This window comes from Enterococcus sp. B2E4, assembly GCF_030499455.1.
Classification (GTDB): Bacteria; Bacillota; Bacilli; order Lactobacillales; family Enterococcaceae; genus Enterococcus_D; species Enterococcus_D casseliflavus.
On sequence record NZ_JAUKPK010000003.1, the window covers coordinates 1 to 57,671 of the forward strand.

At 44.0% G+C, this 57,671-nt stretch carries 51 protein-coding genes; 9 read left to right on the forward strand and 42 right to left on the reverse strand.

Features of this window, described 5'->3' with window-relative positions; translation table 11 throughout:
- Positions 1-106: 106 nt before the first annotated feature.
- The 11 genes from Q1X33_RS03720 to Q1X33_RS03770 all read right to left on the reverse strand — a co-directional run bounded on the left by Q1X33_RS03720 (position 107) and on the right by Q1X33_RS03770 (position 11,662).
- Positions 107-721 (reverse strand): hypothetical protein, encoded by a 615-nt coding sequence (locus Q1X33_RS03720; protein ID WP_005225192.1) that lies wholly within the window; start codon positions 719-721, stop codon positions 107-109.
- 232 nt (positions 722-953) lie between these two features.
- Entirely contained in the window at positions 954-2,219 is a 1,266-nt protein-coding gene (locus tag Q1X33_RS03725) for a CapA family protein (protein WP_005225191.1), read from the reverse strand.
- A gap of 434 nt (positions 2,220-2,653) precedes the next feature.
- Positions 2,654-4,756 (reverse strand): BglG family transcription antiterminator, encoded by a 2,103-nt coding sequence (locus Q1X33_RS03730; protein ID WP_034868275.1) that lies wholly within the window; start codon positions 4,754-4,756, stop codon positions 2,654-2,656.
- A 23-nt stretch (positions 4,757-4,779) separates the two neighbouring features.
- Positions 4,780-5,685, reverse strand: a complete 906-nt coding sequence (gene dapA / locus Q1X33_RS03735; protein ID WP_005225189.1) for a 4-hydroxy-tetrahydrodipicolinate synthase — start codon at positions 5,683-5,685, stop codon at positions 4,780-4,782.
- The gene (locus Q1X33_RS03740) at positions 5,682-6,347 is read right to left on the reverse strand and encodes an SIS domain-containing protein (protein ID WP_016610458.1); all 666 of its coding nucleotides are present in this window, start codon (positions 6,345-6,347) and stop codon (positions 5,682-5,684) included. The genes dapA and Q1X33_RS03740 overlap by 4 nt, the downstream gene beginning before the upstream one ends.
- A gap of 24 nt (positions 6,348-6,371) precedes the next feature.
- On the reverse strand, positions 6,372-7,658 hold the full coding sequence (locus Q1X33_RS03745) for a PTS ascorbate transporter subunit IIC (RefSeq protein WP_016610457.1): 1,287 nt from the start codon (positions 7,656-7,658) through the stop codon (positions 6,372-6,374).
- A gap of 25 nt (positions 7,659-7,683) precedes the next feature.
- Positions 7,684-8,049, reverse strand: a complete 366-nt coding sequence (locus tag Q1X33_RS03750; RefSeq protein WP_016610456.1) for a PTS sugar transporter subunit IIB — start codon at positions 8,047-8,049, stop codon at positions 7,684-7,686.
- Between the two features lies 1 nt (position 8,050).
- Positions 8,051-8,497 carry a PTS sugar transporter subunit IIA gene (locus Q1X33_RS03755; RefSeq protein ID WP_005225185.1) on the reverse strand — a complete coding sequence of 149 codons (447 nt, stop codon included), beginning with the start codon at positions 8,495-8,497 and terminating at the stop codon, positions 8,051-8,053.
- Positions 8,498-8,928: 431 nt separating this feature from the next.
- On the reverse strand, positions 8,929-9,060 hold the full coding sequence (locus tag Q1X33_RS03760; RefSeq protein WP_010747544.1) for a hypothetical protein: 132 nt from the start codon (positions 9,058-9,060) through the stop codon (positions 8,929-8,931).
- Positions 9,057-11,195, reverse strand: a complete 2,139-nt coding sequence (feoB, locus tag Q1X33_RS03765) for a ferrous iron transport protein B (RefSeq protein ID WP_005225184.1) — start codon at positions 11,193-11,195, stop codon at positions 9,057-9,059. Before feoB ends, Q1X33_RS03760 begins: the two co-directional genes overlap by 4 nt.
- Positions 11,195-11,662, reverse strand: a complete 468-nt coding sequence (locus Q1X33_RS03770; protein ID WP_005225183.1) for a ferrous iron transport protein A — start codon at positions 11,660-11,662, stop codon at positions 11,195-11,197. The genes feoB and Q1X33_RS03770 overlap by 1 nt, the downstream gene beginning before the upstream one ends.
- A gap of 357 nt (positions 11,663-12,019) precedes the next feature.
- Between Q1X33_RS03770 and nrdH the strand changes: the two genes are divergently transcribed.
- The 3 genes from nrdH (at position 12,020) to nrdF (ending at position 15,564) form a co-directional block, all read left to right on the forward strand.
- Positions 12,020-12,244: a glutaredoxin-like protein NrdH gene (nrdH, locus tag Q1X33_RS03775; protein WP_005225182.1), complete on the forward strand. Its 225-nt coding sequence runs from the start codon at positions 12,020-12,022 to the stop codon at positions 12,242-12,244.
- A 97-nt stretch (positions 12,245-12,341) separates the two neighbouring features.
- Positions 12,342-14,501 (forward strand): class 1b ribonucleoside-diphosphate reductase subunit alpha, encoded by a 2,160-nt coding sequence (nrdE, locus tag Q1X33_RS03780; RefSeq protein ID WP_005225181.1) that lies wholly within the window; start codon positions 12,342-12,344, stop codon positions 14,499-14,501.
- Positions 14,502-14,598: 97 nt separating this feature from the next.
- On the forward strand, positions 14,599-15,564 hold the full coding sequence (nrdF, locus tag Q1X33_RS03785; RefSeq protein ID WP_005225180.1) for a class 1b ribonucleoside-diphosphate reductase subunit beta: 966 nt from the start codon (positions 14,599-14,601) through the stop codon (positions 15,562-15,564).
- 59 nt (positions 15,565-15,623) lie between these two features.
- On the opposite strand, the gene Q1X33_RS03790 is transcribed toward nrdF, so the two are convergent.
- The 6 genes from Q1X33_RS03790 to Q1X33_RS03815 all read right to left on the reverse strand — a co-directional run bounded on the left by Q1X33_RS03790 (position 15,624) and on the right by Q1X33_RS03815 (position 23,706).
- Entirely contained in the window at positions 15,624-16,682 is a 1,059-nt protein-coding gene (locus tag Q1X33_RS03790) for an alpha/beta hydrolase (protein ID WP_050759597.1), read from the reverse strand.
- Positions 16,683-16,772: 90 nt separating this feature from the next.
- Positions 16,773-17,489, reverse strand: coding sequence for an MIP/aquaporin family protein (locus tag Q1X33_RS03795; protein ID WP_005225178.1), 717 nt, complete (start codon positions 17,487-17,489; stop codon positions 16,773-16,775).
- Entirely contained in the window at positions 17,482-19,311 is a 1,830-nt protein-coding gene (gene glpO, locus Q1X33_RS03800; protein ID WP_005225177.1) for a type 1 glycerol-3-phosphate oxidase, read from the reverse strand. Before glpO ends, Q1X33_RS03795 begins: the two co-directional genes overlap by 8 nt.
- 3 nt (positions 19,312-19,314) lie before the next feature.
- Entirely contained in the window at positions 19,315-20,835 is a 1,521-nt protein-coding gene (gene glpK, locus Q1X33_RS03805) for a glycerol kinase GlpK (protein WP_005225176.1), read from the reverse strand.
- A 131-nt stretch (positions 20,836-20,966) separates the two neighbouring features.
- Positions 20,967-22,409 (reverse strand): helix-turn-helix domain-containing protein, encoded by a 1,443-nt coding sequence (locus tag Q1X33_RS03810; protein WP_015509062.1) that lies wholly within the window; start codon positions 22,407-22,409, stop codon positions 20,967-20,969.
- Positions 22,399-23,706, reverse strand: coding sequence for an FAD/NAD(P)-binding oxidoreductase (locus Q1X33_RS03815; RefSeq protein ID WP_034868270.1), 1,308 nt, complete (start codon positions 23,704-23,706; stop codon positions 22,399-22,401). The genes Q1X33_RS03810 and Q1X33_RS03815 overlap by 11 nt, the downstream gene beginning before the upstream one ends.
- A gap of 136 nt (positions 23,707-23,842) precedes the next feature.
- Between Q1X33_RS03815 and Q1X33_RS03820 the strand changes: the two genes are divergently transcribed.
- Positions 23,843-24,667 carry a DUF92 domain-containing protein gene (locus tag Q1X33_RS03820; RefSeq protein ID WP_034868267.1) on the forward strand — a complete coding sequence of 275 codons (825 nt, stop codon included), beginning with the start codon at positions 23,843-23,845 and terminating at the stop codon, positions 24,665-24,667.
- 61 nt (positions 24,668-24,728) lie between these two features.
- Here the strand turns inward: Q1X33_RS03820 and Q1X33_RS03825 are convergent, their stop codons facing one another.
- The 3 genes from Q1X33_RS03825 to Q1X33_RS03835 form a co-directional block, all read right to left on the reverse strand.
- Complete coding sequence (locus Q1X33_RS03825; protein WP_034858162.1) at positions 24,729-25,439, reverse strand: MgtC/SapB family protein; 711 nt, start codon at positions 25,437-25,439, stop codon at positions 24,729-24,731.
- 232 nt (positions 25,440-25,671) lie between these two features.
- A complete protein-coding gene (gene nagB / locus Q1X33_RS03830; protein WP_005225171.1) occupies positions 25,672-26,373 on the reverse strand; it encodes a glucosamine-6-phosphate deaminase in 702 nt (233 codons plus the stop codon).
- Positions 26,374-26,526: 153 nt separating this feature from the next.
- Positions 26,527-27,129 carry a LysM domain-containing protein gene (locus Q1X33_RS03835; RefSeq protein WP_005225170.1) on the reverse strand — a complete coding sequence of 201 codons (603 nt, stop codon included), beginning with the start codon at positions 27,127-27,129 and terminating at the stop codon, positions 26,527-26,529.
- 234 nt (positions 27,130-27,363) lie between these two features.
- Here Q1X33_RS03835 and Q1X33_RS03840 point away from each other — a divergent pair, with 234 nt between their 5' ends.
- Positions 27,364-27,753 (forward strand): YxeA family protein, encoded by a 390-nt coding sequence (locus tag Q1X33_RS03840; RefSeq protein WP_005225168.1) that lies wholly within the window; start codon positions 27,364-27,366, stop codon positions 27,751-27,753.
- A gap of 317 nt (positions 27,754-28,070) precedes the next feature.
- Here Q1X33_RS03840 and glnA read toward each other — a convergent pair whose 3' ends face one another.
- The 6 genes from glnA to Q1X33_RS03870 all read right to left on the reverse strand — a co-directional run bounded on the left by glnA (position 28,071) and on the right by Q1X33_RS03870 (position 33,788).
- A complete protein-coding gene (gene glnA / locus Q1X33_RS03845) occupies positions 28,071-29,411 on the reverse strand; it encodes a type I glutamate--ammonia ligase (protein WP_005225167.1) in 1,341 nt (446 codons plus the stop codon).
- Positions 29,412-29,470: 59 nt separating this feature from the next.
- Entirely contained in the window at positions 29,471-29,851 is a 381-nt protein-coding gene (locus tag Q1X33_RS03850) for a MerR family transcriptional regulator (RefSeq protein WP_005225166.1), read from the reverse strand.
- A 290-nt stretch (positions 29,852-30,141) separates the two neighbouring features.
- The gene (gene hflX / locus Q1X33_RS03855) at positions 30,142-31,386 is read right to left on the reverse strand and encodes a GTPase HflX (protein ID WP_005225165.1); all 1,245 of its coding nucleotides are present in this window, start codon (positions 31,384-31,386) and stop codon (positions 30,142-30,144) included.
- Positions 31,383-32,300 carry a tRNA (adenosine(37)-N6)-dimethylallyltransferase MiaA gene (gene miaA, locus Q1X33_RS03860; protein WP_005225164.1) on the reverse strand — a complete coding sequence of 306 codons (918 nt, stop codon included), beginning with the start codon at positions 32,298-32,300 and terminating at the stop codon, positions 31,383-31,385. The genes hflX and miaA overlap by 4 nt, the downstream gene beginning before the upstream one ends.
- Positions 32,297-33,046 (reverse strand): glycerophosphodiester phosphodiesterase, encoded by a 750-nt coding sequence (locus Q1X33_RS03865; protein WP_005225163.1) that lies wholly within the window; start codon positions 33,044-33,046, stop codon positions 32,297-32,299. Before Q1X33_RS03865 ends, miaA begins: the two co-directional genes overlap by 4 nt.
- A 223-nt stretch (positions 33,047-33,269) precedes the next feature.
- A complete protein-coding gene (locus Q1X33_RS03870) occupies positions 33,270-33,788 on the reverse strand; it encodes a hypothetical protein (protein ID WP_005231097.1) in 519 nt (172 codons plus the stop codon).
- Between the two features lie 175 nt (positions 33,789-33,963).
- Here Q1X33_RS03870 and clpP point away from each other — a divergent pair, with 175 nt between their 5' ends.
- On the forward strand, positions 33,964-34,554 hold the full coding sequence (gene clpP / locus Q1X33_RS03875; RefSeq protein ID WP_005225161.1) for an ATP-dependent Clp endopeptidase proteolytic subunit ClpP: 591 nt from the start codon (positions 33,964-33,966) through the stop codon (positions 34,552-34,554).
- Positions 34,555-34,616: 62 nt separating this feature from the next.
- Here clpP and Q1X33_RS03880 read toward each other — a convergent pair whose 3' ends face one another.
- The 3 genes from Q1X33_RS03880 to Q1X33_RS03890 form a co-directional block, all read right to left on the reverse strand.
- Entirely contained in the window at positions 34,617-35,210 is a 594-nt protein-coding gene (locus Q1X33_RS03880; protein WP_005231095.1) for a gamma carbonic anhydrase family protein, read from the reverse strand.
- A gap of 62 nt (positions 35,211-35,272) precedes the next feature.
- Positions 35,273-37,030 carry an ABC transporter ATP-binding protein gene (locus tag Q1X33_RS03885; RefSeq protein WP_005225159.1) on the reverse strand — a complete coding sequence of 586 codons (1,758 nt, stop codon included), beginning with the start codon at positions 37,028-37,030 and terminating at the stop codon, positions 35,273-35,275.
- Entirely contained in the window at positions 37,027-38,760 is a 1,734-nt protein-coding gene (locus tag Q1X33_RS03890; protein WP_301969726.1) for an ABC transporter ATP-binding protein, read from the reverse strand. Before Q1X33_RS03890 ends, Q1X33_RS03885 begins: the two co-directional genes overlap by 4 nt.
- Before the next feature lie 401 nt (positions 38,761-39,161).
- Here Q1X33_RS03890 and Q1X33_RS03895 point away from each other — a divergent pair, with 401 nt between their 5' ends.
- On the forward strand, positions 39,162-39,374 hold the full coding sequence (locus Q1X33_RS03895) for a DNA-directed RNA polymerase subunit epsilon (protein ID WP_005225157.1): 213 nt from the start codon (positions 39,162-39,164) through the stop codon (positions 39,372-39,374).
- Between the two features lies 1 nt (position 39,375).
- The gene (locus Q1X33_RS03900; protein WP_005225156.1) at positions 39,376-41,055 is read left to right on the forward strand and encodes a ribonuclease J; all 1,680 of its coding nucleotides are present in this window, start codon (positions 39,376-39,378) and stop codon (positions 41,053-41,055) included.
- A gap of 144 nt (positions 41,056-41,199) precedes the next feature.
- Here Q1X33_RS03900 and Q1X33_RS03905 read toward each other — a convergent pair whose 3' ends face one another.
- The 10 genes from Q1X33_RS03905 to ezrA all read right to left on the reverse strand — a co-directional run bounded on the left by Q1X33_RS03905 (position 41,200) and on the right by ezrA (position 53,549).
- Entirely contained in the window at positions 41,200-41,400 is a 201-nt protein-coding gene (locus tag Q1X33_RS03905) for a cold-shock protein (protein WP_005225155.1), read from the reverse strand.
- Between the two features lie 199 nt (positions 41,401-41,599).
- Positions 41,600-42,292 carry a DNA repair protein RadC gene (radC, locus tag Q1X33_RS03910; RefSeq protein ID WP_005225154.1) on the reverse strand — a complete coding sequence of 231 codons (693 nt, stop codon included), beginning with the start codon at positions 42,290-42,292 and terminating at the stop codon, positions 41,600-41,602.
- An 82-nt stretch (positions 42,293-42,374) separates the two neighbouring features.
- Positions 42,375-43,049, reverse strand: coding sequence for an HAD family phosphatase (locus Q1X33_RS03915; RefSeq protein ID WP_005225153.1), 675 nt, complete (start codon positions 43,047-43,049; stop codon positions 42,375-42,377).
- The gene (locus Q1X33_RS03920) at positions 43,042-44,355 is read right to left on the reverse strand and encodes a folylpolyglutamate synthase/dihydrofolate synthase family protein (RefSeq protein WP_034868261.1); all 1,314 of its coding nucleotides are present in this window, start codon (positions 44,353-44,355) and stop codon (positions 43,042-43,044) included. The genes Q1X33_RS03915 and Q1X33_RS03920 overlap by 8 nt, the downstream gene beginning before the upstream one ends.
- A gap of 147 nt (positions 44,356-44,502) precedes the next feature.
- Positions 44,503-47,148: a valine--tRNA ligase gene (locus Q1X33_RS03925; protein ID WP_005225151.1), complete on the reverse strand. Its 2,646-nt coding sequence runs from the start codon at positions 47,146-47,148 to the stop codon at positions 44,503-44,505.
- Between the two features lie 729 nt (positions 47,149-47,877).
- Entirely contained in the window at positions 47,878-48,369 is a 492-nt protein-coding gene (gene tpx, locus Q1X33_RS03930) for a thiol peroxidase (RefSeq protein WP_301969727.1), read from the reverse strand.
- Between the two features lie 65 nt (positions 48,370-48,434).
- The gene (locus Q1X33_RS03935; protein ID WP_005225148.1) at positions 48,435-49,088 is read right to left on the reverse strand and encodes a redox-sensing transcriptional repressor Rex; all 654 of its coding nucleotides are present in this window, start codon (positions 49,086-49,088) and stop codon (positions 48,435-48,437) included.
- Positions 49,089-49,242: 154 nt separating this feature from the next.
- Positions 49,243-50,451 (reverse strand): tRNA uracil 4-sulfurtransferase ThiI, encoded by a 1,209-nt coding sequence (gene thiI / locus Q1X33_RS03940; RefSeq protein WP_301969728.1) that lies wholly within the window; start codon positions 50,449-50,451, stop codon positions 49,243-49,245.
- A 47-nt stretch (positions 50,452-50,498) separates the two neighbouring features.
- Entirely contained in the window at positions 50,499-51,641 is a 1,143-nt protein-coding gene (locus Q1X33_RS03945; RefSeq protein ID WP_005225146.1) for a cysteine desulfurase family protein, read from the reverse strand.
- Positions 51,642-51,827: 186 nt separating this feature from the next.
- Positions 51,828-53,549, reverse strand: coding sequence for a septation ring formation regulator EzrA (gene ezrA, locus Q1X33_RS03950; protein WP_005225145.1), 1,722 nt, complete (start codon positions 53,547-53,549; stop codon positions 51,828-51,830).
- A 358-nt stretch (positions 53,550-53,907) separates the two neighbouring features.
- On the opposite strand from ezrA, the gene Q1X33_RS03955 reads away from it, so the two are divergent.
- Positions 53,908-55,257, forward strand: coding sequence for an aspartate kinase (locus Q1X33_RS03955; protein ID WP_005225144.1), 1,350 nt, complete (start codon positions 53,908-53,910; stop codon positions 55,255-55,257).
- Between the two features lie 71 nt (positions 55,258-55,328).
- Here the strand turns inward: Q1X33_RS03955 and Q1X33_RS03960 are convergent, their stop codons facing one another.
- The 3 genes from Q1X33_RS03960 to Q1X33_RS03970 form a co-directional block, all read right to left on the reverse strand.
- Positions 55,329-55,853, reverse strand: coding sequence for a haloacid dehalogenase (locus tag Q1X33_RS03960; protein ID WP_034695349.1), 525 nt, complete (start codon positions 55,851-55,853; stop codon positions 55,329-55,331).
- 96 nt (positions 55,854-55,949) lie between these two features.
- On the reverse strand, positions 55,950-56,810 hold the full coding sequence (locus Q1X33_RS03965) for a Cof-type HAD-IIB family hydrolase (RefSeq protein WP_005225142.1): 861 nt from the start codon (positions 56,808-56,810) through the stop codon (positions 55,950-55,952).
- A gap of 8 nt (positions 56,811-56,818) precedes the next feature.
- A complete protein-coding gene (locus Q1X33_RS03970) occupies positions 56,819-57,649 on the reverse strand; it encodes a DUF72 domain-containing protein (RefSeq protein WP_005225141.1) in 831 nt (276 codons plus the stop codon).
- Positions 57,650-57,671: the final 22 nt, after the last annotated feature.

The window sequence follows — 57,671 nt, forward strand, 5'->3', positions numbered from 1 at the left end:
AAAAAACACGACTCGCTTTGAAAACAGAGTCGTTTCTACAAGATAGGCAAATTTACCTGAAGGCCTATTTGTCAGACATATAAAGTTAAACCCATTTTTAGCTTTTTTATTGCAAGATATATCCTTTGCCCCAAGCGGTACGGACGCGTTTTTCAGTATAGTCGTATTCATCTAATTTCTCATTGATTCGTTTCGCCAAAATCGATAGCTGCGATTTTCGGGAATTCGTGCCGCCGTTGCCCCAAATTTTCCAGCAAAGGTCCTCTCGGTTGATAAATTGCTCTTCTGCTAGATTATTGAAAAAGATCTGTTCTTGCAGACTAAGAAATTTAGGGAACGATTCCTTCGTTACTGATGCCTTTTCTAACTTGCGAGTATTTGGTGGCAAAGCCGCCAAAAATTCTCTCAACTCGACAAATGACCGATTAAGATAGGTCGCATTTTCCGCTTTTTCCAGTATCATTTCTTGTTCGTCATTCCCTGGCAAGATTCGAACGATCCGCTGTTGATAATAAGGAGCCAATGTCTGATTGAGCAATAAAAATTCTGGATCAGCAATTGTTTCACTGACAAATAAACAGTCAAATAACTTGGCACTTTCTATCAACCATTCCTCCTCTTCGGTACTTCTGCCCACGAACACTTCATGGCTCAAAATCTGCAACTCCCGCTGCAAATCAATCTCATATGATATATTTTTCGTCAATATGATAATTCTCATGACACACCCTACTTTCCTTTCTTATTTATTCAGAAATGAGTTGGAAATGATTTCTGAATACTTTATGTTGACATTATTACTTATTTTTATCAGCTTGAGGTGTCATTTTTTGTTCATAAATGGTGATCTGGTGTCATGTTTTAAAAAATAGATTGACTTTCATTTCATGGTTCATACTCTTCGATAGCCAATAAAAAAGCAACCTGTTAGCCAGATTGCTTTCTTGTCCTCACTACTCCCACTTCAAATCCAACAGCTCCAGCATTTCATGGTAGGCGGTTTCGATCCGCTGGCGCTTTTCTTCAGGGACATTTTTGGCATATTGCCCATCTGGCAGATAATCTGCGGCAAGGTAAACTTGAAAATCAAAGGCCTGCAAGACGCCGTATTCTGGATCATAATAGGTACGATCAGGGATCGGTTCTTTAGAGACCCAAGTCGGATGCAAGGCAATCTTGCTTAAATAGGTCCGCTGCCCTTCTTTGGAGATTTCAACTTCTGGGATGACGCCTCGTTCGGTCCAATAGTTGCTATTGACGGTTTCATAACGTTGATTCGACAATAAGTTTCCCATTGAATAAATGATAAATTTCTTTTCACCGTCCTTTTCGACGATTTCGGTTGGTTCTGCTACATGCGGATGGCCGCCGAAGATAATATCAGCACCAAAATCGATCATCTTCCGATAAACAGTTTGTTGTTCTTCCGTTGGTTCTAAAGAATACTCGACACCAGACTGAGGCATCACGATGGTGATATCCGCCAAACTTTCCGCTTCTTTGATCTCTGCTTCCACTTTATCTAACGACAAGTCTTTCAAATAGGTGTCATACTCTGCTTGAGTTAAGCTTTCTTCAAGGCCATTGAAGCCATAGGCATAGGCCAAGAGAGCAACTTTAATCCCGTTGACTTCTTTGACCAAGATTCCGCTATTGTCGACCGTGACACCAATCGTTGCCAAGCCTTGGTCGTGAAAAGCAGCCGCCGTTGTTTTGATTCCTTCGATCCCTGTATCTAAAATATGGTTATGGGCAAGATCGATCACATCAAAGCCCGCGTCTTTGATACTGGCAACAGCATCGATAGGGGCGTTGAATAAGGGAAAACCGCCAAGCGGTTTATTAGGATTGATGGTTCCTTCAAAATCACCTAAAGCAAGGTCCGCCGATGCAATCAGCGGTTTGACTTGCTCAAAATCATTGTCAAAATCATAACGCTTCCCATCGTAAGCGCTTAAATAAACAGGTGTATGATAAAGCATATCGCCACTAGCTGTCACTGTGATGGTTTTTACTGCTGGCTTTGTTTCGGTAGAACTACTCGTTTCTTGCATTGGCTTTGTTGCCTTTGTCGTTTCTGCTGTATGACGCTGTTCGGGGATGCTTGTCACTTGAATCACTAGATAAATCACTCCAAGTATGATTGCCAGCAACGCTGTACTTAACCCCACAATGATCCACTGGCGTTTCTGACGCTCCCGTCTTCGTTGTTGTCTCATGCCCTCACCCTTTCACTCTGCTTTATCAAAAATCTATCTTCGTTTACGTTCTAACGAGGTTCCCTGCTCCCTTTCCTGCGACCCCCACTAAATAATATCTTTTTATTAAATAATTATACTGCATTTGAGATTCCTTTAATAGGTCGTTTTGTAAAGAATAAAAAAACAGCCGATCGTGATCGAACTGTTTCTCCACTTCTATGGTAGCTGATTTCCGAGTGCATCTTTCTTGTAGAACTGGACTAACCTCAAACGGCATAAATAGTATCATTAGTTAATTCTTCCGCTGTTAACAGTCCTGAGTAACATCGCTTGCGTTCGGATGAACAGCAGCAAATGATGAAGGCAAATGACTCCACTTCGCACGCTTCTCTCAATAAAGACCAAAGAGTATCTGTTTTATCCTACAAGACTTACAGTTTTTTTGAAAAAATTTATACAACAGCAGTACGTAAAATCTCTGCAAACCATTGATAAACTGTTTCCGGACATTCATGTTTTTCTAATTCTCGAAAAAAATCTTTGGATTCAATAAGGGTAATAAACTGAGTCATCGCATTTAGATGCTGCTTGCTGTCTAATGCAGAAAGGGTAAAGATATACTTTACAGGAATCGTTCCCAAGACATATACTTCAGATTCTAACGTTGTCAATCCCATGCCAAGTTTTTTTGCACCTGCTTCAGGAACCGTATGCGGTAAGGCAACTTGATCGAATATCACCATATAAGCGCCTTCTGATCTGGTTTGTTGAATGATCGAATCGATGTAATTTCTAGTGATGATCTTTCTTTCAATCAATGGATTGGCTGCGAGATAAAAAGCCTCTTCCCATGTTCTGGCTTTTTTGTTTAATTGTATCAATTCTGGACGCATCATATCCAACAGCATTGCAGGTTCTTTTGACTTTTTCTCTTTTTGAGACATGATAGATGCCGTTGGCGAGCAGGTCTCTTGTACAAATTTCTCTAAATGATGCCGCAGAGCTGACTCACTAGTAACTGTTGAATATTGTTGAATAACCTGCATCAAGCCGTCGATCGTCACAGTATTAGGCTTGATGCTTGTACTGGTTTCGAATTTGACATCTAAAAACAACTGGGTTCGTTCCTCGTAAGACATGATCGGGTTTACTACAAAAATCGGCTTTTTTAACGGATAAAGTTGAAAGTTGGGTTTTGTCGTAAAAATGATATCGTATGACTGATCAAATGAATGCAGTTCGCTTGTTTCAATCGGTCCCAATAAGATAAACGAGGGAAAGATTTCCTTTAATTCATTGTAAATGATTGCTGAGCTTCCAATACCATTTGGGCAGACAACGACCCCCACTTTTTGTTGCACCATATATTCTTCAGAATTTCTGATCAAAAGCGCAAAGTGCATGGTTAAAAAGGCTACTTCTTCATCTGGAAGCTTTGAATCAAAGCTATCACTGATTGGTCTCAAGGTTTCTTTTACGATCTGATAAAGGTCATTATATTTTTCAAAAATTTTCTCCTGCATAGGGTTGATGATCGGTAATCGAAACAGCATTCGGAAATAAGTCGGTCGAAAATGGCTATATAATTGCTTGATGACAGAGTGTTTATCCTTGAAACGAATACCTGAAAGCAATTCAAATCGCTCGACAATTCTTTCTACCAAGTCAATGATGACCAAATTTCCTTGAAGCCATTCCTTTTCATTCCCTAATGCCATTCCCAGTACCCACCCACAGAGATAGTTCTTTTCTATACTATTCATCACCCCTGCGTTTTCTAAAACTTCTTCAGCAAAGCGGTACTCCTTCATTTTTACTAACTCATGATCATTAGAAAAGGGCTTTAGATCAAATTCATTCAAGCCCATTCTTGGGTATAAAAAAATAAGGATATAGTTCAATTCAATCAACCTATTTTCAACTAACTCTATCGCATGTTTTTCTAAAAGAAGAGAAAGATAGGTATCCTGCTCATCCGCCAACTGTATTCGTTCGTTATGAATAAAGTAACGGTAAATAAAATCATCGTCCTTGCTAGTCACATCTTCCAAAATCATTCGAAATAAAGCGTAACGAATCATCAGTTCATCACCTGCTAAGTGATACCCCTCTTTTCTCGAGTAACTGATTGAAATATCGTACCCCTGCAATTCCGCTTGTAATTTGCGCAGATCACTCATAAAGGTTGTTTTGCCGATTTTTAACGCATCTAAAAAATGGTTGACCGACAGATAGTCTTTCTCGTAGTAAAAGAGCGTCAAAAAGATATATTTTCCTCGTTCTTTTGAACTCATCTCATAATACTTAAACATACGCTCACGTAAAAATGACTCCAACAAATATTCCTTGCTTTTTTCAGGCAGTCGGATCACACTTTCCTTATTCACCCTAAGTGGTAGTTTTTGGGCAGATAGAAACTGGTTGATTTTATCAATGGTATACTCTATTTGAGTGCGGTTCATAGAATAATTCCGCTGAAGATAATCGTAACTGATGGTCGGTTTTTCAATCAGAGCCATCATCATCTTTCTCGTCCTATAGTCAATTCTCACCATCAATGTTCCCCCATTTCTGCAGCCTACTGTTCTACTTTCAATGTAAATCCTTCCGCTTGTACATATTTTTGAAGCACTTGATCCACCTGCTGCTTTTCTTCTTTCGTAAGATCTAGAACAGGCAGTTTCGGTAACCCAACATCCTGTCCGATTGCCCGCAAACAGTATTTCAGCCCAGACGGAATCGTTGAGCATTTGCAGGCTTCTCTAAAATCATCAATACTTGCTTGTGCTTGCCGCGCTTGTTCTATGTTTCCAGCTACAAATTGTTCATAGATCGACACATCTGTTTTCGTCACAACATTTGCGGTTGAAGCCACAGAGCCATCTGCTCCTAACTGTAGCGCTTCTAAAATCTTAGAGTCGCTTCCCATCAGCAAAGAGAAATCCTCTCGATGATTTAATTCAAGATAGCCCTTAAAGTTTTCTAGATCACCGCTTGAATCTTTTATCCCAATGATCGAATCAATTTTGAGTAATTCCGAGAAAACATGACGATTGATGAAATTTCTAGTATTTGGCGGAATATTGTACAAAATGATTGGTAGTGTCGTTTGCTCAGCAATCACACGGTAATGATGAATCAGCTCTTCATCGGTATATTTCAAAAGATATGGTGTAATAATGGAAGCAGCATCAACGCCGATTTTTGCAAACGCATTTACTAACTCAATCACTTTATTCGTTGCGATATCTCCGGCACCTGCAAATACTGGTACTCTGCCCGATACTTCATCGACAACGATTTTTGCAAACTGGATTTTCTCTTCTTTGCTTAAGGTATGAAATTCGCCATTGGTTCCTAAAATAAACAACCCGTGGACACCACCAGCAATCAAATGCCTTACAAGCTTTCTAGTGCCCTCTTCATTGATGCCGTTCTCATTTAATGGTGTGACCATTGCTGGTATAATTCCTCTGATTTTCATTGCGTAAGCTCCTTTTTTGTCGTTGCTCCTAAGCTTCCCCCTGGATGCCATTTAAGGTAATCTTCTAAATTGATTTCTTTTGCTTCTTGCAGCAACACCGACAAAACCTGCAGCTGGATCATTTGGGCGATCACAGAGGAACGTGGCGGTTTATTCAATGAGTCCCCTTCTTGGGAAACATAAGAAGACAATGTGACTTCAGCACAGGAAGCTAGGGAAGAATCTTCATTTCCTGTTACCGCTAAAATTACAGCGCCATTGGCTTTTAAGGCAGCAAGTGCATATTCTAATTCTTTGGTGTTCCCACTATTACTTATCGCAATCACTACATCGCCAGCCACGACTTGTCCTGCCGATCCGTGCACAGTTTCGGTTGTGTCTAAAAAATAGGCTGGCGTACCGACAGAGGAGAAAAGTGAAGCTGCATAGCCTGCTACATAGGAACATTTTCCCACGCCTGTTACATGAACGCGCTTATGATTTTTTTCTGCATGGAGAATAAGTTCTTTGGCCTTCACCATCTGTTGATAGACTTCTTCTTCTTCAAGCCGATAAAATTGAGCATCGCTTTGGGCTTTTAAATTCGTACTATATGCAAACAAAACGTTTTTTTCATTCAATACAGATTTTCCTTTCTTATAGCAAGGAGAAATTGTATCCATCCTTCTCCTTGCTAATCATACTGTTTAACTAAATAGTTTTAAGATTTTGTCTAGTAAAATTCCGATAATATTGTAGTCGATTTGAGGAAATCCAGCGTCTGTGATGCCTAATTCAGAAAAAGCTGGGAAAAGCACCAAAGGCAATGCGGTCAGCAAAATACCGCCTAAGAAGGATGCGATGATCGCCCCTTTCAATCCGCCTCTTATTGAACCAAAGACACCCATGGTTCCACCCGAGAAAAAAGCAATCCCAGCTGCTGGCAAAAGCACAACGGGAGAACCCATAGCAGCCATGGCAAACGTCGCTGTTAACCCACCTATAAACGAGGTAATAAAACCGACAGGAACCATGGTTGGCGCATATTGGAAAAACACAGGAACATCTACTGCCGGCATTGATCCTGGGATATACTTTTCTGAGATCGCCACGAAGGCAGCCGTTAATTCAGCAATAAATTGACGCACCCCATAAATCAGTACAGACATCCCCGCAGCAAATTGCAACCCTTGAATCAACGGATATAAGAACCATAAGTCGTTGCCAGCCATTTCTTGAACGACATCCATATGACCACTTAAAACTGCTGCGATCGTTGCAATGTAGAAAAGAATAATCATGAAAAATGCAACAGAGAAGACAAAATCTCGGAATACGGAGAAGAAATCAGGAAGCTCGCGATTGGCTGCTTTCTCTTTCTTTGCTTGCCAATTTTTCCCTCCAATGACACTGCCGATGACACCTGAGAACCAGTAAAAAATCAAGTTAAAGTGACCTAGTGCAACCCCTGCATTACCTGTCAGCTCATCTGTATATTTCTGAGCCAATTTGGGCAGCCCTGCTCCTGCAAAACCTAGCACCAAAGAACCAAAGATAACTGTTACCCAAGTGGGCATACCATTCGAAATAAAAATCAACCCAATGACAGCAGCAAAGAAAAGATAATGCTGACCGGTTAAGAAAATTGATTTTAAAGGCGTCAATTTCGCAATAACTAATCCGAATATGAACCCTAAGCCCATAATCATTGATATTTCAAAACCATATACATCCATGGCTAACGCTGTAGCAGGCTCTACTGCCAGAACCGTCCCTTGAACACCAAATGCGGTCTGAAACAACGTGGCAAAATTTGCAGCAATCGTTCCTACATGACCACCACCAATATTAAAAATCATAAACCCAATGCCCACTTTGAGGACACCGCTCAGGGTCTCCTTCGCAGGCTTTCTTTGTGCAAGTAACCCAATCAAAGCCAAAATCATTAGCAACACAGCAGTATTTCTGAATTGGTTCATTACTAAAATTGCCATTCAATTTATTCCTCGCTCCATCAATTTATTTTGTTTGCATCGTTTCAAGAAATGTTTCTAGTTTTCCTTGGATCTCTTCTTTACTCATAATATTTTGAATGCCTATGACTTCATAAGGTTTGTTTTGAAAATCAGGTTCCGCTGCGATATCTGCCATACTCATAAAGGCATCGCCCGTAAAACCAATGAGGACGTCTAGGTTTCCATGAATCGTTTCAATGGGATAGCCGTTTTCTTCAATCACTGATTTTACTTTTATGTGAAGCAGCGTTGAACTCCCCATCCCCGCACGGCATGCAACCGCTATCAAATATTTCTTGCCATTACTTGTCTTAGGTTTTGCATCTGCTTGGATCGATGCATCATTTTTCTTTTTTTGAAAGAATCCCATCTTAACTCCTCGTTTCTTCTAATAGTTTTATAAATGCTTCTGGTGTCTGCACATTTGCTAAACGATCAATGATATTGTCCCTTGCTAAAACTTCTGCTAACTCACCCATCAGTTCCAAATGACTGGTCGGGTCTATCGCTGCCAAACAGAAAATGACTTTCACTGGATCATTGGGCGAACCAAATGAGATGGGGGTATTTAATGTCATCGCACTTAGTCCTAAACGACAAACCCCATCTTCTGATCGGGCATGGGCCAAAGCAAACCCAGGCATAAGCACGATATACGGCCCGGCATCTAAGACAGATTGAACCATCGCATCGACATACTGTTTTGTAAAGCTGCCATTCTTCAATAACGGCTGGGCTGCTTTTTTGATTGCTTCTTGCCAACTGGTACTGTCTTGCTGAAGTAAAATGTTTTCTTTTGTTAATAATGTAGTTTGCAAACGACGATTTCCTTTCTAAAAAAATTTCTTTAGGTTTTAGTAAAGAATTTCTCGAGATCATTCCTATACACACACTATAAGTGAAAAGTTCTGGCCTGAATAGACGATTTGAGACCACATATTTGTACGCGCTTCCAGATTAAGTGAACTGCTCTTTTCAAAAAGACTAGGTATACTGGCTATTTTTTTTATTAGCCTCCAGTTTTTCTCAATAACCTTCTTGAGCAGTTCACAAAACTTATTCTCTCAAGGAAAAAGTGAACCAAAAATGGACAGATCTTTTGCTTGCACCCACAATAAAAAAAGAAGCTCTTAAATAAACTAAGAACTTCTTAAAGCAAACAATCTATTCATGGCTAAGATCTACCGTTTCAATTGTATTTCTACCCGTAGGTATTTTCACACAAATTTTTACTTACAACTGCTATTTTCTACTTTGCTTCCTCATGCTTCACGGGACAACTGCTATGACAATCAGAACAATGATCCTTTTTCACCATGCGGTACACCACACGGGTGCCATAGCCAAAAATCAGGCCGCTTAGAATTATTGTAGCAATCATTTTTCGCCTCCTACGACTTGGATCAAGGGTACACTCCCTCGGAATGGTTTCTTCAACAGAGCAAATACCAATAGCCCAGCAATGAGGATTGCCGCGAAAACACCGAGCGTGAGGTGTCCGCCTTCAAAGATGACGTGCCCGAATTGGTAGACCAACAAGCTGGCGCAGTATGCCAAGCCGCATTGATAGCCAATGGCTAACCACGTCCACTTGCTGTCCCCCATTTCACGGTGGATCGCACCGATAGCAGCAAAACAAGGGGCACATAGTAAATTAAAGACGAGAAAAGAGTATGCCGCCACAGCAGTGTAATCGCCGCGCAACACTTGCCAAATCTCCGTCCCACTTTCTGACAACTCCCCAGTTTGTCCGTAGAGGATCCCAAAGGTGCCGATCACATTTTCTTTGGCGACCAGGCCAGTGATCGTCGCCACGGCGCCTCGCCAGGTTCCCCAGCCTAGGGGAGCAAAAAGCGGCGCCAAAAGTCGTCCGAAAAAGGCCAAAATGCTTTGGTCTCCTGTGACCCGCTGCAAGGCAAAGCTGTAGCTGGAGGTAAACCAGACAAAAATACAAGCCACAAAAATTATCGTACCGGCTTTTTTCACAAAAGCAATGGCTCGATCACAGGCACTTTTCAAAATCGTTGTGAGCTGCGGCAAGTGATACGCTGGCAGTTCCATAATAAATGGTGCCAGATCACCTGCAAATAAAGGCGTTTTTTTCAAGACGATCCCTGAAAAAATCACAGCACCCATGCCGACAAAATAGGCCGATGGGGCGACCCAACTATACTGAGGGAAAAAGGCTCCTGAAATCAATGCGATGATCGGCAATTTGGCAGAACATGGCATGAAGGTCGTGACCATCACCGTCAACCGACGATCCTTTTCATTTTCAATCGTTCGGCTTGCCATCACGCCGGGCACCCCGCAACCGGTAGCGATCAACATGGGGATAAACGACTTGCCAGATAGACCAAACTTGCGAAACAGGCGATCCATGACAAATGCCACCCGTGCCATGTATCCGCAGTCCTCCAAGATAGCCAAACAAAAAAACAGCACGAAGATCTGCGGCAAAAAGCCTAAGACCGCACCGACCCCTGCCACGATGCCGTCTAAAATCAGTTCTTGCAGCCACTGGGCGACTTGCAGCTGTTCTAGCCAGTGCGCTGCTGTTTCGGGAATCCAGCTGCCAAATAATACATCATTGACCCAATCAGTACCAATCGTACCAATCGTCTGAATCGATAAATAGTAGATTCCCCACATAATGAAGGCAAAAATCGGTAGTGCCAATACGCGATGGGTCAACACGCGATCGATTTTGTCGCTGAAGGCTAAGTGCTGATCTGTTTCCTTGATGACTGCCAGCGCCAACAATTCTTCAATGAAGCCATAGCGCTCATTGACGAGAATGGCGTCACTGCTGTCTTTAAAGATCAGCTCTAAAATCGAAATCGTCTCCTGAAGGACTGCCTGCTGGGAATCAGTCAGTTTACACATTGTTTGAATCGCTTCATCTTTTTCGAAGAGTTTTATGGCAAACCAGCGTTTTTGCTGCTGAGGGATCGTCTCTGGCAAAATCGCCATGATCTCGGTCAAGCCAGCTTCTAGACGAGCATCGTAGCGGGGAGGAAACGGTTGTGTATTGGCTACATGCTTCGCTGCCTCGATCATTTTGGTTAAGCCGCGTTGCTTCAAAGCACTGATGCCAACTACGGGAATCCCTAGACCGCAAGCTAGCTTTTCGAAATTGATCTGCAAGCCTTTTTTCTTTAATAGGTCGATCATGTTGATGGCTGCCACAGTCGGGACATTCATTTCTAATAATTGCAATGTTAGATACAGGTTGCGCTCCAGGTTGGTTCCATCGATAATATTGATCACCGCGTCCAATGATGCTTCCATCAAATAATTGCGAGAAATCAGTTCTTCTGGTGTGTACGGCGACAAGGAATAGATCCCTGGTAGATCTTGGATCAATACTTGTCGGTCTTTTCGCAGTCGCCCCGCTTTTCGTTCCACGGTAACGCCTGGCCAATTCCCCACTGTTTGTTTGGCACCGGTCAATTGATTGAAGGTACTCGTTTTCCCGCTATTGGGATTTCCTGCTAATGCAAAGTGATAGGTCATTACGCTTCGACTCCTTTTTCGACAAAAACTAACGCTGCTTCTTGCCTTCTCAAAGACAATTCATAGCCGCGGAGCCGAATCTCCATCGGATCACCCAAAGGAGCCAGCTTCACCACTTCCAAATGGACGTTTTTCGTAAGCCCCATATCCATCAATCGACGGCGCACCGCACCTTTGGCGGCGATCTGATTGACCTTCCCGCTTTCACCGACTTGCAGCAGATCCAAGGAGGTAATGATGGTTTGCTGCTGGGTTTCTGTGACATCGATTTGTTCCATGACCCGTTCATCTAAAGCGATCCGCGTCCCTTGGTGTAAAATGATGCCGCCTTTGCGATCTTTTTGTACCACAACGATTTCAACGCCCGTGCGAATACCAAGATCATTTAAATGAGCCGTGATTTCTTTGGTGGTTGCCAACGAGTCGATTTTGTATGTTCCAGAAGCCCGAGTTTGCGCCATTTTCATTGCTTCTTACTCCTTTTGTGAAGTGTTGTTATAATTAACCTACTTTAATTGAGAATGATTATCATTATAATAGAGCCATTTCCATAAGAAGTCAATCTGTTTCGGTCCTCACTTTGAATCTTCCTTCACAATACGGATTTTTTTTACTCATTTTGATTGCATATCCCCTGTATTAATTACGCAAAAACCTTGTAATCCTAAGTATTTTCCGCTTTTTTCCCTTGCATAAAAAACACAGAAACACTATAAATTGTGTATGTCGAATTCACAAGCACAAGATATAGTGTTTTTTCGTTGACTTTCTCCGAGACTTATTTATACTAGGTTTATAACTATTACAACTCGGAGGAAACAATTATGAATATCAAACTATTTTCTAAAAACAACTGCATGCAATGTAAAATGGCGAAACGCTTTTTAAGTGAAAATCAGATTGCATTTGAAGAAATCAATATTGATAATGAGCCTGAAGCATTAGAATTTTTGAAAGAACAAGGATTCCAAAGTGTGCCAGTCATTACCTCTGATGCGCAAACGATCATCGGTTTCCGTCCAGATCAACTACGTCAATTAGCGAGCTAAGATTTTTCTCAATGTGATGCTTTTGAGGGATTTGTCAGTCGTCCAGACCGCAAGTCCTTTTTTATACGAACAAAACAAGAAAAGAGGTTAGCCATTTATGAGCTTGAAAGAAATCAAAGATGTCAGTTATTTCAAATTGAATAATGAGATCAACCGTCCAGTAGATGGTCAAATTCCATTAAATAAAGACAAAGAAGCCTTAGCGGCATTCTTTAAAGAAAACGTTGAACCAAATACCTTAACCTTTGCGACTGCAATGGACAAAATCAATTATTTGATTGAAAATGATTATTTAGAAGAAGAATTTATCAAAAAGTATCGCCCTGCCTTTATTGAGCAATTGTATCAATTCTTAGATGAGCAACACTTTACTTTCAAATCATTTATGGCTGCTTACAAGTTTTATTCACAATACGCATTAAAAACGAATGATGGTACCGCGTATCTAGAACGTTACGAAGATCGGGTCGCTTTCAACGCCCTTTACTTTGCGGATGGCAATGAAGAGTTAGCAATGAGCTTGGCAGATGAAATGATCTACCAACGTTACCAACCAGCAACCCCTTCTTTCTTGAATGCAGGACGCAAACGTCGCGGTGAGTTGGTTTCTTGTTTCTTGATCCAAATCACTGATGACATGAACGCGATCGGTCGTGGGATCAACTCCGCGCTGCAACTTTCACGAATCGGTGGCGGTGTCGGGATCACGTTATCAAACTTGCGGGAAGCCGGCGCGCCTATCAAAGGCTACGAAGGGGCAGCAAGTGGTGTGATGCCTGTAATGAAATTGTTTGAAGATAGCTTCAGCTACTCAAACCAATTGGGTCAACGGCAAGGGGCTGGCGTGGTCTACTTGAACGTCTTCCACCCAGACATCATCAGCTTTTTATCAGCGAAAAAAGAAAATGCGGATGAAAAAATCCGTGTCAAAACCTTATCATTAGGCGTGATCGTACCTGACAAATTCTACGAATTGACGCGCAAAAATGAAGAGATGTATCTCTTTAGTCCCTACAGTGTCGAAAAAGAATATGGCGTACCCTTCTCTTATGTCGATATCACCAAGGAATACGACAACTTAGTCATGAACCCACGGATTCGCAAAACCAAAATCAGAGCCCGTGATCTAGAAAACGAAATTTCTAAATTGCAGCAAGAATCTGGTTATCCTTATATCATCAATATCGATACAGCAAACCGCAGCAACCCAATTGATGGCAAGATCATCATGAGTAATCTTTGTTCCGAGATCCTTCAAGTCCAAGCACCATCTGAGATCAACGGCAAACAAGAATACGAAGTTTTAGGAACAGATATCAGCTGTAACTTAGGTTCCACCAATATCGTGAACTTGATGGACAGCCCTGACTTTGGGAAATCTGTTCGAGCAATGACTCGTGCCTTGACCTTTGTTACTGATGCGTCTGACATTGACGTAGTACCATCGATCCAAAATGGGAATGCCTTGAACCACACGATCGGTTTAGGCGCAATGGGCTTGCATACCTATTTTGCAAAAAATCAAATGGAATACGGTTCACCAGAATCCCTTGAATTTACTGATCTTTATTTCATGTTGTTGAACTATTGGACATTGGTTGAAAGCAATGCCATCGCCAAAGAAAAAGGCGAAGTTTTCCATAACTTTGAAAAATCAGCGTATGCAGACGGCAGCTACTTCACCGATTATATCCAAGGTGACTACCAACCAAAATCGGAAAAAGTCAAAGCATTGTTTGAAGGCGTCTTTTTACCAACTGGTGAAGATTGGGCAGCCTTGGCACAAACCGTCAAAGAAACCGGCTTGTATCACCAAAACCGCCTAGCCGTTGCACCAAATGGTTCGATCTCTTATATCAATGATACGAGTGCCAGCATCCACCCAATCACTCGGATGATCGAAGAACGCCAAGAAAAGAAAATCGGCAAGATCTACTATCCAGCACCTTACTTGAGCAATGAGACGATCGGCTACTACAAATCAGCCTACGATATGGATATGCGCAAAGTGATCGATGTTTACGCAACTGCTCAAAAACACGTCGATCAAGGTATGAGTATGACCTTGTTTATGCGTTCAGATATTCCAGAAGGTCTTTACGAATGGAAAGAAACGACAAAACAAACCACCCGTGATTTGAACATTTTGCGTCACTACGCTTTCCACAAAGGCATCAAATCGATCTACTATGTACGGACCTTTACAGATGATGCAGAAGAGATCGGCAGCAACCAATGTGAAAGCTGCGTCATCTAATCCAACTTTTGCCTGAAAACGAACCAACCGCCTGCCCCTGCTCTTTCTTGACAGCGGGTCGGCTGTTGTCTTGATACGATTATTGGAGGAACCGACTATGGGTAAGACTTACTATGAAGCAATCAACTGGAATGAGATCGAAGATATCATCGATAAATCCACTTGGGAAAAATTAACAGAACAATTCTGGTTAGATACGCGGATCCCTTTATCAAATGACCTTGATGACTGGCGGACGCTATCTCCATTAGAAAAAACAACGGTGGGCTACGTCTTTGGCGGCTTGACTTTATTAGATACCGTTCAATCAGAAAGCGGTATGGATCAACTGCGTAAAGATGTCCGCACCCCACATGAAGAAGCGGTCTTGAACAACATCCAATTTATGGAATCTGTCCATGCAAAAAGCTATTCATCGATTTTCAGCACCCTGAATACAAAAGCGGAGATCGCTGATATTTTTGAATGGACCAACACCAATCCATATTTGCAAAAGAAAGCCGAACGAATCAATGAGATCTACAAAAATGGCACACCGCTAGAGAAAAAAATCGCCAGTGTATTTCTAGAGACCTTCTTATTCTATTCAGGTTTCTATACACCCCTTTACTACTTAGGCAATAACAAACTAGCGAACGTAGCGGAGATCATCAAATTGATCATTCGTGACGAATCCGTTCACGGCACGTATATCGGCTACAAATTCCAATTAGGTTTCAACGAATTACCAGAAGACGAACAGCAAAAGCTGAAAGACTGGATGTACGACTTGTTGTATGAGTTGTATGAAAATGAAGAGCGTTATACCGAAGAATTATACGATGAGATCGGCTGGACCGAAGAAGTCAAAACCTTCTTGCGTTACAATGCCAATAAGGCTTTGATGAATCTAGGACAAGACCCGCTTTTCCCAGATACCGCCAACGATGTCAATCCAATCGTCATGAACGGTATTTCAACTGGTACCAGCAACCACGACTTCTTCTCACAAGTTGGGAACGGGTATCTGCTTGGTTCCGTAGAAGCGATGAAAGACGATGACTACTTCATCGGACTTGATTGATCTGCTGACAAATAAACACCTTGTTTCTCGCCAATTGAGGGTGAGAAACAAGGTGTTTTTTAGTGAGCCAACTGGTCTTTGATAAAGGTCAACGTTTCTGTCAAACAGGCCTGTGCTTGGGGCAAGCTATAATCAAATTGGTATTCGTGGGTCACCGTTTCCGAATCCCCTTTGTAAAAGCGACTCGTCACGGGAATATCAAGAGCTTGCAGCTGGTTGGCAAAGGCAATGCCTTGGTCTTCAAAGGAATAGGCATTGCCATCCGTGATATATGTTGGTGGAAAATCAGCCGTCAATTTATCCACCAGTGAGATCTCCTGCAGTTGGGGACTATCTTGCCATTCTTTTTTGCCTAATAACGACCAAGCCACCGTTTTGACAAAGAATTTCATAAAGCGATCATCTGAAGAAGTCCCAGCGATCTGCTTCAAATCAAGCGGTCCGCAATAGGAAATAAACCCTTTCAGGGCCGATGCAGGAATGTCTTGATCAAAGGACATTTCCTTCGCATACGCTGGATTGGTTTGCAGCGCCACATATTGCCCAGCGATTTGGGCTCCTGCAGAATCCCCGCCGAAGAAGAGTTGATCGAAATCCAGCATGGGGTATGCTTGGGCATCTGCTTTGATCGAGTCTACCGCTTGGGCTAATTGTTTGACCTGTCCAGGATAATGCAGACTTGGTGCCCATTCATAATTAATCGAAATCACAGCGGCTTTGGTTTCATCGACGACATAGGTCGCAAACTCTTTGACCCCTTCTTTGTCTCCGCCGACATAGCCGCCCCCATGGACCCAAAAAATGACTGGAACAGGGCCTTCTTGTGCCTCTTTGGGATAATATAGATCAAAGGTACTACGTTGATAATCCGATTGATACGTCAAGTCCTGTTTGACCGTCACATTCGGCAAACTTTTTTGATAAGCTGCCTCATCCTTGATGGTCACTTCTTGGTTAAACAGATGACCGATCAAAAAAGCCCCCGGTCGTGGGGAGAGTTGAAAAGCCAGAAAAACGGCAGCTAAGAGTCCGATCAGGACAATCGCCACCCACATGAAAAAGCGCAGAATTTTTTTCAAGTAAAAGCTCCTTCCTTCTTTCTGTTTCAGCTTTTTCATTTAACCATGTTTTTTTAGCAAATTCAATGACAATCGCTAAAGATTAAAAAAGGATGATACCAATAGGCATCATCCTTAAAATAACATCGTTTATAATGGCAACATCATAAACAAACCAGCAGCGATCGCTGCCCCGATCATTGGACCGATGATTGGTACTAACGCATAGCCCCAATCGGAAGTCCCTTTGTTTTTGATTGGCAAGATTTGGTGAGCGATCCGTGGTCCTAAGTCCCGTGCCGGATTGATGGCATAGCCTGTTGGTCCACCAAGCGACAGCCCGATCGCTAAGATCAAGATCCCAACGACGATGGGATTTAATCCATCCGTAAAGGTATTGGCACCAAAAGCCAATAAGCCAAAGACTAAGACAAAGGTACCAATCACTTCAGTGATGGTATTCGATACTAAATTACGAACTGCAGGCCCTGTTGCAAAGGTACCTAAAATCGCGCCTTGGTCTTTTGTTTCATCCCATAATGGCAAGTAGTTGAGCCAAACGAGGATCGCCCCTACGATCGCACCAGCAATTTGTGCCAGCATAAACGGTACAGCCAAGCTCCAAGAAAAATTCCCCGTCATCGCCATGCCTAATGTAACGGCTGGATTCAAGTGAGCAGGTCCCATGTACCCTGAAACGTAAACGGCAATCGTTACCGCTGTCGCCCAGCCCATTGCGATCACGATCCAGCCAGAGGCTTCTGCTTTACTCTTTTTCAGATTGACAGCCGCACACACACCATCCCCTAACAAAACCAAAATAGCCGTTCCTAAAAATTCACTAAAGATCTGGGTTGTTTCATTCATCTTTTTTTCCTCCTTTTAAGGCTGTTAAATCTGATTCTGCGATCACTTGGTTCAATTCGGCTACACGGGCTGCTTTTTCTTCCTCGCTCCAGCCAAAGAAGTCGGTCATAGCTGCAACGACACCGGCTTTGACTTCATCTAAGGTGTCTCGCATAAATAGGATATGGTTGGTCCGACGCAATAGATAATCGACAGGCGTCAGAACCATTTCTTCATGCAAGGAATAGTTCAAGGCCGTACTTTCTTTTTCATCTAAGCCCTCAAACTTCGTCTTGTAGTTCAACACTTGGGGAAGATTCGACCCATAAAGATGAGCCAAATACGTCGCAGCTGCTTCATCGAATCCAGCGGCTTGCGCTTGGTCAGCCAGCTTCGCTAATTCTTCCTCTACATTGGCTGCATCAAGCTCACCACCAGAAACTGGGTACGTGGTTGAATCCACCAACTCGAAGGATGCACCGCTTTCTTGGAGCAATTCATTGATCCGTTTAAATGCTCCTTCCGCCATCAAGCGATAATCGGTGATTTTCCCCCCTGCCAACGTCAATAGTCCGTCTTTTGAGCGTTCCAAACTGCTGCCGCGAGAAACTTGCGATGGATCCACTTTGCTGGCTTCTACTCGTTCTTGTGCTTGTTTTACAGCTTTTTCTACGACTGGTCGCTGCCGCTCATCTTCAAGATACTCTTTGACGCTTTCAACGATCTGCTCAAAGCTTTCATCCGATAGTTTGCCTTTACCGCCGCCATTGTAATCAGACCCGCCATTATTCACAATCAACGGACGCAATCCTGCCCAGCTCGCTTCGATATCATCAAGGGTGATCTGAGCGTGAGGGAAGCGTTCATTCACGATGGTCAGTAGATAATCAACATCTTCTTGCGTGACCGTTGGATGGGCGAAATCGCCTGTATAATCCGTATCGGTTGTGCCAAAATAGGTCTTATTTTCTCTTGGTACCACGAAAACCATCCGACCATCATTTTTCCCAGTATCAAAATAGGTTGGTTGCGGCACTTTTAGTTTTTCCCGATCGACCACTAAATGGACACCTTTCGTCGGACGCATTTGTGGCGGCAGCTCATCATTCTTGTCTAATTGACGAACGATGTCTGACCAAGGGCCTGTCGTGTTGATCACGACTTTGGCGTGAACCTCAAAGCGCTCGTTTGTCAGTTGATCCTCCACTTCTACCCCATTGATGATGCCTTGCTCATCATGTAAGATGCCGACGACTTTGGCTTTACTGATCATTGCTGCCCCATCGGCTTGTGCTCGTTTGATGTTTTCGATCACCAAGCGGGCATCGTTGTTGCGAAAATCAAGATAGACACCGCCACCGACTAAGTTTTCCGCCTGCAGCTGAGGTTCGCGTTCTAAGACCTCTTCTTTCGTCAGCAGATAATTTTCGTATTTACTGCCTGTCACATTCGCTAAGCGATCATAAAGATCCATCGCCACTTTGACAGAAAACAAGGAGAAGGTTGCCCCTGGTTCATCATAGATTGGCAAAAGCATTGGATCTGGTTTCGGGATATGCGGAGCAATTTGCTGCACGATCGCCCGCTCCCGCACGGTGTCAGCGACCACTTCCACGTCAAAGGTTTTCAAATAGCGAATACCGCCATGAACGAGTTTGGTGGACCGCGAAGACGTTCCTTCGGCAAAATCCTGCATTTCCAAAAGCACCGTCTTCATCCCAGCGGCTGCGGTTTGAACAGCAACCCCCGCGCCAGTGATCCCACCACCGATGATCAATACATCATAGGTGGTCTTTGCCGCTTCTTGAATGGTTTGCTTCCGATCTTTATGTGAAAAGGTCATGGCTTACTCGCCTTCTTTCTTCGCTTTGAATTTGAAGGTCTGAGTAGCTGCCACCGCTTGTTTCCAGCCTTCGTACAAATTGTCTCTTTCTTCTGCTGGCATTTCTGGTGTAAACATTTGCCCTTCTTCTGCCATTGATTTCAATTCATCCAAGTCTTTCCAGAAGCCAACCGCTAGCCCTGCCAAGTAAGCTGCACCTAATGCGGTTGTTTCCAGATTCGCAGCTCGTTGCACGTCAATGTCTAAAATGTCCGCTTGGAACTGCATCAATAGATCGTTTTTGGCTGCACCGCCATCGACTTTCAGCAATGGGATATCGATGCCAGAATCTTTTTTCATCGTGTCGATGACATCTTTTGATTGATACGCAACAGCTTGCAATGTTGCCCGAACAAAATCTTCCTTCGTCGTCCCACGAGTCAAGCCAAAGACGGCTCCTCTTGCATCTGAATCCCAATAAGGTGCACCCAATCCAGTAAAGGCAGGCACCACATACACTTCATTATCGCCTTTTGCTTTGGCAGCTATCTCTTCTGATTGCGGAGAAGACTCGATCATTCGTAGACCGTCCCGCAGCCATTGGATCGCTGATCCAGCAACGAAGATACTTCCTTCTAAGGCATAATAGACTTTGCCGTTGATGCCATACCCGATGGTCGTCAGTAGGTCATTGTCAGACAATTGTGGTTCTTCACCCGTATTCATGACGATAAATGCCCCAGTGCCGTAAGTATTTTTGATCATGCCTTTTTCAAAGGCCATTTGTCCAAAGAGGGCGGCTTGTTGGTCCCCAGCCATTCCAGCGATTGGTACTTCACTGCCGTAAAAATGGTAGCTGCGGGTGTGACCATAGACTTCTGAGTTGCTTTTGACTTCTGGCAACATCGAGCTTGGAATGTTCAAAAGATCCAAGATTTCTTGATCCCACTCTAATTTATGAATGTTGTAAAGCATCGTCCGACTAGCATTGGAGTAATCGGTGACATGGACTTGCCCATCTGTCAGTTTCCACACAAGCCATGAATCGATCGTTCCGAAAAGTAGCTCGCCATTATCCGCCTTTTCTTGTGCCCCTTCGATATTGTCTAAAAGCCAGCGCACCTTGGTCGCTGAGAAATACGCATCAATGACTAACCCAGTTTTTTCATGAATCATCTCTGTATGGCCATCTGCTTTTAATTGGTCAGCGATCGGTGAAGATTGGCGGGATTGCCAAACGATTGCATTTGCGATCGGCTGGCCTGTCGTTTTGTCCCAAACCACTGTCGTTTCACGCTGGTTAGTGATCCCGATACCGGCGATTGCTTCTGGTCGGATACCTGATTCAATAAATGCCCCTGCGATGACTGATTGGACAGAGTTCCAAATTTCATTGGCGTTGTGTTCTACCCAACCCGATTTTGGAAAGTATTGCGGAAACTCTTTTTGTGAACTGCCGATTTTTTTCCCGTTACGATCAAAAATAATTGCTCTTGAACTAGTGGTTCCTTGGTCGATCGCCATTACATAATTTTTTTCTGCCATTTGATTCGCTCCCTTTAGTTTTTTATACGCTCTTCTTGTTAGCGCTTTCTGACTTGCTTTTATTTTAGCTGAACTTTCGCTATGTGGTTCGTCAATTTTTTTTCAAATTTCTAAGAAATTGACGAAATCCACTATTGAAAGCGTTCGCGGATCATTTTTTTGATCGTTTCCCGATCATAAGCGGTACCTAGTTCACTGATTCGATAAGTCGGTGTTTTCGTCTCGATAGCATAATTTGCCAAGATCAAATCATATTCTTGTTCCGGGCGATAGCGTTCTACGACTACGCCATTCAAATTTTTGAGATACAGCAGCCACATATAGTAGAGGGCTTCTTTAAACAGTTCATCCATTTTCAAAGCGATCCCGACGCGAAACTCCCGATTGATTTGATAATCGATGATCGTGATCACGCTCAAGTATTTGACCATCGTCATCATCAACAAACTATTTTTATCAGATGGCTTGATATCAAGCTCTGCTAAAGCCTTATCCAATAGTTCGTGACTGATTTGCTGGATGTTACGACTGGATAGCTGCGCTTCTAACTGCCAAATATTTTCTCGATCAAAAACCTCCACATCCCCTTTGAAAAAATACACGCGGCTGTGGATCTGCAGCAGGTGACCATAACAAGTGGCTTCGATTTCACGGGGAACAAACGATGGGCGGTAGAGATGCAAAATATGTTCCAAAATCAAGGTATCCGTCAAGGCAGTTGGTGTAAACCGAGAACGCTGCAGCATATACACTTGCAGATCGTGTTCGGATAACACCGAGAACGACAGTAAAAAGACAAAGTGCAGCATCGCCTCCTCTTCTCTGACTTCTAATGCATAATGGCCAAACCCACGAAATACCAACTCCCGTAATTGCTGAAACAAAGGATCTTTCGTGTAGGGTACCATTTTCTCCCGTAAGACTTGAAAGGATTGAGTAGCAATTTTCAGTCGCGCCTTCATGATCCTCAGCCATAGGGACAAGCGCTGTTGGGCTTCTTTCGTGAAGGTCATGTTCAGACCTCGTGTGATCAGACCGACGTATTTTTCATCGATCGGCAGCGGCTGACTGTCGAAAGAATGGACATACCAAAAGAGTTCAAAATAGAAATAACGAATTTGCGTTTCTTCCCCAATCAGCTTTCCTTGCCAGATCTCTAACTCGAATTCTGCTAGCAAGCCATTTAGCTCTTTGATTTTGCGAAACAAGGATGACTCGCTGACCGCTAATTTTTGTGCCAGCTGGACAGTGGTCACCTCTTGATGCTGCAAAAGATGCTCGAGGATTTGAAATTTCAATGCTGACCGATAAAACGCCCATTCGATTTGATTGAGGGAAAAAGTGGGACTCATTTCAAAGACCAGGACACCTTTTCGATAATACAACTGACACTGCTCTTGGTAGTGAGCCAGCTCATCTTGCAACTCCTCCACATATTTTTCCAAGGAAGGCTTACTGATGCCAAGATAGCTCGCCAGCTCGTGCAGCTCCATTTTTCCGCCCACCAGTAAAAGCTTTTTGAGCAGCTGCAATTGCTTTGCTTCTTTTTTTTCTAATAACTGATCAAGTCTCATCGGCATCACTTCCCGACCACAGAAAAGTTTCGTCGATTACATTAGTGAATCGTGGATGGAAGAAAAAGTCTTTTTGGGTCAACTCCTCCATCGTTGCCTGCTGCTCGATCGCAAACGCTAGTAAATTGATTTTTTCCAAAATATTGGCTTTTGATAAAAGCTGCGCACCAACGATTCGGCCGCTGGCTTGTTCGATCATCACTTTTCCATGAACCTGTGTTGGATCAAACAAGGAACTGGCGGCAGTAAACGCATGACAGACGATCGGAGATTCGAAGAAAAACCGATCCGACTCGGTCAAGCCGGTGCTTGCTAAGTACCATTCAAACAGTTGCGTACCGACTGTCCGTAATCCACCACGAAACGGGGTGGTTTTGCTTGCCAGATTGCGAGCTGCTGCGATTCCTGAGCGAACGGCATTGTTGACTAAGGGCATATAGACCGTGTCTTTCGTAATAGCATTTGGAATTTGGATCAAATCGCCGACCGCAAAAATATCCGTGGCAGAAGTTTCCAAGTAGGCATCTGTCCAGATGGTTTGATCACTGTGTAATTCAAAGACCGCAAATGCCTCTGGCAAGCGAGGATGAACGTTGACTGTCGTCAATACCAGATCGCTTTCATAGCCTTGATCGGCGGTTTCGATCCGAAAGCCTGTTTCCGTTTTAACGACTGCCAAAGTTGGCTTGGACCAATGCATCTGCAAGTTGGGGATTTTTTCGATCTCCGTTAAAAAGGGCTGCAAAAAATCGTGATCAAAGTACTTGAATAAAGGATATGACATTGATTCGATCACACTGACTTTTTTTCCGATCGCAGTCAAGGTATTCGCCGTTTCCATCCCCGCTTGACCAGCACCTACGATGGTAATCGACTCTGCTTGGGGCAATTGCTGCAAGAAATGCTTGGCTGCCTCATATTCCTTGTAGGTCAGTAGTGCTTCTTCTGGTTGTGGCAAAACAGTGGAATCTTGACTGGAGCCTGCTGCCAAGACGAGTCGATCATAACTTAGTTCTCGCTTATCCGTTCGAATCCGATGATCCGAAGGAAAAATCTCCAGAAGCGTTTCTTCTAAGGCAACGTCGATCGTTTCTGCCTCCAGCTGCTCCTTCGTACAAAAGAATGCTTCTTCCAGCGATGCGATCCTGCCTTCGATCAGCAATAACAAACCGCTTGGAACAAACCCAAGATGGGCTTTTTTTTCTATCAATAAAATCTCTGCGTCAGGGTATAATCGGCGTGCTTCACGGGCGCAGCTGACACCCCCAAAGGACCCGCCTATGATAATGATTTTCATTGGATCACCTCTCTCCCTTAGCTTAAATGAAACGCTCTCATTTGACGAGTAAAAAGCTATCAGGCTGACTATTTTTTTGTTAACTGCGGTAAAATAAATGAGACCTATGCTACACTATACGCAAAGGAGTGTTCAAATGGTTTTCTTTTATCAATTCATGCTGGGATTGTTTGCCAGTACATTCGTTGCAGCGGCAGCATTTGTCTTTCAGTGGCTGACTGTTTCTGGCGCACTGGCTGCGATTCTTTGCGGCACACTGGTCATTGGCTTTGGTCCGTGGTACAGCATCTTTTTGATTGGCTTTTTCTTTGCCAGCTCTGGCATCATTGGTCTTTTAAAGAAAATGCGCAGTCAGCCAGAGTTAGCTATTCTTGCCAAAGGTGCTCGCCGTGATGCAAAACAAGTCTTTGCGAACATCACACCAAGCATCTTTGCTCTACTGCTTGCCTTTTGGACGAAAGAACCGCTATTCCTTTGGGGATTTGTGGCGGGAATCGCTAGCTGTACGGCTGACACTTGGGGCTCAGAAATCGGCGTGCTAAGTCCAAGTCAACCGCGTCACTTACTTACGGGAAAAAAATTACCACCAGGACTTTCCGGCGGTGTCAGTTGGTTGGGAACTGCCGCTTCCCTAGCAGGGAGTCTCGCCATCACTGGTTTATTCACAGCAGCCTTATGGTTGAACGGCAAGCCGTTCTCATTTGATCTCTGGTTGACCTTGACTGCCTTAGGCTTTGGCGGTAGTCTCTTGGACAGCTTACTGGGCGCAACGATTCAGGTGCGCTATCAATGCCCTGTCTGTCACCAATACACCGAAAAAAAAGTCCATCACGACGTTGCCACCAAGCAAGTCGGCGGTCTTTCCTTTGTAACGAATGAAGGGGTCAATTTGCTGACTTCAATAGTGATCGTTATTTTGACTGTATGTTTCTTTTACTTAAAAATGTCTACCGCATCATAAAAAAAGCAGCAAAGCACGTCACTAATGTGAGGTGTCTTGCTGCTTTTTGACTCAATACCGATTAAGCAATATCCACTAAGCGGATCTTCGTGACATTTTTGTAGACAGACAATTCTTCGATCACTTCAGAAAAGCCTAGCCCTCGGGGGAGATCAATCGTATAAATGTTGGTATAAATGCGATAGTCTTCCATAAATTTTACATCAAAATTTACATCTTCGATCACGATATTTTTCTCTTGGAAGTACTCCGTCAAAAACTCTTTGGTCTCGGTGCGATGGATGTACTGGATCTCTAATTTTTTTGCTGTCGGTACGCGGACGATCCGCTTAACGATCGTCAATGCAAAGAAGATCCCGATAAAACTGCTTAATGCGATGGTGTAAAAGCCCATCCCGATGGCAATTCCTAAACCTGCGATCGCCCATAAGGAAGCAGCCGTCGTCAACCCCGTCACCGAGCGCTTCGTCACAATGATCGTTCCAGCGCCTAGAAAACCGACCCCGCTGACGACTTGTGCGATCAATCGTGCTTCGTCTGAACGAATCACGCCTGCTAAATCTGGATGATCCAGCGCATCTCGCATGGCACCTGTGGCGATCTCCACTTGGATCAATGCAATGACACAAGCTCCCATGCAAACCAAGATATGGGTTCTAAGACCAGCTGGTCGGCTTTTGTATTGCCGCTCGTACCCAATCGCTCCTCCCATGATCATTGCCAGCAGCAATCTCAGCGCTACTTCAGGAATGGATAAATGCATATCAACCATTTGCATCCCTCTTTTCTTCGTATTCTCTCTTTTAACTATAGCATCTCTGATGAAAAAAAGAAAAAAACAGCGCCGAATCAGTCAAATAAAAAAAGCCCCCTCAGAAAATAAGCAAGTAAGCTACAAACCATTGCTCGCAGCTGCGCTGGCGCTACTGCACAAGCGCAGGGGGAAGCTGCGAGGATGGCTCATTTTTCCTTCTGACTTATTTCTGAAAAGGGCTGATTTTGTTTTACAGGTTGCTGGCAGCAGCCTCATCGATGATCACGATCACGTCATCATGCTTTTGTAAAACAGAAGCCGGTAATTCGTTGGTTACGGGTCCTTCAATCATTTTTTGGATCGCATCCGCTTTGACTTCGCCAAATGCCATCAAAATGATTTTTTTGCTTTGCATAATCGAACCGATCCCCATTGAAATTGCCGTCGTTGGGACGTCTTCGACTTTATCAAAGTAGCGTTTGTTGGCATTGATGGTCGATTCAGTCAAATCAACGACTGAGGTCGTTCCTTCAAAGGATGCACCAGGTTCGTTGAAGCCGATATGTCCGTTTTGACCGATACCCAAGATTTGGATATCAACTGGGTGATCCGCAATCACGCTATCGTAGCGTTGGCATTCTGCTTCTAAGTCTTCCGCTTTGCCGTTTGGTACGAAGGTTTCTTTGAATGGTTTTTTATTGAATAAATGAGCATTCATGAAGTAGCGATAGCTTTGTTCGTCTTCGCCGCCTAGTCCTACGTATTCATCTAAGTTGACTGAAGTCATTTCTGAAAAATCAACTTCACTGGCAGTCATTTCTGCATAAAGGGTCTCTGGCGTGCTTCCTGTTGCTAAACCTAGGACCTTGGCGCCATTTGCCATACCTTCTTGAATCAATTCAAAAGCTTTCTTTCCGCCTTGAGCAGCATCTTTAACGCGAATAATTTCCATGATCAGCGCTCCGTTTCTATTTGGTATAGTCCAATAATACCACAGGTTGTGTTTAATTACAATAATTAGTCTAGACCAGATGACGATTTTTTCTCGGCAATCAAAAAAAGACGAGCTCTAAAATGCGCTCGTCTCTACTCGTATTCTACTTGTTTACCAATTTGTATAAACATCAATACCGCTATGACCGACACCTGTGTCATAGACTTTATAGGCACCTAAAGATGATTGACCAGTCGATCCTTTCGGTTGATTATCACTGGCAACAACGATGTACCCATCGGCATCACGGATGGTTCCGTCTGATGCTACATGGCGACCAGGGATATTCAATCCGCCTCCTGGCAAGACTTTTTGTGAGTAGTACGATTCCCTCACACCATTGAAATAGTTGATCCCATCCACTGGATTCAAGACACCAGAACCAGCACCAGGAACGCTTGAACGGGTTTGACTCACGTTAGCAGTCGCTGTGGATTCACTTTTTTCTGTGCTTTCTTTCGTACTTGTTTCTTTGTTTTCTACTGATTGGCCATCGTTAGAAACCAACAATGTTTCGCCATCAAAAATCATATTTGGATTTTCGATCGAATCATTTAAAGCTAAAAGGTCTTCGACCGTTGTTTGATAAGTAGCAGCGATCCCAGATAGAGTGTCTCCTGGTTTGACAACATGGGTTTGTTCTGCTGCTGAAACAACTGTTCCGCCAACGAATAAACCAAATCCTGCAACAACTGTAAATGCAAATTTTTTCAAATGAAAAAACCTCTCTTTTGATTATTTGTCCCGCGATCGGGCACAAGTAAGAGAATAACATTACAATATTGCAGGAAGGTTTCAGAAATATTTTTCATTATCACAATTGTTAAACAGAAAGTTACAGGATTTTTATTCAAAAATGCTAAACTTACAATATTGTTATCCCTTTCGATGAGTGCTTTTAGGGGCCACATGCTATAGTGATGCTAGTAATGGAAAGGAATGACACCCATGAAAAAACTACTATTAACGCTTGGCGTTTTGATTATTGTCGTAGCCGGCTATTTCGGCTACACGTACTATGCAACAACGTATCGCGGCATCACGGCTTATGCTATCACGCCCAACAAAGTCCCTGAAAAGACACAGACCTACAGCGATTCTGGTGAAAAAATCGATGGCTCTTTTACCTACAAATACACCTTTGAATTCGTAAAGAAAAATGGTGAAAAAGAACTCATGACCTATGACCTGACGGGCGAAAATGTAAAACCATTGGCTCCAAATACTTTAGTCAAAGCAGAAATCAGTAAGACCCGCATCATTTCTGGTCCCAACGAAGTCCCTCAATCAGAAGTCCCCGCAAAAATACTGTCTGAACTGGAAACCTTTGACGAATAAGGACTTCTTACAAGAAACTTTCTACTTTTTAAGGTTCATTTTACTTTGACCGACTATGCTAGCTTTATACCAAAACTATTTTTCTTCCTCTTACCAGTCCTCGCCCGACTGGTATTTTTTTGATTTTTCCCAATGGTCAGGAGTTACGCTTCTTATAGACAGAACCGCTCTAGCTTCGCAATGGTTTTTTTCTCAAACTTTGATCAAGCAGCTATTGATGATCGGAAATAAATAAAACCAGAATCAACAGGATAAATGCTGGTTTCATCATAAAAAAACCGCTAGATTGTTTATCTCTAGCGGCTTTTTTTGCGATTTTAATAGAGTTCCAAGTATTGTTCTCTTTCCCACTCGGAGACTGTTTGGCGGAAGGCTGCCCATTCTAATCGTTTTGCTTCGACAAAGTTGGCATAGATGTGTTTGCCTAAGGCATCGATCATCACTTGGTCTTTGCGCAATGCTTTGATGGCATTGTGGATCGTTGATGGCAGATCTTCGATTTGTGCTTCTGCCCGTTCTGTTTCGTTCATGATGTAGATGTTGCGGTCGACAGCTGGTGGTGGTGTCAACTCACGTCTAACGCCATCAAGTCCTGCTTGTAATAAAACAGCCATTGCTAAGTATGGGTTAGCGGATGGGTCAACCGAACGCAATTCCAAACGTGTTGACAAGCCTCTTGATTCTGGTACCCGAATCAATGGTGAACGGTTGCGTCCTGACCATGCCACGTATACAGGCGCTTCGTAACCTGGCACTAAGCGTTTGTAAGAGTTGACGGTTGGGTTGCAGACAGCCGTGTAAGCACGGGCGTGTTCGATCAAACCGCCTAAGAAGTGATACGCTGTTTGGCTTAATTGCATTGGTCCTTCTTCATCAAAGAAGACATTTTCATCACCTTTGAACAAGGACATGTTGCAGTGCATGCCTGAACCGTTGATACCGAATAATGGTTTTGGCATGAAGGTCGCATGCAAGCCATGTTTACGAGCAATGGTTTTCACGACAAGCTTGAAGGTTTGGATGTTGTCACATGCTTCCACTGCATCCGCATACTTAAAGTCGATCTCGTGTTGCCCTGGTGCCACTTCATGGTGAGACGCTTCAACTTCAAAGCCAAGGCTTTCTAGTTCTAATACGATATCGCGACGGCAGTTTTCCCCTAGATCGGTTGGGGCAAAATCGAAGTAGCCGCCTTTGTCGTTTAATTCCGTTGTGATTTCGCCTGCTTCATCTAATTTGAATAGGAAAAATTCGGGTTCTGGTCCAAGATTGAAAGAAGTAAAACCAAGGGATTGCATGTCAGCTAATGCCCGTTTTAAGTTGCCACGAGGGTCGCCTGCAAATGGGGTGCCATCTGGATTGTAGATATCACAGATCAAACGAGCCACTTTGCCATGTTCACTTTCCCAAGGGAAGATCATCCAGGTGGACAAATCAGGATACAGATACATGTCACTTTCTTCAATACGGACAAACCCTTCAATAGAAGAACCGTCAAACATCATTTTGTTTTCCAGTACTTTATCTAATTGACTTACAGGTACTTCAACGTTCTTGTTCGTTCCTAAAATATCAGTAAACATCAAGCGTAAAAAGCGCACGTTCTCATCCTTTACGATTTGTTTGATGTCTTCGGCAGTTCTTTCAAATTTTGGCATAGTATCCCTTCCTTTTTCCCAATTCTTTTTTTATATCACAGCAACGATCTACTAATGCTCTACATTCGTGGACCTTTTTGCTGGTATGGCTGTTGTTGATTCAATCCACCTTGAGCCAAGAGTTCATCATAAAAAATTCGACGTACATCTTCATCGGTCAGCGGCGGTTTGTTCTTCGCTTCTTTTTCTTTGGCAACTTTCATTTCATAAACTCGTTTGATTCCCGCCATGTTCAGACCATCGGAAAGATAGTCTTTGATCTCTAGCAAGGTATCAATATCATTCAGCGAATACATTCGTCGATTGCCATCGCTGCGTTCCGGGTGGATCAATTCTTGTTCTTCGTAATAACGAATTTGACGGGCGGTGAGATCGGTCAATTTCATGACTGTTCCGATAGGAAAGACTGACATTGAGCGCCGCAATTCTTTTTCCCGCATAACTTGGCTCCCCTCCGTTTCAATGATGCTGCGTAACTTTATGGAAACTATACCAATTCTTTTTTTGCGTGTCAACCCCTCATGTTAGAAAAAGTGACATGAATGCAAATTTTTTTGATTTTTTTATTGGGCCCTTGATTTGATCGCATGTTCAAGCAGTCCTTTTTCTGGAAGAAATGGTGCCTTAGCCAAAAATGTTCGGGTTTTGCACTTGAAGAAAGTCAAACCACTTATACTCCCATAATTTTGTCACCACAAAAAAACGGTGCATCGGCTGCACCGTTTTCTGTTTATTCCTGTTCTTGCGCCATTCTGCGTAGTGGATAGGTATCCTCCAGCGCAAATCCTTTGATATGATAGGTCTGTGTTGCTTCATCGAAGGCATTGCTCAACACTAGCGACTCCCGTTTTAAACGATTCAGCGCATTGCCTTCATCGGCTTGCAACACTAGATGATAAGGCTGCATGATCTGCATCAATTCCATTTTGATCGCCTGAGTCAAGCGTTCTTTGCCTTTGGTACTCTTTGCCGAGATCAAGACGTTGGGAAATAACGTTGGGACAAACTGATCGGCGTCGATGCGATCCGCCTTATTGTAGACCGTCAACATCGGTAATTGGGTCAAAGAAAGTTCCTCCATTAATTTTAAGACCGTCTCCTCTTGCTGGACCCGTTCTTCGGAACTGGCATCGACGACATGCAGCAAGAAGTCCATGTTTTGACTTTCCTCCAGTGTGGAATGAAACGCATCAATCAATTGGGTCGGCAATTCTTGGATAAAACCAACCGTATCGGTAATGGTGACTTCGAATCCTTCTGGCATCCGCCAGCGTTTCGTCAAAGGGTCAAGTGTCGCAAACAACTGGTCTTGTTCATACGTATCCGCACTGGTCAAAATGTTTAAAATAGTTGATTTTCCAGCATTGGTATAACCAATCAAGCCCATTTGAAAGACTTGGCTGTCTTTGCGCTTTTGGCGTGTCCGGTCTCGATGGGCTGCCACTTCCTTCAATTCCCGTTTGATGATGGTGATGCGGTTGCGGATGTGTCGACGATCGGTCTCCAGCTTGGTTTCCCCTGGTCCTCTCGTTCCGATTCCGCCCCCTAGCCGAGACATGTTCTTTCCTTGCCCTATCAAGCGTGGAAGCAAATAATCCAGCTGCGCCAATTCTACTTGCAGCTTTCCTTCTTTGGAACGGGCACGCATCGCAAAAATATCAAGGATCAGCTGAACGCGATCAATCACTGGCACTTCTAGCGCATCACCGATCAACTGGCTTTGCCTTGGTGTCAGTTCATGATTGAAGATCACTAGATCTGCTTCATGTGCTTCTGCCAACTGCTGCAATTCCGCAACTTTCCCCTTGCCGATCACGGTTTGTCGATCGACTTGCTGCCGTTTTTGCACCAGTGAAAAAACAACTTCACCATTGGCGGTTTTTGTTAAGCTTTTCAATTCTTTCATTGACGAATCAAAATGAAGATAGTTTTTCTCCGTTTCTACTCCGACAAGAATCACACGTTCTTGGCTCATCTTTTCTCCTCCAACCATTGGTCGATTTCTGTTTCAAGGGTACGTTGTTCTTCAGGTTGCCTCACTAAATCAATCCATCGGGGCTGTGCTCGGTTATTGAACCACGTAAGCTGCCGCTTGGCGTAGCGGCGTGAGTTTTGCTTGATTTGCTCAATGGTCTCCTCCAATGTGGCCTGCCCTTGAAAATAGGGCAAAAATTCCTTGTAGCCGATCCCCTTAGCGGCTTGCGTTTCTGGATACTGCAAAACAGCTTTTGCTTCTTCGATCAAGCCTTGATCCATCATCAAGTCCACCCGCTGATTGATTCGCTGGTATAACACTTCTCGCTCAGTGGTTAACCCGATCATGAAGAAATCGTACAAAGCTTGTGGTGTCTCTTTTGGTGCAGCGATACTTTCGCCAGTCGTTTCAAAAACCTCCAACGCACGAATCACTTTCCGCTCATTGTTGTAGTGGATCTTCGCTGCTGCCAAGGGATCGACCGCCTGCAGCTTTTGCCATAAAGCTTCTTTGCCGATGACTACTGCTTCTTGTTCGTAACGCTGACGAATCGTTGGGTCGCCTTCTTCTGCCCCTAAACGAAAGTCATACAAAAGCGCTTGGATGTATAACCCTGTTCCCCCTACAACGATCGGCAGCTTTCCTTGCTGCTGGATCGTCTCGATGGCTTCACGCCCCATTTGCTGGAAATCAGCGGCAGAGTATGCTTCCGTCATCCCACGAATATCGATCAAATGATGAGGAATCCCTGCCATTTCTTCCTTCGTCACTTTGGCGGTACCGATATCTAACTGACGGTAAATTTGCATGGAATCCCCGCTGATGATCTCCCCATGGTATTTTTGGGCTAACTGGATACTCAAGGCGGTTTTGCCGACTGCGGTCGGTCCCACGATTACTAAGACTTTTTTCATCCTTTTGTTTCCTCGCGGACCTGTTGCACAATTGCCCGAGCTTTTTCTGGAAAATCGGTGATGATCCCCGTCAACCCCAGAGCCAAGCAGGTGCGAATCGCCGCTTCTTCGTTGACAGTCCACGGACGGATCGCGATCGGAAAATCAGTTAAGACCGTTGCTGTCTCTTGGACCCAGCGATAGGCAGGATGAATTCCTTCGATATACGGTCGGCTGAGCGCCAACGGTGGTTTGTCTTCCCCGCGTCCCATAATAAAATCAAGGGTCGCATCCGGTTCGATCGCATGGATCCGATCCAAGGTCTCGATATTGAAGGAACAATACCAATGAGTAAAGGGCCATTCTTGACTATTCATTAAGTCGGATACTTTGGCTTCGATTCCTTCATACTCATAATGATCGGTTTTTAATTCGATCGTCAAAATGCCACGATAATTCTTCGCTGCAAGTAAATCCAACACTTCTTTTAGTGTGGGGACTTTGGCGGCTTGGAATTCCTCAGAAAACCAGCTGCCAGCATTGAGTTCTTTTAGTTCAGCAACCGTCAGGTCACAGATCCGACCTTTGCCGTTGGTCGTTCGATCAACCGTTTCATCATGCATGACGATCAAGCCGCCATCTTTTGATAGATGTACATCTAACTCAATGATATCAGCTTTGACCCGCACCGCTTCCGCAAATGCTGGTAGCGTGTTTTCAGGTCGGTTGCCGCTACTCCCGCGGTGGGCAACGATTTGTACCATCATTCTTTCACTCCATTCTCACTCTTTATTTTACCATGGAATCTCCTAGAACCAAAAAGCCTCTGTTTGTTTCGATCCTCTTAATGCATAATAACGCTTTGTTTCGGTCAAAGAAAAACACCCTTACTATGATCGCAGTAAGAGTGTGTGTGATCAGTTAAAAAAGCGCAACCGTCGATACTCTGGTTTGGTTGCCTTAACCAAGGAAAACGGCTGACCAGTAGAATCAAATCGTTTTTGAAAAATAGGTCAACGGTTCGCTCGTCATGTTTTTCATTTGGGTTTTACGCTCATTGACCATTTCGACTAATTGATCAAGGAAATTTTCCATAATGATCCGACCGCCTTTATAGGTATACCCACCGATTTTAACAGTTTCCTCTGGGGATAAAATCACCCGACGTGTTCCGATTTTTTTGAAAAATTCTTCCAAAAAAAAATTCGGTAGATAAAAACTGTTTTGCGCCGCAAAAGATTGTAGATAGGCAAAATCATCGATGGTGATATAACAGTCGTCAAAGGCATCAAAGCTGACATACTCATCCATCAGCATGACCCGTTTTTGTAGAATCTCACTGATTTTTTGATTCAATAAAACCAACGTTTCGATTTCTTTGACTTTATGCTCCAACAAACGGCGTTGTTTTTCTTTTTGCTCCTCATACCGAATGCGTAAATTAAAAATGATGGTTACTAACAATGCGCCCACTAAGACGCCGATCAAACCTGCTATTGCTACTGCCATTCTTCGATCCTTCCTCATTCCTTTTTTCATATTGTATCATATTTGAAAGTTTCGCAAAAAAGATAACGAACTTTTTATTTGACCTTTCTTGACCTAATCGGTATACTATCTCTTAGATATTGCGAAAACTTTATGCTAAACTATATCTATAACGATTTTTAGGAGGACTATCACTATGAATTTAATTCCTACAGTCATTGAACAATCATCTCGCGGTGAAAGAGCGTATGACATCTATTCTCGTCTATTAAAAGACCGGATCATTATGTTGAGTGGTCAAGTAACCGATGACTTAGCAAACTCGATCATTGCTCAGCTTTTATTCTTGGACGCGCAAGATTCTGAAAAAGACATCTACTTGTACATCAACTCGCCTGGCGGAAGCGTTACTGCTGGTCTAGCTATCTTTGATACCATGAACTTTATCAAAGCCGATGTTCAAACCATCGTTATGGGGATGGCTGCTTCTATGGGTTCATTCTTATTGACCGCTGGTGAAAAAGGCAAACGCTTTGCATTACCAAATGCAGAAATCATGATCCACCAACCATTAGGTGGCGCACAAGGACAAGCAACTGAGATCGAAATTGCTGCCCGCCACATTTTGGCAACCCGCGAACGTCTGAACAAAATCTTGTCAGAACGTACTGGTCAACCAATCGAAGTGATTGAACGCGACACCGATCGTGACAACTTCATGACCGCACAAGAAGCCAAAGATTACGGCTTGATCGACGAGATCATGGAATCAAACAAATTGAAATAAGCTTGCATAAAAAAAGGTGTACGAAGCAATTCGTACACCTTTTTGCGTCTTTTGGTTCGGCGTCAGACTTCACCATATTCGCCCTGTTGGTAAGCATACCCATTTTCCACGTAATGCGTGATGTTTGCCTGATTTTTGGCGATTTCTTCTTCTGTCAACGGACGGATCACTCGTGCAGGACGACCAAACGCCAACACATTGGGCGGAATGACGGTTCCTTCCGTTACTAACGAACCAGCACCTAACAAGCTATTTTCACCGATCACTGCATGATTCAAAACAATCGAGCTCATGCCGATCAGCGCCCCTTTTTTGATGGTACAGCCATGAAGCATACACTGATGCCCAACAGTCACATCGTCTTCCACGATCGTCGGGGCATCGTGATCAACGTGAATGATCGTTCCATCTTGAATATTGGTACGCGCGCCGATTTCGATGCGATTGGCATCGCCTCGAATCACTGCTTGAAACCAGACCGTACTCTCTTTTCCTAGAGTCACGTTTCCTACGATCGTCGCATTTTTTGCCACAAAACAAGGTGTTCCTTGCAACGAGGCTGGCGAAACTGTTTTGTGGGTTTCATTCCCTGATTGTTCTTTGTCCATCAACTTCTCCTTCCAATCCATAAACGGATCTGCGCTTTCTTTTTTCACTATAGCACCACCCTTGCGACAATGCAAAAAGAGCGCCAGTCAGACTGGACGCTCTTTTGGGCTTACTCGGCTTCTTCTGAAAATTGACTTTGGTACAGTTGGCTATAAAAGCCGCCAGCTGCCAACAAGGTTTCGTGATTGCCTTTTTCAATGATCGACCCTTGATCCATCACTAAGATCAGATCTGCTTCACGAATCGTTGACAAACGATGGGCGATCACAAAGCTGGTACGACCTTCCATCACTTTATCCATTGCTTTTTGAATCAGCGCTTCTAAGCGGGTATCCACCGAACTGGTGGCTTCATCGAGAATCAAAATCTTCGGATCAGAGATGACTGCCCGAGCGATGGTCAACAATTGTTTTTGCCCCAAGGAGACATTGTCCCCTTCAGAATTGATGATCATTTCGTAGCCGTCTGGCATCGTGCGAATGAAGTGATCGACGTTGGCGGTTTTCGCTGCATCAACGACTTCATAATCGGTGGCATCTAATTTCCCAAAGCGAATGTTGTCGCCGATCGTGCCTTCGTACAACCATGCATCTTGTAAGACCATCCCAAATAGTGACCGAACATCGTGACGTTCCATTTTCTTCGTGTCGATGCCGTCGATCTTGATGGCCCCTTCATTGACATCATAAAAACGCATCAACAAATTGATCAAGGTGGTTTTCCCAGCACCTGTTGGTCCCACGATCGCCACGGTTTGTCCAGCTTTGACTTCAAAGTTCAAGTCTTTGATCAACGGTTTTTTCGGATCATAGGCAAAGCCGACATGTTCAAAGGTCACGTCGCCTCTGATTTGTTCTGGCAATTGGATATCGGTTTGATTGACTGGCTCTTCTTCCTCATCTAGGATTTCAAAGACCCGCTTTGCTGCTGCTGAGGCACTTTGCAAGACGGAAGACAGCTGGGTAATATTCCCCATTGGCTGACTGACTTGCCAAATGTATTGAATGAATGCTTGCAGCTGACCAACAACGATCACGCCGCTGATCACGTAAAAGCTCCCCATGACTGCCATTGCGATATAGGTAAAGTAAGCGGTCATTTGCACCAACGGCATCATCAATCCTGAAACAAAGGCAGAACGAAAGCCGTAATAGCGCAACTGGTGGTTAACGTTTTTAAACCCTTCAAGTGTTTGCTTTTCCCGTCCATACACTTTCAACACACTGAATCCAGTCATGTTTTCTTGTACGTAGCCGTTCAGATCCCCTAACGCATTTTGCATGCCTTGGAAGTCTTTTTGCGACTTTTTGACGATCGTGCGAGAAATCAATAAGGAGGCTGGGATCATGATCAATGAAACCAACGCCATGTAGGTATTAATGTAAAACATCATGGAAACCGCCATAACGATTCCTAAGAAGGCATTGACGATCCCGATCAAGGCTTGTTGCATCGCACCGCTGACGGCATCCACGTCATTGGTCACCCGTGACAAGATATTCCCTTGCTGGTTGCGGTCGAAGTAAGAAACGGGCAAACGATTGATTTTTTCTTCAATGTCTTGCCGCAGATCTCGCATCGCAGATTGGACAACGTTGGTGATCAGCAGCCCTGACATCAATTGTGAGAAACAGTAACCGACACCAACGACTGCGATCCAGATCAAGCAAAGGATCACGTAATCAAAATTAACGCCTTCGCCAGCGGCGATGTTGCGGCTGATCTCTGTCGTCGGTAATCCAGAAACATACGGCATTGCCGCATTGAAGCCGACGGTTGCAACAGTAAACAGCAAGACTAGGATAAATTGTACTTTGTACGGTTTGATGTAAGCACCTAACCGTTTTAAAGAAGAGATTGCTTTCATTGTGCCAACTCCTCCTCTGATAATTGTGACGCCGCAATGTCGTAGTATACTGGACAAGTTTGCAGCAGTTCTTTGTGGGTGCCGATGCCAACCACATCGCCTTCGTTCAAGACGACGATCTTATCGGCATTCATGATCGTTCCTACTCGTTGAGCAACGATCAAAACGGTCGATTCTGTGGTTTCTTTTTTCAAGCGTGCCCGCAAGTTTGCATCCGTTTGGTAATCCAATGCAGAAAAACTATCATCAAAAATATAGATCTCTGGTTGGCGGATCACCGCACGGGCAATCGCTAGGCGTTGTTTTTGTCCGCCAGAGAAGTTGGTTCCGCCTTCTGCCAAGTGAGCATCAAAGCCATCTGGTGTGCGAGAAATGAAATCTGCCGCTTGCGCAATCTCGGCTGCTCGTTCCAGCTCTGCTTGCGTGGCATCTTCTTTGCCATAGCGTAGGTTTTCTGCGATCGTCCCTGTAAATAGCAACGCTTTTTGAGGGATAAACCCGATCTTGTTGCGCAACGTCGTTAAGCTGTAATCCCGAACGTCAACACCATCCACCAAGACTTGGCCTTCACTGACGTCGTAAAAACGTGGGATCAATTGGATCAAGGTTGATTTTCCACTTCCAGTACTACCGATAAACGCCACGGTTTCCCCTGGTGAAGCGGTAAAGCTAACATTACGGATCACTGGACTTTGAGCATGTCCTGGATAAGCAAAGGTAACATTTTTGAATTCCAAGAAGCCTTTCGTCTTAGTTTCTGTCACTGGATGTTCTGGCTCTTTGATTTCAGAAGTCGCATCTAACGCTTCTTGGATTCGACGAGCAGAAACCGCCGCTCGTGGATACATCGTAAAGACAGTCGCAAACAACATGAAAGAAAACAGCGCATGGAAGATGTATTCGATAAATGCAATCAAGTCACCGACCTGCAGTTGCCCTTGATCGATTTGAATACTTCCCGTCCAAATAATCAAAATCATCACGATATTGAATAAGAAGAAAAAGCCTGGTTGTGCCGTTGCCATCAAGCGAAACAAGCTGCGAGAACTAGAAGCATAGGCTTGGTTGACTTTGCCAAAGCGTTTTTCTTCAAATTTTTCATTGACGAAGGCACGGATCACTCGTAAACCAGAGAGATTTTCCCGCAAGATGCCATTGATTTTATCTAGATTGGCTTGTTGTTTAGTGGATAAGGGTTCCGAGATTTTGGCAATGGCGATGACGGCCATCAGCAATATCGGCAATGCCCCCAAAACATACAACCCTAGTTGTGTACTTGTCCGCATGACCATGTACAAGCTGACCACAAACATCATGGGTGTCATTAAACCTGTCCGTAAGATGCTTTGCATAAACAGCATGATTTGATACGCATCATTGGTCACACGGGTGATCAATGATGAAACCCCGATTTTTTCATATTCGGTATGTGAATAGCCTTGGACTTTTTCAAAAAGATCGTCACGAATATCTGCCACAATGTTAGTGGTGATACGTGACGTGAAATAGCCTAACAAAATGTTCATCGTGATCCCCACAATGGTGATCGCGATCATCGCCGCACCCATTTTCCATATGTAGTCGCGATCACCAGCGGCGATCCCTTTGTCGATCATTCTTGCCAATAACGTCGGCAAACCTAATTCAATCAAAATAAAACCAAAAACACAGATGAAATTAAAAACCAGCAGTTTCTTGTTTCTCATCGTGTAGTGCCACATTAATTTCAAAAAATCCCCTCCTTTTTTACTTCATTACTTCTACTATAGCATAGGAATATTCTTATTGTAATGCACTTTCAACGAAAAAAAGCAAACTTCAGCGATAGTCCTTTCATTTTCTTTCAGTAAGCCTTTTCAAAATGACGTGTTTCTATACTTATTCGTTTTTCTGTGATAAACTAGGGATACTTGTAGTGGAACGACTTACAAACCCGGTGAATTTTTTATGACGACATTTGGAAAGCAAAGACGAGGCTTTCTCTTTTTTCTCACAACGATTGTCTGAAAAAAGCATGCAGCGGCTCTCGAAGCCTTCTTTTCAGGTCACTTTATTCGGACCTCGATTTTGTGATGCAGCGAATTCATCAACCAAATAGACTACTGCGAAAAGCAGATAAAGGAGAAAAGATATGATTTACAAAATTTATTACCAAGAAACAAAAGACCGCAACCCAAAGAGAGAACAAACCCACTCTTTGTACATTGAAGCAGACGATGCAGTGATCGCACGCCGTCTGGTTGAACAAAATACCCCATACAACATCGAGTTCGTTCAAGAACTAGATGAAAAACATTTAGCTTACGAAAAAGAAAACGCTGATTTCAAATTAGCGGAGTTTTAAGATGAAAGTTTCGCTGAAAAATAATGAGACTGGCGTATTCGGCGTCGGTGGACTTGGCGAAATCGGAAAAAACTGTTATGGGGTTCAATTCCAAGATGAGATCATCTTAATTGACGCGGGAATCAAATTCCCCGAAGATGAACTGCTTGGGATCGACTATGTCATTTCCGATTATAGCTACATCGTTCAAAATTTACCGAAAGTCAAAGGCTTGATCGTCACTCATGGTCACGAAGACCATATTGGCGGAATCCCTTACTTGTTGCGGGAAGCCAATATCCCGATCTATGCGGGACCCTTGGCACTTGCTTTGATCACCAACAAATTAGATGAGCATGGCTTATTGCGGGATGCGGAATTACACGAAATCAATGAAGATACGGTGATTCGTTTCCGTAAAACATCCATCAGCTTCTTTAGAACGACTCACAGTATCCCTGATGCTTTAGGTGTCGTTGTCAAAACGCCTTCTGGCAATATCGTCGCAACTGGCGATTTCAAGTTTGACTTTACGCCTGTGGGCGAACCAGCAAACTTGCACAAAATGGCAAAAATTGGTGAAGAAGGCGTCCTTTGCCTCCTTTCCGATAGTACCAATGCAGAAATTCCGACCTTTACCAAATCAGAAAAAACGATTGGCAGCTCGATCCAAAAGATTTTTGAAAAAATCGATGGTCGGATCATTTTTGCCAGCTTTGCCTCCAACATTTTCCGTCTCCAACAAGCTGCAGATGCGGCGGTTGCGACTGGACGTAAAATCGCCGTTTTTGGACGCAGTATGGAAAATGCGATCGTCAACGGACAGCGCCTTGGCTATATCAAGGTGCCAGATGGAACCTTTGTGGAATCTCATGAAATCAACCGTTTGCCTGCAAACGAAACCATGATCCTTTGTACGGGTTCTCAAGGAGAGCCGATGGCTGCTTTGAGTCGGATTGCCAACGGGACTCACCGTCAAATCCAAATTCACCCAGATGATACCGTGATTTTCTCAAGCTCACCGATCCCAGGAAATACCACGAGTGTCAATCAGCTGATCAACTTGCTGTTGGAAGCTGGCGCAAACGTGATCCATGGCAAATTGAACAACATCCATACTTCTGGTCACGGTGGCCAAGAAGAACAAAAACTGATGTTGCGTCTAATGAAGCCAAAATTCTTTATGCCTGTCCATGGGGAATTTCGGATGCTGAACATCCACACCCAGTTGGCACAAGATGTCGGTGTACCAAAAGAAAATTGTTTCATTATGGAAAATGGTGACATGTTGGCCTTAACAGCGGATACCGCTCGCTTGGCTGGTCATTTCAATGCCAATGATGTTTATGTCGACGGCAGCGGTATCGGTGATATCGGAAATGTCGTCCTACGAGATCGTCGCATTCTTTCAGAAGAAGGCCTCGTCTTAGCTGTCGCGACAGTCGATGTGGCGAAGAAAGAAGTCCTTGCTGGACCAGATATCCTTTCTCGTGGGTTTGTTTATATGCGGGAATCTGGCGAGATGATCAACGAAGCACAGCAGATCCTCTTCCGTGCATTGAGGGAAGTCTTGAACCAACCAGACCCAACAGAACATAAATTAAGAGAAGCGATGTCTTCGGCGTTACAGCCATTCCTATTTGAAAAAACCGAGCGTCATCCAATGATCCTTTCGATGATCATGACGCCGGACGATTTATAGTCTCACATGCGAGGGTAGTTCTCAGGTTACTGAGAACTACCCTTTTTTCTTTCCCTTATAAAAAGCAAAAAAAAGACCATCGAATCGATGGTCTTTTGGGGTTTTTGATTTCAAAGTGCTCTTACTGGCAGTTTGTTTGAAAGCTTACGCTTTGTTTACGTTAACTGCTTGAGGTCCACGATCAGAATCTTCCACGTCGAAAGTTACTGCTTGACCTTCTTCTAAAGTTTTGAATCCTTCACCTTGGATCGCTGAAAAGTGTACAAATACGTCTGTACCGTCTTCGCGAGAGATAAAACCAAACCCTTTTTCAGCATTGAACCATTTTACTGTACCTTGTTCCATTAAAAAAAACCTCCTCGTGCATAAGCACTTAATTGTGTGTAACATTGCCTTTGTGCGATAGAGGCCTAACGTGCGTTTCAACATCTATTCAGCAAACAAAATTACAATAATATTTTACACTTGCCCGTATTTTTTTGCAAGACAGACGATTAGACAATTCACCTTTATTTTTAATAATGTTCGCAAACTCGGCTTATTTTCACACGTCTTCCTGTTGCCACAGCCCCTCTTCTCGCAAACTGACATAGGCATTGTCGCCAATGATCAAATGATCCAATATGTCGATCCCCATCAAGTCTCCGCACTTGATCAAGCGGCGTGTAAACAGCAGATCTGCCTCTGAGGCTTGGGGACTGCCGCTGGGATGGTTGTGGACGACGATCACTCGGGCGGCACTGTAGCGTACCGCCCAATGAAAAATCTCCCGTGGGTGAGCGATCGACTGATTCAACGATCCGATGAAGATCGTTTTTTTCTGAATGATCTCATTTTTCGTATTCAAATATAGCCCTAGTAAATGCTCTTGACGACAATCCTTCAACTCTTGGATCAACTGATGGGCGATCGCCATACTAGAGTTGACCTTACCGTACTTTGGTTGAGCGGAGCGCTGGATTCGCACACCTAATTCAACCATCGCTTTGATCTCGATGGCTTTGATTTGTCCGACGCCGCGAATTTCTTGTAATTCATCGATCGTCGCTTGCTTTAGTTCATACAATTCTTGAAAACGATTCAAGACACTGGCCGCTAATTCGAGGACATTCAGAGGACGTGAGCCAGTTCGCAGCAAAATGGCCAATAATTCTTGATTCGAAAGGGCATCCACTCCATATTCTACTAAACGCTCTCGGGGAAACGAGCTTTGGGGAATCACTGTTTCATTGATCATAAAAAAACTCCTTTGCGTCGGTCTAATAAAAGATACGCAAAGGAGAGAGTATTTCATGAATCAGGTGCGCAAAAAATCGCAGCTAGATCGAAAAGGCGGTTTCTAGAAAATCTGGGACATCCTCTAGTGATGGTAAGACTTTCAAGACTTTTTCTTCAATGATGGTCGTCGGCGCGATCAAATCGGGAATCATAATGACTGAGATCCCTGCCCCATGAGCAGCATGAATACCGTTAGCCGAATCTTCAAGGATCACCAATTCTTCTTTTGGTACCGCCAATAATGCGTGGGCTTTTTCAAAAATCTCAGGATCTGGTTTTGCCCGTGTGACATCATCAAAGCAGACGATCTCAGGAAATTCCGCCGTTAAGCCTGCTGCTTCCAGCAAGGTATCGATCACTTTGCGCTGGTTGCTAGACGCCAACACTCGGGGAATCTTTTTCTCATCAAGATAATGCAATAACTCGTGGATGCCCGGCTTCAATTCAGCCTCGCCCCGTTGGAACATTTCCAGCGTTTGCTGAAAAGCCGCTTGGATAAAGTCTTCGATCATTTGATGGCCAAAGGCTTCGTCGAATCGCTCATGGTAAGCTGCCCAGACTTCTTCATCCGAGACCCCCACATAAGCTAAATACAACTCTTTTGTATAGGGAATCCCCATTTGATCCGCCACGATTTGAGTAGCCTGGTAATAGAGCAGCTCCGTGTCAAAAATCAAGCCGTCCATATCGAAAATCACACCACGTAACTTAGCCATTTCTTCCTCCTATTGCCAACAACAATTCACGAACTTCTGAAACAAAATACAACGATCCTGTCACCAGCAGCAAATCTTCATTGGTCATTTTTTCTAATAATTCTGCCAAGCCAAACTGCCATAAAGAGACGGTTGAGATTCGTTTTTCATCGAGTTCCTGATAGCCGTCTGCTAAATGCAATGCTTTTGGGAAATCAAAGGTCGTTAAATAAATCTCGGCTTGCGGAATTGCCAGCAATTGCTGAAGCATCTCATTGACGTTTTTAGTTTCTAAGGCTGAGAACAGCACATGGATGCGATAGTCGCTGAACTCTTCTTTCATCGTATCCACCAAGCGAGCCATGGCATGCACGTTATGGGCGCCATCGATGATCACCAGTGGTTCACTGCTGATTCGTTCCATTCGGGCGGGCCAATAGGCTTTTCTTAGCCCATTGCGAATTTCTTTAGCTGAAAATGGCAGCTGCCGTAGGTCGCAATACAGACTGTACAATTGGATCGCAACACCGGCATTTTCTGGTTGATGGCGGCCTAACATCGGTGTTTTCAAGCCTTTGATTTTGCCATGCTCATTTTCAAAATCAAACAATTCGCCCCACTCTTCATCAGGATGACGATAGGTCACACGGTACTCTTGCCCTGCATGATACGCAGGTGCCTGTGCTTCTGCAGCTTTCAAATCGATCACCGAAAGCGCACTTTCAACGATATTGCCAGTAACAAGGGGTGTTTGTGGCTTAATGATCCCTGCCTTATGGGCAGCGATTGCTTCAATGGTATCGCCTAAGACATCCATATGATCCATGCCGATCGTCGTGATCGCTGTCAACATCGGGGAAATAACGTTGGTACTATCTAAAAGTCCCCCTAGGCCAACTTCCATTATCGCAACATCGACCTTTTTTTCTTCAAAATAGCCTAATGCCATGGCAGTAATGATCTCAAACTGAGTGATGCCCGTCAGGGTTTCATCACGATCGATTTCAGCAACCAGCGGCTGGATTTTTTCCACCCAAGCGACCAAATCCTCATCTGATATAAATTGTCCATTGATTTCGATCCGTTCATTGAACGCTTCAATGTGCGGGGAAGTAAAAGTCCCCACTTGCTGCCCAGCTTCTTCTAAAAGACTGCGCAAATAGCTGACGGTTGATCCTTTGCCATTCGTGCCGGCGATATGGATCATGGTTATGTTTTTTTCAGGATTGCCCATTCGTTTTAATAATGCTTCGACACGCATCAATCCGGGTCTTTGCCCAAATGCCAAACGCGAATGGATCCACGCTGTTGCTTCTTCGCTTGTCATCTCCTTCACCTCGCTCTTATTTTATCAAAAATCACACAGCTTTCCCAATTTCTTTCCTTTAAACGAGAAATTTGTTTGACGGTTTCTATTGATTACGCAAAAACAAGCATCTACAAGAGATGCTTGTTTGCAGACAGTCGACGCTTCCTATTGAATCGTGCGCAATTGCTCGATCCGTTCTTGGACTGCTTTTTGTTTTTCAAGATAATCGGCTTCTTTGCTGCGTTCTTGTGCTACGACTTCCTCTGGTGCATTGGCAACGAAGCGTTCATTCGCCAGTTTGCCTTGTACCCGTTGAACTTCTTGGGTGAACTTCGCTAGTTCTTTCTCCAAACGCGCGATTTCTTCTTCAATGTTGATCAACCCAGCTAACGGCAAGTAGATCGTCGCACCTGACAGGATAGCTGACATCGCCAATTCAGGGGCTTGTAAGCTGTTAGAGATTTCTAGTTCTTCTGGATTACAGAAGCGTTCGATATAGTTTTTGTTGGCGACCAAGAATTCTTCGATCTCAGGCTCATTTGCTTGGATCAGCAAAGTGATTGGTTTCGAAAGTGGTGTGTTTACTTCTGCACGGATGTTTCGAACCGAACGAATCAATTCTTTCAACACTTCCATCCCTTGCGCCGCTTTTTCATCGGTCCATTCTGGTGCCACTTGTGGATACTCAGCAACGACTAATGATTCCCCTGTATGCGGCAGTTTGCTCCAGATTTCTTCTGTAACAAATGGCATGATTGGGTGCAACAAGCGTAAAATTTGATCAAGAACATGGACTAAGATGCTCTTATTGACTTGTTTCGCTGCTTCATTGTCACCGTATAAGGTTTCTTTCGACATTTCAATGTACCAGTCACAGAAGTCATCCCAGATAAAGTTGTATAATTGACGACCCGCTTCCCCAAATTCGAAGCGTTCAAAAAGGTCAGTGACTTTTTCAATCGTTTCATTCAAGCGCGTCAAGATCCAACGATCCGCCACTGATTTTTCACCAGAAAAATCAATGTCTTCAGCAGTCATTTCGCTGACATTCATCAAGACGAAACGGGAAGCATTCCAAATTTTATTGATGAAGTTCCAAGCGGCATCCATTTTTTCATAGCTGAAACGCACGTCTTGTCCCGGTGCAGAGCCATTTGATAAGAACCAACGCAATGCATCGGCACCGTATTGTTCAATGACTTCCATCGGATCGATCCCATTTCCAAGCGACTTACTCATTTTGCGACCTTGTTCATCACGGATCAATCCGTGGATCAAGACATTTTCAAATGGTCGTTTGCCAGTAAATTCCAAGCTTTGGAAGATCATACGGCTTACCCAAAATGCGATAATGTCATAGCCAGTCACTAATGTATTGGTTGGGAAGTAGCGTTGGAAATCTTCATTGGTTTCATCTGGCCACCCCATTGTTGAAAACGGCCATAAAGCAGAACTAAACCAGGTATCCAATACGTCTGGATCTTGTTGCCAATTTTCGGCATCTGCTGGCGCTTCAAGTCCTACATACATTTCTCCCGTTTCTTTGTGGTACCAAGCTGGGATTTGATGGCCCCACCACAACTGACGAGAGATCACCCAGTCATGAACATTTTCCATCCAACGTAAGAATGTTTGGTTGAAACGTGGCGGATAAAAGTCCACCGCATCGTCGGTTTCTTGGTTGTCGATGGCTTGTTTTGCTAATGGCTCCATTTTTACGAACCATTGTGTCGACAAACGAGGTTCGACTACTACGCCTGTCCGTTCTGAGTGCCCTACACTATGGACCATTTTTTCGATTTTGATCAGACGACCTAACGCCTCTAAGTCTTTCACGATTTGCTTACGAGCAGCAAAACGATCCATGCCTGCATAAGTACCTGCTAAGTCGTTCATTGTTCCGTCATCATTCATGACATTGACCCGTGGTAGGTCATGGCGGTTACCGACCTCAAAGTCATTCGGGTCATGGGCAGGAGTGATTTTTACGACACCAGTTCCAAATTCTTGGTCCACGTACTCATCTGCGATGATTGGGATCTCTTTATTGACCAAAGGCAAGATCACTTTTTTACCGATCAATGCTTGATAACGTTCATCTTCTGGATGAACCGCGACTGCTGTATCCCCCAGCATCGTTTCTGGACGAGTCGTTGCGATCTCCACCACACCGCTGCCATCTGCTAATTCGTATGACATATGGTAAAAAGCACCTTCGATGTCTTTGTGGATCACTTCAATATCAGATAATGCCGTGCGGGCTTGCGGGTCCCAGTTGATGATGTACTCGCCACGATAGATCAAGCCTTTTTCATATAGCGTCACGAAAACTTTGCGAACCGCTTCGGATAATCCATCATCTAACGTAAACCGTTCACGGCTATAGTCTAGGGATAAGCCTAGTTTCGCCCATTGTTCCCGAATGTGACCGGCATATTCTTCTTTCCAATCCCATACTTGTTCAACGAATTTTTCCCGACCAAGGTCATAGCGAGAAATTCCTTGTTCCCGCAGCTTTTCTTCTACTTTGGCTTGGGTAGCGATCCCGGCATGGTCCATTCCTGGTAGCCATAAGGTGTCATACCCTTGCATCCGTTTTTGACGAATGATGATGTCTTGTAACGTGGTATCCCAGGCATGACCTAAGTGCAATTTTCCTGTTACGTTTGGTGGTGGAATCACGATAGAATAAGGTTTTGCTTCTTTGTTGCCGCTTGGTTTAAAACGGTCATGTTCTAACCAATCTTGGTAGCGCCCCGCTTCTACTTCTTGGGGATTGTACTTGGTGGATAGATTTTCAGTTTCTGTCATAGTTGGTCCTCCTAAAGTTACGTTTTTTAGACGTAATGGTTGGTGTGGTTTTTTTGTGCCTGTTGCTGGGTAAAGCGTGACAATGTTTGAATCGTTCAGGATTAGTGCGTCGGTAGAGATGATTATCAGCTGTTTGTTGACGACACGCGTGTTGTTCGTAAAAAAAACGTTGCTTACAGAGGTCAAGGCACACTTCCGTGATCCTCTATTATGTCTTAGGGCTTTTGGCAACCGATCTGACTCGCTTCGTGGACCAATTTTGATGACTTCTTGTACTGTTCATCATCTATTCTGTCTTGCTTCGCAAGCCACTCAATGTGATTCCTAGTATGGTTACTACGCTCCCTATGGTCGCCTAGTACTGTTCATCATCTGCTCTGTCCCACTTTGTGGGCCACTCGCAGTGATTCACAGCAAAAAGCGCCCTAATGCCGAGGCATTAGGGCGCTGATACGCGGTACCACCTAAATTGCAGATTGCTCTGCCACTTTGACGTGAGGTAACGTTCACGACGCGCTTGATCTTACTGTGCGGCTTTGTCTGCAAGAAACAAACCGTGGTTCGGATCAAAGACCTTCAAGCTACCTTTTCAGTGTCTGGGGAAATCTTGCACCGACCGACTTCTCTCTGACCGCCAGGGTCACTGATACTCCTCTTGAACATTGTCTTGCTATCATAGATTCTTGTTTCATCTTGCTACATTCTACAATGAACTTTTTTGAAAGTCAATCAGAGGTTTGCTTTCGCAGCATCAATGGCTGCTTGATAATCCGGTTCGTGGGAGATCTCAGGCACGATCTCAACGTGTTGGATCACGCCTTCACGGTCTAAAACGAAAATTGCTCGGGCAAAATGACCGAAGTCTGGGATCATGATTTGATAGGCCTCACCGAAGGTATTCGCCGGATCATGAAGCATGATCATGTCGACGCCTTCTTGGCCGCACCATTGCGCTTGTTCTTCTTTTGTATTGTTAGAGATCGTGACAAAATGGATGTCATCCAATTGACTTGCTTCTTGGTTGAAACGCTTGGTCTGCAATGCACAGACGCGTGTCATGATATCGGGAACCACGCTGATGATCGTTGGTTTTCCTAAAAAATCAGTCAGTGTGTATTCCTTGTCCTCTAAACTTTTCAAGCGAAAATCAGCTGCTTTATCCCCTACTTTTGGTTGGTTGCCAGGCATCTCATAAACCGTTTCTTTGTGTGTAACTTGCATAACATCTCTCCTATAGCATTTTCTCCCAGTATAAGAAAGATTGTCAAAAAACGAAAAGGATTTGCTCAGACTTTCGATTTTTGCGAGTAGGTCGTATCAAAAAAGATCAATGTTTGCAATTCTGTCGTCAAATCAATGTATTGGATATTGACGTCTTTTGGCACGATGACGGGATCAGGGGCAAAATTTAAAATCGCTGTGATCCCAGCATCCACGATCGCATCGATCGCCATTTGCGAATAACGACTAGGAACGGTCGAAATCGCTACGGTGATCCCTTTTTCTGCTACGACTTCCGCCAATTGATCCATTCCATAGACATAACGCCCACTAATGGTCTGACCAATCATTTCTGGATCATTGTCAAAAACCGCGACCACGGAAAGATTTTCATTTCTGCGAAAATTGTTGTTGGCTAACGCTTTTCCTAAATTTCCATAACCAATCAAGGCGATTTTTTTCTCTTCATTGGTTTCTAAGATATAGCTCAATACCTCAATCAGATAAGGAACATCATAGCCATAGCCACTTCTGCCCAATTCTCCTAGATGAGAAAAATCTCGGCGGATCGTGGCTGAAGGAACTTGCGTGATTTCTGCAAACTCTTTTGATTTGATTCGCTGAATACCAGAGGCATCCAGTAATTTTAAGTGTCGTAAATAAGCTGGCAAACGTTTTGCCGTCGCTTTCGGAAGTTTTTTATCTCTTAATGCTTCCATCCTGTCCACCCTCCTTGTTAAATGATTCACATATTGAGTGTAGCATGTTCCATTTTCAATAGCAAGAAAATATTCACAAACTCTCTCACTCGATGAAAAACGACCACAAATGTTAAAAAACAGTTGTGGTCGTAGCCTTAAAATCGGGGTTTTATTATAAAAATTCAGCGAATTCCGTTGCTGCTTTTTCTTGATTTGCCGTGATTGCTTCCAGTTTCAACCCAGCCATCGCACGTTCCATCATCCCTTCGATATCGAGACGTTCTTCATATTGGTGGACCTTATCCAGTCTTGGGCGCGTCTTTGGTTGAGGAGGTGCAAAGATTGTGCAGCAATCCTCAAACGGCTGAACTGATAATTCAAAGGTATCAATGGCTTCGGCAACTTCAATGATTTCCAATTTGTCCATCGTTGCCACTGGGCGCACGATCGGCGTATTGGTTACTTCATTGATGGCGACCATGCTATGCAAAGTTTGTGAAGCCACTTGTCCTAATGATTCACCATTTAAGATGATCAAGCCATGACGAGCTTCCCGAATCGCATCCGTCAAACGCAGCATCATCCGACGGGTGATGGTCATCCAATAGCCTTGTGGCACACGATTTTTGATTTCTTCTTGGATTTCTGTAAACGGAACTTCGATAAACTGGATGCTTCCCACATAAGGCGCAAGCTTCTTCGTTAAATCTTTGGCTTTTTGCAACGCTTGTTCACTCGTATAAGGAGGACTTGCAAAATGGACCGCTTCGATCTCAACGCCGCGTTTCATGGCAAAGTAGCCTGCGACTGGCGAATCAATACCGCCAGAAAGCATCAACATTCCCTTTCCACTGGTGCCCACTGGCAGCCCAGCGGCTCCTTGGATCGTTTCATAAGACAAATAAGCGCCATCGATCCGTATTTCTACACGCAAATTGATGTCTGGTTTTTTCATTTGGACTTTGATATCAGGAAAACGGTCGATCACCGCATTCCCTAAGGTCAAATTCAACTGGTTGCTATCTTGCACAAACGAATGATCACTGCGCTTGGCTGTGATTTTGAAGGTCTCAACGCCCGTATAGATCTCTGCCATGACGTCTTGAACGGCTTTCTTTAATACTTCGATATCTTTTTCGATCCGAATGCTGGGGGAAAAGTTTTGAATCCCAAAGACTTTTTGCAGCTTAGGAATGATCTCTTGGCTGTTTTCACCGTTCAATAGCAAGTGCATGCGATCTCGCTCGGCATGAACTTTGACATGGGGATAATCTGCTAAGGTACGTTTGACGTTTGAAGCTAATTGCATAATAAAACTACGACGATTTTTGCCCTTTGTTGACAGTTCGCCATAACGAACCATGATTTCTGAATAATTCACGAGAAAACTCCTTTGATTTGGATTGATTTTATAGTGGTCTGTCGTGCTTAATTGATTTTCGAAAATTTTTGGTACAACTGGTGGAAGACGATCAGAAACTGCTCGACTTCTGCCATTGTATTGCTCTCATCTAAACTGATACGAACAGCCGATGTTGCTAACTGTTCTGGAACGTGCATCGCATGAAGCGTACTGCTGGCCATCTTTTTACGGGAGGAACAAGCGCTCGTCGTCGAAAGATAGATCTGCTTTTCTTCAAAGGCATGGACTAAGACTTCTCCTCGGATCCCTTTTAATGAAAAACAAAGTATGTGCGGCGCAAACCCTTCTGTGCCAGAAAAAAGCGTGACTTTCTCGTACCCAGCCAGTGCTTCTTGCAAATAGCCTTTTAATAATTGAACATGGTTCGGCTTTTCAGCCTTTTGTTCTGTCGCTAAACGTAGGGCTTTTGCCATAGCAACGATTGCTGGTACGTTTTCGGTACCGCTGCGCTGGTTTTGCTCTTGCCCACCGCCGGTCATCAATGGCGCCAGCTTACGACCTTGTTTCCAATAGATAAAGCCTGCGCCACGAGGTCCATGAAATTTATGCGCAGAGAACACGGCAAAATCGACCCGCTCATTGAACCATTGTTCTTGCGGCACCTTTGTGATGGCTTGGACGGCATCTACATGAAAATGGATCGATGGGTGGTCCGCTAGCACAGCTGCGATCTCATGGATCGGTTGGATCGACCCTACCTCATTATTGACCGCCATCACCGAAACCAAAATCGTTTCTTTGCGAATCATGTTTGCTAATTCAGACACGTTGACAAAGCCTTGGGCATCGACAGGCACAACACTGACCTCAAACCCTAACTCGGCTAATTGAGCCGCTGTTTCACTGACGGCAGGGTGTTCAATACTGGAAATAATCAGGTGATTCCCATAGGCTTTTTTCGCTAAAGCAGTCCCTTTGATGACCCAGTTGTCTCCTTCAGTTCCCCCACTGGTAAATGCGATCTCTTTGGAAGAAACGTTTAACAGATCGGCGATCTGCTGACGAGATTGCTGCAGCAGGCGATTGGCTTGATTTCCTAAATCATGCAGGCTTGAGGGATTGCCGATGATTCGCTGACTGACTTGGACATATGTATTTAAAGCTTGTGGATAAATAGCGGTTGTTGCACTGTTGTCAAAATAGATCAATGATAGGACCCTTTCTCTAAAAAAATTCTTTCCCATTATAACTGCTCTTGGGCTGAGTTTCAAGGTGACTCGCTGGCTTTGGCTTTTTTTAAAGGAAACTTTTCCTTCCTTCGTAAGCGGTACTCATGCAGCGAGCCATTCTTTCCATGAAAAAAGCCAGTCAGTTTTTCACTGCTGGCTTTCGTATTATACTAAGTCGCGGTTATTGAAGTAGAAGTTTTCGATCCGTTTGAAGGCACCTGGTTCTACTCGTTCCAACGCTGTGCCGATTTCATCTAGCGCATCTTGGTAGCGATATTCTTTACTGAACAAGTAAAGTGATTTGTCGATCGCTGCCTTGATATCTGGATGAGAATGACGATAGCGGTTGGCATATTGCATCATTTGCTCAGTCAATGCCGCAGCATCCACTAAGTCTTTCGTTTGTTCATCTAAAAGATCAAGATCTTCTTCACAGACAGAAACCAATTTATTGATTTCTTGCATGTTAATGCGAATCTTGTTCAATTCTTTGCCTAATTCTTCGACACGATCCGTTGCCACGAAGAAGAATTCTAAATACTCGCCTGGCAAACCAGGTAAGCGTTGTTTCTCAACAAACCGTTTCAAGTTGCGTAGACGGAATTCGAAGCTTTCCACTTTTTCTTGTGCAACTTTTTCGCCACGACGTAATTCCGCAAGAGAATCATCGATTTCAACTTGCTGGCTTTCCACATCATCCAAAATCTTGTAGGCATCTTTGTAGAAGCTTTGCACTTCTGAATAAGGAATCTCATGTTTTTCCAATTTCGGTAAGTACTCGTTGTTGCGGCGAGCCAATTCGTCCACTTCGGTTTGGAAGCCGCGGACGCGACCCAATTCATTATGATTCAAAGTATAGCTTTGCGCCGTATGATCCAACTCGATCAACAACTGACGGTTGTTCTTCGTTGCGTGGTCAATGTAGTCTTCGATGATCTGACGATTTTTCATGACATATTTCTTGGCATTGATCTCACGTTCCATCACCGTATACAAGGCATCGATATCACTTGCAGTATCACGGCTTGCCACTTCAACGGAAGCGACTTCTGTTTTCGCTAGATCGTTCATGGAGTTTTCAACCCGTTTTTTCACACGGTTGATTTCTTCTTGGAAGTTTGCTTCTGGGAACACATATTTTTGTTCTAATAATTTTTTATAACCTTCTTGGATTTCTTTCAACTGATCAGGGAAGGTACGATTTAATTCTTCGTACGCCGCTGGGATCCGTTTCATTAGGTCTTCCACTTCATAGGTGTGTTTTTCCGCTTGGTCTAACACTTCCCGTGCTTCCACAGGATCGCCTGAAGTATTTAAGGTAACAAATTGGGTGAACTCAATTTCAATGTTTTTGATTTGTTTTTGCAGCTCATTGTAAGCAGGACCGAATTCTTCGCCTTGATCCCGCAGCTTCTTCTTCAAGTCTTCGTAAACGTCCAGCGCTTTTTGGACTTCCAGGGAATTTCGTTCTTCACTTTCTCGTAATTCTTTCAAGCCTGCGCGAATCTCTTCCACTTGGCGTTCCATCTCGTCCATGGTCGCTTCGGCTTGGACGATCGCCCCTTTTGCTTTGAAAAAGCGGATGCGTTCGTTCAGCTCTTCCACTTCAAAGATTTGACTTTCAAGTTCAGCAAAAGATTTTGTGGAGATATCTGTCCATTGTTGGTTCCACTCACGGAAGGTGTTTTGACTTTGACCAACCAAGTGCATTCTTTTTACTTCATCGACTTCTTCGATCACCGGCAAGTCAAACAGATTTTCTTTGCGTTTTTCCAAGTCATTCAGCTTTTCTTGGTTTTTCTTCCGCATGAAAAAGCCAATTGCATACAAGACCGCTGCGATGATGATGATGGCAATGACAATTCCAAAGATGATATTAGTTCCCATTTTGTGGTTCCTCCAATTTTCAAATATACATGTTTCGTCTAAAACCTGCTGATCAGCAGATTGATTGATAAGTTCGTTGAGTATAAAAAGGACAGATAGTCCCTTTATAAAAAAGCATCTACGCTAGATTATAGCATAAAGAAAAAAATCAAGCATTAGATTGAGGCAAAAAAGATCGACTTTTTTCGCATCGAATAAAATAAATCACGGCTTTTCCAGCGATAATGAAAACAAATCGTGAAATTTACATCAACAAGTGACTTTTTTTCTGATTTTTCCGATTTTTTTCAAGAAACCGCTTGATTTCTCCCTATTGAAACTGTACTCTAGTAAAAAGCTTGAACAGGAGTAATGTCAAATGAAAGTAGCAAAATTCGGAGGCAGTTCCCTTGCCTCAGCCGAACAAGTCGAAAAAGTTGTTGCGATAATTGAAAGTGATCCTAAAAGACGGTTTGTTGTTGTTTCAGCGCCTGGTAAGCGTTCCAGCGACGATCAGAAAGTCACCGATCTGTTACTAGCTGTCTGTACCCGTCTGTGTGCCCAAGAAGAAATCACTGATTTAATAGAAGAAATCTATGCCCGCTATACAGCGATCGCCGCCCCCTTTGGTATCGAACAAGTCCATTTAGATCGCATCTGGCAATCATTGGCGGCTTTTCAAACACTGCCTACCCAAGACAATCCGCATCTTTATGATACAGTCTTGGCAAGCGGCGAAGACAACAACGCCAAATTGATCGCAGGGATTTTACAAAGCCGTGGGTTAGCTGCTCGCTACATGAATCCGCAAGAACTTGGGCTGCTGGTGACGGATGAACCTCAAAACGCCCGTATCTTGAACAAGTCGTACGCCAAGATTGCACAATGGCGCGACAGTCCTGAAATCTTAGTGATTCCTGGCTTCTTTGGCTACACAGAAGCGGGCGAGATCTGTACCTTCTCTCGAGGAGGATCAGATATTTCTGGTGCCATCGTGGCGGCTGGTCTGCAAGTAGAATTGTACGAAAACTTTACCGATGTCGATGGGATTTTTTCTGCTCATCCAGGCTATGTTCATCATCCAGAGTCCATCAAAGAAGTGACCTACCGAGAAATGCGAGAGCTGTCTTATGCAGGCTTTACTGTGTTGCACGATGAGGCCTTGATGCCTTCATACCATGCGAAAATTCCCGTGGTGATCAAAAACACCAATAATCCAAGTCATCCTGGTACCTTGATCACCAACCAGAGAGACAATTTGGATCAGCCCGTGATCGGCGTTGCCAGTGACGAAGGCTTTTGTATGATCTATATCCGCAAATACTTGATGAACCGCGAAGTTGGGTTCACGTTACGGGTCTTAGAGATTTTCCGTGAATTTGATTTAAATTATGAACACATGCCTTCAGGAATCGATGATCTCTCGATCATTATGCGCTCCAACCAGTTGAATCCAGTATTGGAAGAAGAACTGCTGCGCAAGATCGCCTACGAGATCGATCCCGATGAACTGCGAATGACCCACGATCTATCCATGGTCGTCGTCGTTGGTGAAGGAATGCGTCAACGAGTCGGGATCACTGCCGACAGTACCGCTGCCCTTGCGCGGAAAAATATCAACTTAGAGATGATCAACCAAGGGTCCTCTGAGGTCAGCATCATGTTCGGTATCCACAAAGAACAAGAAAAAGCCGCTGTCAGAACCCTTTACTACACTTTCTTTGATTAAACCAAACGTGCCAGTTGCACCACTCCTTTTGCTGATAAGCAATCAGAACGGGCAACTGGCACGTTTGGTTTTTATTCTGACGATTCTTGGGCTTGTTTTTGTGCCAATTGGCGGTTGATTTCTGCCTTGATTCGCGGTTCAGGAGCAAACCGTTCTTCCCAATCGCTCGGCTTCATGACTTTGTGGGTCTCAGGATCATAATGGGGCTGCCCATCTGGGAAAAGTTTTCCCATGTTGGCGTCATGAACGATAGCCAAGATCGGCGCTGGATCGACCCCTAACAGTGAAAACGAGCCATAGGTAAAATACAGCAGATCACAAAGCGCATCGACTTGTTCTACTAGAGAATCACTGACAGGCTGTTGTTTGGCAGCCAGCTTGGCTTGGGCTTGATCGATCGCTTGATGCAAATGCTCCAGACCTGCTTGAAAGGTCTCTTCGTCATTGTTGCTGGCAGCATAAAGGAACTCAACTAATTCTTCAATTTTAAAACCAGCACGAAACTGGGCTTTTTCCGCTGAAAAAGCTTGTGGATATGGCGGTCGCGTTGGATCAAAGGTTTTATGAAACTCTTCCGTCATTTCAAATGGACTCATTTTGCTCGCTTCTTTCTGCTTTTTCTCATGGTTTTGTTTTATGGTTCTGCGCTGTCTTCTACGTTGCTTCATAGATTGGCTACTTGCTTATTTTTTTCATTCCCTGGCTTGGGCATCCTCGGCAATAATGCCAAAATGGATCAAGGCTTTCTTGATGCCGTCATGATCGTTAGTATCCGTCACAAAGTCAGCACTGGCTTTAGTGATGGGCTGGGCATTGCCCATCGCAACCCCGATCCCCACGCCTTCTAACATTTCCACATCATTAAAATGATCCCCAAATGCCATCGCTTCTTCCATCGCGATCCCTTCATAGGCCAAAAACTCTTTGATGCCTTTGATTTTCGAACCATTTTTCGGCACGATGTCAACAGAATAGGCATTGGATCGCTTAAAATCACATTGCGGCAGCTTGGACCGTAATTTTTCGCGCTCTGATTCAGGGCTCAGCATAATGCACTGATAGATGGGCTCTCGTAAAATATCCAACGATTCATAGCGTTTGGCGTTGCGATTGGGACTAAAGCGCTGCAAGACTTTCTTTAAAAAACCGACGGGAAATTTTTTCGGTACATAGCGTAAGTAGCGCTGCATGACGGGTGATTGGCTTAAGCGGATCGTTAAGCTGCCAGCCACTTGCGTTTCTCCGCCAAACATGACTTGGCGGTAATTTTCATCTGCGTATTCTACGATCGCTTCCAGCGTTTGTTTTGGAAAAGGTTTAGCATAAATCAAGTTTTCCTTCGTGTAGACATATTGGCCGTTATAGGTGATAAACATGTCTAACGACAAGTAATCGATCACCTTCTCTAAGTCAACCGGACCACGTCCGGTGGCAATGCCGCAGAGGACGCCATTGGCTTGGGCTTGTTTGATGGCTTCACGGGTACTGGCAAGCGCCTTGCCGTTGCTGGCAATCAGCGTGCCATCAATATCAAAAAAGATTGCTTTTATCATATGACTCCTCAAAATAATTTCAACTGATTAGGATTTAATGCTTCGTAATCGATCTGCAGCGCATCGATCAATGCGCGGGCATTGTCAGCGGCATCACGACCGGCATTATTATTGAAGACCACTGCGACTTCTTTGGCATTGGCTTCGATGGCTTGGACCGCTTGTTTTAACTCCGTTAGTTCGGCTTGGTCATAGCGATACAAGGTCCGCAGATTTTTGGCATCTGGTCCTGTCGCTGTCCAGCCGCTGTCGTTGCGTCCATGAAAACGGCACAAGACAAACGCGGGATTGGTCACGGTTGGATCAAGGGGAATGGTGGTCGATAGCTTTTTTGGCTGATCAACAACTACTAAGGAAAACTGCTTTCGCTTCATATAATCGATCATTCCCGGATACAGTTTCGGCTGATACCAGCTGCTGTCTCTCAGCTCGATCGCCACTGGGTAGCCCGCAAACCATTCTCGCACTTGGTCTAAATAGGCGACATTTTCTTTTGTACATTTAAAGCTGTTGGGAAACTGCGCCAATAGGCAAAAGAGTTTGCCTGCTTCTACCATTGGCGCGATCGCTTCTTTATAAAGCTGCAGTGCTTCGGTCATGGTCAACTGATCTGGCAAATCCCCTTGGGTGGTCACACTTTGATGGACTTTCAACACAAAGCGGAAATTTTCGGGAATCTGGGTCAACCAGTTGCGCACGTCTTTTTCTTTTGGCAAAAAATGATAGGTGGTATCCAGCTCAACTAACGGAAAATAACGGGCATACTCAAATAATTTCGAGTTTTTTCTTTGCACGAGACTGCCATGTTCACTAAATGTGGTACAACCAATTCGAATCATTTTTTCCCATCGCTCCTTGTTT

What these genes read in the sequence shown, in the direction of transcription:
- Q1X33_RS03720 (WP_005225192.1), bottom strand. Translation starts at nt 721, where the DNA reads ATGAGAATTATCATATTGACGAAAAATATATCATATGAGATTGATTTG.
- Q1X33_RS03725 (WP_005225191.1), bottom strand. Translation starts at nt 2,219, where the DNA reads ATGAGACAACAACGAAGACGGGAGCGTCAGAAACGCCAGTGGATCATT.
- Q1X33_RS03730 (WP_034868275.1), bottom strand. Translation starts at nt 4,756, where the DNA reads ATGGTGAGAATTGACTATAGGACGAGAAAGATGATGATGGCTCTGATT.
- dapA (WP_005225189.1), bottom strand. Translation starts at nt 5,685, where the DNA reads ATGAAAATCAGAGGAATTATACCAGCAATGGTCACACCATTAAATGAG.
- Q1X33_RS03740 (WP_016610458.1), bottom strand. Translation starts at nt 6,347, where the DNA reads ATGGATACAATTTCTCCTTGCTATAAGAAAGGAAAATCTGTATTGAAT.
- Q1X33_RS03745 (WP_016610457.1), bottom strand. Translation starts at nt 7,658, where the DNA reads ATGGCAATTTTAGTAATGAACCAATTCAGAAATACTGCTGTGTTGCTA.
- Q1X33_RS03750 (WP_016610456.1), bottom strand. Translation starts at nt 8,049, where the DNA reads ATGGGATTCTTTCAAAAAAAGAAAAATGATGCATCGATCCAAGCAGAT.
- Q1X33_RS03760 (WP_010747544.1), bottom strand. Translation starts at nt 9,060, where the DNA reads ATGATTGCTACAATAATTCTAAGCGGCCTGATTTTTGGCTATGGCACC.
- feoB (WP_005225184.1), bottom strand. Translation starts at nt 11,195, where the DNA reads ATGACCTATCACTTTGCATTAGCAGGAAATCCCAATAGCGGGAAAACG.
- Q1X33_RS03770 (WP_005225183.1), bottom strand. Translation starts at nt 11,662, where the DNA reads ATGAAAATGGCGCAAACTCGGGCTTCTGGAACATACAAAATCGACTCG.
- nrdH (WP_005225182.1), top strand. Translation starts at nt 12,020, where the DNA reads ATGAATATCAAACTATTTTCTAAAAACAACTGCATGCAATGTAAAATG.
- nrdE (WP_005225181.1), top strand. Translation starts at nt 12,342, where the DNA reads ATGAGCTTGAAAGAAATCAAAGATGTCAGTTATTTCAAATTGAATAAT.
- nrdF (WP_005225180.1), top strand. Translation starts at nt 14,599, where the DNA reads ATGGGTAAGACTTACTATGAAGCAATCAACTGGAATGAGATCGAAGAT.
- Q1X33_RS03790 (WP_050759597.1), bottom strand. Translation starts at nt 16,682, where the DNA reads ATGAAAAAGCTGAAACAGAAAGAAGGAAGGAGCTTTTACTTGAAAAAA.
- Q1X33_RS03795 (WP_005225178.1), bottom strand. Translation starts at nt 17,489, where the DNA reads ATGAATGAAACAACCCAGATCTTTAGTGAATTTTTAGGAACGGCTATT.
- glpO (WP_005225177.1), bottom strand. Translation starts at nt 19,311, where the DNA reads ATGACCTTTTCACATAAAGATCGGAAGCAAACCATTCAAGAAGCGGCA.
- glpK (WP_005225176.1), bottom strand. Translation starts at nt 20,835, where the DNA reads ATGGCAGAAAAAAATTATGTAATGGCGATCGACCAAGGAACCACTAGT.
- Q1X33_RS03810 (WP_015509062.1), bottom strand. Translation starts at nt 22,409, where the DNA reads ATGAGACTTGATCAGTTATTAGAAAAAAAAGAAGCAAAGCAATTGCAG.
- Q1X33_RS03815 (WP_034868270.1), bottom strand. Translation starts at nt 23,706, where the DNA reads ATGAAAATCATTATCATAGGCGGGTCCTTTGGGGGTGTCAGCTGCGCC.
- Q1X33_RS03820 (WP_034868267.1), top strand. Translation starts at nt 23,843, where the DNA reads ATGGTTTTCTTTTATCAATTCATGCTGGGATTGTTTGCCAGTACATTC.
- Q1X33_RS03825 (WP_034858162.1), bottom strand. Translation starts at nt 25,439, where the DNA reads ATGGTTGATATGCATTTATCCATTCCTGAAGTAGCGCTGAGATTGCTG.
- nagB (WP_005225171.1), bottom strand. Translation starts at nt 26,373, where the DNA reads ATGGAAATTATTCGCGTTAAAGATGCTGCTCAAGGCGGAAAGAAAGCT.
- Q1X33_RS03840 (WP_005225168.1), top strand. Translation starts at nt 27,364, where the DNA reads ATGAAAAAACTACTATTAACGCTTGGCGTTTTGATTATTGTCGTAGCC.
- glnA (WP_005225167.1), bottom strand. Translation starts at nt 29,411, where the DNA reads ATGCCAAAATTTGAAAGAACTGCCGAAGACATCAAACAAATCGTAAAG.
- Q1X33_RS03850 (WP_005225166.1), bottom strand. Translation starts at nt 29,851, where the DNA reads ATGCGGGAAAAAGAATTGCGGCGCTCAATGTCAGTCTTTCCTATCGGA.
- hflX (WP_005225165.1), bottom strand. Translation starts at nt 31,386, where the DNA reads ATGAGCCAAGAACGTGTGATTCTTGTCGGAGTAGAAACGGAGAAAAAC.
- miaA (WP_005225164.1), bottom strand. Translation starts at nt 32,300, where the DNA reads ATGAAAAAAGTCTTAGTAATCGTGGGACCGACCGCAGTCGGCAAAACC.
- Q1X33_RS03865 (WP_005225163.1), bottom strand. Translation starts at nt 33,046, where the DNA reads ATGATGGTACAAATCGTTGCCCACCGCGGGAGTAGCGGCAACCGACCT.
- Q1X33_RS03870 (WP_005231097.1), bottom strand. Translation starts at nt 33,788, where the DNA reads ATGGCAGTAGCAATAGCAGGTTTGATCGGCGTCTTAGTGGGCGCATTG.
- clpP (WP_005225161.1), top strand. Translation starts at nt 33,964, where the DNA reads ATGAATTTAATTCCTACAGTCATTGAACAATCATCTCGCGGTGAAAGA.
- Q1X33_RS03885 (WP_005225159.1), bottom strand. Translation starts at nt 37,030, where the DNA reads ATGAAAGCAATCTCTTCTTTAAAACGGTTAGGTGCTTACATCAAACCG.
- Q1X33_RS03895 (WP_005225157.1), top strand. Translation starts at nt 39,162, where the DNA reads ATGATTTACAAAATTTATTACCAAGAAACAAAAGACCGCAACCCAAAG.
- Q1X33_RS03900 (WP_005225156.1), top strand. Translation starts at nt 39,376, where the DNA reads ATGAAAGTTTCGCTGAAAAATAATGAGACTGGCGTATTCGGCGTCGGT.
- Q1X33_RS03905 (WP_005225155.1), bottom strand. Translation starts at nt 41,400, where the DNA reads ATGGAACAAGGTACAGTAAAATGGTTCAATGCTGAAAAAGGGTTTGGT.
- radC (WP_005225154.1), bottom strand. Translation starts at nt 42,292, where the DNA reads ATGATCAATGAAACAGTGATTCCCCAAAGCTCGTTTCCCCGAGAGCGT.
- Q1X33_RS03915 (WP_005225153.1), bottom strand. Translation starts at nt 43,049, where the DNA reads ATGGCTAAGTTACGTGGTGTGATTTTCGATATGGACGGCTTGATTTTT.
- Q1X33_RS03920 (WP_034868261.1), bottom strand. Translation starts at nt 44,355, where the DNA reads ATGACAAGCGAAGAAGCAACAGCGTGGATCCATTCGCGTTTGGCATTT.
- Q1X33_RS03925 (WP_005225151.1), bottom strand. Translation starts at nt 47,148, where the DNA reads ATGACAGAAACTGAAAATCTATCCACCAAGTACAATCCCCAAGAAGTA.
- tpx (WP_301969727.1), bottom strand. Translation starts at nt 48,369, where the DNA reads ATGCAAGTTACACACAAAGAAACGGTTTATGAGATGCCTGGCAACCAA.
- Q1X33_RS03935 (WP_005225148.1), bottom strand. Translation starts at nt 49,088, where the DNA reads ATGGAAGCATTAAGAGATAAAAAACTTCCGAAAGCGACGGCAAAACGT.
- ezrA (WP_005225145.1), bottom strand. Translation starts at nt 53,549, where the DNA reads ATGGGAACTAATATCATCTTTGGAATTGTCATTGCCATCATCATCATC.
- Q1X33_RS03955 (WP_005225144.1), top strand. Translation starts at nt 53,908, where the DNA reads ATGAAAGTAGCAAAATTCGGAGGCAGTTCCCTTGCCTCAGCCGAACAA.
- Q1X33_RS03960 (WP_034695349.1), bottom strand. Translation starts at nt 55,853, where the DNA reads ATGAGTCCATTTGAAATGACGGAAGAGTTTCATAAAACCTTTGATCCA.
- Q1X33_RS03965 (WP_005225142.1), bottom strand. Translation starts at nt 56,810, where the DNA reads ATGATAAAAGCAATCTTTTTTGATATTGATGGCACGCTGATTGCCAGC.
- Q1X33_RS03970 (WP_005225141.1), bottom strand. Translation starts at nt 57,649, where the DNA reads ATGATTCGAATTGGTTGTACCACATTTAGTGAACATGGCAGTCTCGTG.